Raw genomic sequence first — 57,671 nt, 5'->3', positions numbered from 1 at the left:
GGTTATTTTTTTACGTGTTTTAGTGACCCCCCAAGGCGCTTTATCAAGCTGAATTCGTTGATTTCGGCTGCCTTCAATTCGTTCTTCAACCCAAGAAAATAACAACATCCAAATAGTTTGCGGGCATGTGTAACCACACCAAACTCTTCCTAACCAATTAGTTACAAAAAACAACGCAAACGCTGCAACCATAAATAGCAGCGCTAATATCATAAAGTCTTGAGGTAAGAGCGTTAAACCAAAAATGGTAAACTTTTGTGTTGCTACATCGAATAAAACCGCCTGTTGCCCATTGTAAGGGATCCACGGAATAGCAATAAACGTGAGCATCAACAGCCAGCCAAGGTGGCGGCGAATACGTTGGAAAAACCCTTTTTGCTCACGAATATAAATTGGCCCTTCATTTTTGTAGGGCTTGATGATCATATCTTCTTCTTTAATATCAAACTTCATAATACTTACTTCATGGTGACGGTGACTAAGCAAGTATTTGCAACTTTCAGACCAAACTGAAACTTAATTTAAGCTCATGATATTATTGGTTTAAATTTAAATGGCTAGTTTTTAACTCGTTAAATAAAACGAAAAACGTTAAATATCACGAATCCCTTTCAATTCCCAATTTTCTCATTTTAGATCGTAACGTACTTTCATGTAGCCCAAGCTTAGTAGCTGCTCCGTGTGCACCTGATATCTTCCAATTTGATAGTTCAAGTACAGACACTATATGACTCTTTTGTGCCTCATCGAGGGTTAAGCTGATGTTAAATGCCGTGTTCGGTGGCATGCTCAAAGGTTGACTTAAATGTAAAATAGGCTGTTTGCTAAGAATAGCTTCACGTTCGAGTACATTTTGTAGCTCACGAATATTACCTGGCCAATCATAAGCTTGCAGCTGGCTAATAGCTTTTTTACTTAACCCCTTCAGTTGCTTACCAAGGCGTTTATTCAATTGCGCAATTAAGTTGGTACATAATAATGGAATATCTTCTTTGCGCTCTTTTAATGCAGGCACTTTAATTGGGAATACATTTAAACGATAATAAAGATCCATTCTAAACGCACCTTGCTGTACCATTTGCCAAAGATCGCGATTGGTTGCTGCGACAATGCGAATATCAACTTTAATTGTATGGCTAGAGCCTACCCGTTCGAATTCATGCTCTTGTAATACGCGCAGTAATTTACTTTGCGCTTCGGGCGGTAACTCCCCTATTTCGTCTAAAAATAAAGTCCCTTTATCTGCCAACTCAAATCGCCCTTTACGACGCTCATTTGCGCCTGTAAAAGCCCCTTTTTCATGTCCGAATAACTCTGATTCGAGCAAACTTGGTGTAAATGCTGCGCAGTTAACCTTTATAAACGACTGGTTTGAGCGTTCGCTGAGGCGATGTAAGTTACGCGCAACAAGCTCTTTACCAGTGCCATTTTCACCTAAAATCAGCACTGTACTAGTGGTTTGCGCTACAAGTTTAATTTGTTCAAGCATGTTTTGAAAAATATGACTGTGTCCAACTAATCCAGAATCTTGCCAATCTTCGTTAAGCTGTGCAATTAAGTAATTATTTTCGTCTTTAAGTTGCTCACTTAAATCTTTAACTTGGGTTAACGCTTGACGTAGCGCGTGTTCGGTTTGATGCTGCTTGGATACATCACGAAATATCGCGACCGCACCAATCAGTTGGTCATTTTTATAAACCGGTGTTGACGTGTATTCAACCGGAAAATTACTGCCATCTTTACGCCAAAAAACTTCATCCTTTACATGGCGGTGTTTACCATCAAACATGGTGCAATATATTTGGCATTCATCCGCGGGGTAAGGCCGCCCGTCAGCGTGACTGTGATGATGATATTGATGTATTTTTTTCCCTAGTAGCTCAGCGGCTTGCCAGCCTGTCATTCTCTCTGCAGCTGGGTTTATAAACACGGCATTGCCACTGAGATCAAAACCATATATGCCTTCACCTACCGCATTGAGAAGTAATGTAGGATCATTTAAAAATTGCTTTATCATTGCACACCAAATTCGTGAAATATCGCGAGCATTATGGCAAATTTACATCTTTAGTTACATTAATTATTTAACAAATAATTACATCGGCCAGTACAAACATTTAAACTAGTTAAAACAACAAAAATAGAGGGATCATATGTCACTTCAGGTTCAACAACTTAACAAACACTATCACACAGTGACCGCGGTAAATAATTTATCCTTTGAGGTAAATCAAGGTGAAATATTTGCATTGTTAGGCCCTAACGGAGCCGGTAAATCATCGTTAGTAAAAATGCTCGTCGGATTTACACACGCTGATAGTGGCTGTATTAAATTAATTGATGGCTCTCAAAGCTATAGTCAAATCCCTGCCCACCTACTTGGCTATTTACCTGAGGATCGCGGTCTTTATCCTGAAAAAACACTCAAACAAAATTTACAATTTTTTGCAAGTCTCCATGGTGTATCAAATAATGACTTTAATAAACGCTGTGAATATTGGTTAGATAAATTTAGCTTATCATCACGTATTAATGATCCATTAAAGTCTCTTTCTAAAGGTAATCAGCAAAAAGTTCAGCTCATCAGCGCTATTTTACATGAGCCAAAATGGGTTATTTTAGATGAACCATTTTCTGGATTAGACCCTATCAATCAAGAGTTGGTGGTCGAATTTTTAGCGCAATTAAAGCAACAAGGTATGACCGTTATTTTAAGTGCGCATCAAATGGCGATGGTTGAAAAGCTTGCGGATCGGGTTTTATTACTCAACCAAGGCCAAAGCGTGTTATATGGTGATTTAACCAACATTTTAACCACGCAACAAGCAAGGGTTATAAAAGTACAGTTTGCTGAGCCGCTTGATGAATTAGCGGTAAATGAACTAAAAGATAAGTACAGTGTTGAACAAATAAAAGCACAACAATTGCAAATCACCCTTTTAGAAGAGCAATCACTGAACACTCTTTTGCCGTCGTTATTAGTACTCGGCGATATAGTTGAATTAAAAAATCAGGCCCAGTCATTACACAGCCTTTATCTAAATGCCGTCTCTGAGCATAATAAAAAGTTAAAGCAAGGAGCTCAACTATGAAAGCACAGTCATTAAAAAACACCCAAATTTGGACCGTGGCAAAATGGGAGTTTTTGCACTTTTTTAAATTAAAACAAGAAATTATTTCAAAACTGATCATGCTTGTCATCGCTGGCGTTATTTATTTCTTTGCAGCAAATAATCAGCAACTTGAACAAAGTTACACTATCGCAACTGATACCGATTTCACTCTCAATGCGGGCAATAGCCAACAGAGCAACTTTAACTTTATACCCGTGAACGATCTTGATGATGTGATCAAAAACTTAAATGAAACTAAAGAGTATGATGCCGTTATTCGTTTTAACTCACCTGATGGGCGGGTCTCACTTATCACCGCAGAAAAAGCAAGCTGGCAATTACAACTAAGCAGTTTATTAAGCACTGAGCTACAGCATGCGCAATTTAATAAACTCAATTTAACTCAAGAGCAACAACTAGGTTTACGCACACAAGTACTTATAGAGCACCAGGTTTTAGATGAGTTACTAAAAAACCAAGCAGATAAAAGTCAAACTTACACTGCGTTTGGTGTATTAATTTTGCTTTTTATAGCGATGTTTGGTGTGTTTGGCCAGCTTTTTGTGAGTATCACTGGTGAAAAACAGAACCGCGTTACAGAACAAATTATGGCAACCATGACACCGCAAACATGGATTGACGGTAAATTAACAGGGCAAATATTATTAGCCGTAAAAACAATGGTCGGCACTTTGCTATCCATTGTACTTTCAATGCTATTTTTTACTGTGGTGATAAAACAACAAGCGATTGATCTGCACTTTGTGAATTGGGCGTTATTGCCATGGTTTTTTGCCTTTGCGATTGCTGGTCTTGCTATTTGCGCGGCCTTTATGGCGGCAATTGCCGCTGGGATAGACGATCCTAACCACAGTAGTAAAAGTGCATTAATGATGCTGCCTATTGCACCTATTGTAATCGCCTTTTTTGTAATGGACGCCCCGAATAGCATACTGACAGTGATATTAAGTTATTTACCAATCACTGCTTTTGCTGTTATGCCTGTACGTATGTCGCTAGTTGATTTACCACTGTGGCAACCTCTGCTCTCACTCGTACTTAGCATTGGCTGTTTTTATTACTTGCGAATAGTTGCCGCTCGTATTTTCAAAATGGGGATGAATATGTACGGTAAAGAACCTAGTTTAAAAGCAATGTGGTCAGCTATTTTTAAATAATCTAAGGTCTAATTTATTTTAACTTTTTCTTTTTGATACTTTTCTTTTTGATATTTGCAGTACTCCACATAAGACCCTAGACAGGCTGTTAATAAGCAGCCTGTCTAACCATACTCTTCGTTAATGGCTATGAGTTTTACTATTTATATAGTCGGTCAGAGCAAACAATACACCTGAGACCACGAATGTCACATGTATTAATACCTTTAACATAAGTTGTTCGCTGGTGTAGGTTGACGAAATTATAAAAACTTTAAGGAGCTCAACAGCTGAAATAGCGACAATCGCACTGATTAATTTCATCTTCAAACCAGAAAAACCAACTTTCCCCATCCATGCAGGGCGGTCTTCATGGTTTTCAATATTTAACTTCGATACAAAGTTTTCATAACCACTGAAGGTAATGATCAATAGTAACCCCGCTAATAATGCCGTATCAACTAAGGTTAAAATACCCACTAACAATTCTTGGCTTGTTGCTGTGAATGTTGATACACCCATTAAATACAGTAATTTGAAAAATTTAATGAGCAATAAAATTACAGCAAAGAGTAAACCAACAAAAAATGGAGCCAATAACCAGCGGCCACGAAATATCAACGTTTCAAGAAGATGTTCAGCTTTACCTGCTTGGCGTGGGATTTTATTTGGGTTGGGATTATCCATAGTACTCATCAATTTATAAAAACCCGACTCTATCTGAGTTTCTAGCTCGATACAAATACTTATCTACATCAGCAGCTGATTTTTGTGTTAGCTTTTTCATCCTAACGATAAAAATATTTCGTTATCTTTTATTCTCATTTAGTTTGAAAATCAACTTACCAACAGCATGCTGCTTGATTGGTTAACTCTTGTTTTTGAATGTTCAAAAACAATCGTCACTACATTTTTAGGATTAAACGAATGAAAAAAGCATTGCTAGCGCTTATGGTAGCGCCATTATTTGCGGTTTCTGCAACTTTTGCTGTTGCTGACGATGCTGTTGACGCTTCAGCCGAAACAATTAAAGAATACACAGAAATGTGTTTAAACTGGGCTAAAGACGACGATATCAGTAATGATGAGCTGAAACCATACGTTTTAAAATGCGTAAATGATGAACTTGAAGCAGAAGGCTATAACAAAGTCACTGATGTAAAAATTTAATCGTCACATTGCCATTGCACATTAATTTGACATAAAAAAACCGGAATCGGCACAAGGGTGTGCGTTCCGGTTTTTTTGCGTTTAACGAGTACTTGATTTAAACACTCGCTACATACATTTTACTCTGCGTCTTTTTTCACTTTAGCAGGTGCTTTTTTTGCAACCGCTTTTTTGGCGGCTGGTTTTTTAGCTGCTGCTTTCTTTTTAGGTGCGGCTTTTTTCTTTGCCTCTTCAACCCACTTTCCAGCGTTATAATGTGCAGTCCAACCAGTTGCTTTACCTTCAACCTCAGTCATTACATACTGTTCTTTATTCTTTCTGCTATAGCGTACAACAGCTAAGTTACCATCTGGATCTTTTGCTGGTGCATCTGCTAGATAATAGAACTTAGGTGAAATACGATCTCTAAAACGATGTAACTCTTCGACCTTTGGTGCACGTGTTTCTCGCGATTTAGGGAACGTATTTGCCGCTAAGAAAATACCTGCAGCCCCATCTCGCAGTACAAAGTATGCTTCTGATTTTTCACATTCTAGTTCAGGCAGTTGTACGGGATCTTCTTTTGGTGGCGCAGCTTCTCCACTACGCAGTAATTTACGTGTGTTTTTACACTCGTCATTACTACAACCAAAGTATTTTCCAAAACGTCCTGATTTAAGCTGCATATCAGATGAGCATTTATCGCACTCAATAATAGGCCCATCATAACCTTTAATTTTAAAGGTTCCCTGCTCGACTATATGCCCTTTACAACCTGGGTTATTACCACAAACATGCAATTTGCGTGTTTCATCAATCAGGTATGAATCCATTGCCGTTTCACAAATTGGGCAACGCTTCATTTGCATTAATGTTTCAGTTTCAACATCTTCAACATCTGCAGCGACCGCTTCATCACCCGACACTAAGTTCATAGTGGTCGTACAGCGTTCTTTTGGTGGTAAGTTATAACCTGTACACCCGAGGAAAACACCAGTAGATGCTGTGCGAATACCCATTTTTCTGCCGCACGTTGGGCAGTCAATATCGGTTTCGACCATTTCATTTTTACGCATTCCACCTTCATCTTCTTCGCCACTGGCTAAAGTCAGTTGGGTAGAAAAATCAGCATAAAACTTATCAAGTACTTGTGTCCAGATGCGCTCACCTTCAGCAATATCATCTAAACGACCTTCCATTTTCGCGGTAAAATCGAAGTTCATTAAGTCAGTAAAATTCTCAACTAAACGGTCAGTGACAATCTCACCCATTTTTTCTGCAAAAAAGCGGCGATTCTCAACTCGTACATATCCACGATCTTGAATCGTTGAAATAATTGACGCGTAAGTAGATGGACGACCAATGCCACGCTTTTCAAGCTCTTTAACTAGGCTCGCTTCACTAAAACGCGCTGGCGGCTTAGTAAAGTGTTGCTTAGGATCAAGCTCAACAAGGCTTAATACTTCACCTTCTTTAATCGCAGGTAATGATTGATCTTCTTCATTCTTTTTACGAATAGCAGGTTGCACTTTAGTCCAACCATCAAAGCGTAGTACGCGGCCTTTCGCTCTAAGCTGAAAATCATTCGCTGCAACGGTTAATGTTGTTAAGTCATATTCAGCAGGAACCATTTGGCAAGCAACAAATTGACGCCAAATTAATTCATAAAGCTTTTTGGCATCTGGGTCGACACCATCAAGGTGGCCTGATAATACACTCACGCTTGAAGGTCGGATAGCCTCATGCGCTTCTTGTGCATTGCCTTTAGAACTGTAATTTATTGCTTCTTTTGGTAAGTATTTATCACCAAATTGCTCAATTACGTAATCACGGCACATTGCTACTGCATCTTTCGACAAATTCGTCGAATCGGTACGCATATAGGTGATATAACCTGCTTCATACAAACGCTGGGCAAGCATCATCGTCTTTTTAACGCCATAACCTAAGCGTGTACTCGCAGCTTGTTGCATTGTTGAGGTAATAAGTGGTGCACTAGGACGACTCTTACTTGGCTTCTCTTCAACACTTACAACTTTATACTCAGCATTTTCTAGCGATGCAGTCGCAGCCATCGCCTGTGCTTCGCTAACTGGCTTAAACGCTTTATCACCTTGTTTAAATACTTCTAAACGTAATGCTGATTCGCTATTTTTAACATCTGCATGAATATCCCAGAACTCTTCTGGGATAAATGCTTTAATTTCGCGTTCACGTTCAACCAGTAAACGTACCGCAACAGACTGAACACGTCCTGCTGATAAGCCTCTAGCAACTTTCTGCCACAACAATGGAGACACCATAAAACCAACTACACGGTCTAAAAATCGACGGGTCTGTTGGGCGTAGACCATGTCGGTGTTTAGCTCTCCAGGTGCCTCAAAAGCTGCCTGAATGGCATTTTTGGTTATTTCATTGAATACTACACGTTTATACTTCTCAGGCTCGCCGCCAATAATCTCTTGAAGGTGCCAAGCAATTGCTTCCCCTTCTCTATCCAAATCCGTTGCGAGATAGATTTGGTCAGCATTTTCAGCGAGCTTTTGTAATTCTTGAACAACTTTTTCTTTACCCGGTAATACTTCGTAATGTGGCTGCCAGCCTTTGTCAGGGTCAATCCCCATTCGAGCAACTAAGTTAGTATAATCACGCTGTTTTTTATACGCGGCCTTTTCTTCAGGCGCCATTTTGCGCACTTCCGCAGGTGTTTTTGTAGCTGCAGTTTTGGTTTTGCCAGAACCTGAGGTAGGAAGATCTCGTACATGCCCAATACTAGACTTGACGATAAAATCATTTCCTAAATATTTATTAATTGTTTTAGCCTTAGCAGGAGACTCTACAATTACTAGCGATTTGCCCATAGTTGCCTATTTCTAACCAAGTATTTAAAATGTGTTTTGCCCTTTTACAGGCGCGAATATTTATAGGTATATCTACAAACACCAATTGTTACAAGCTTTTAATACAAACTTTTCTGTTTTTAATGATTAATTAAGCAATTGTTGTGCTTAATTTAGGCAATTTGGTGTTTTTAACTATTTGCAGTGGAATATATAGAATAGAAACAAAAATGCCAACCTTATGGTTGGCATTTATTATTAAATCACATTACAAAACAATTAACCTAAGTCTAGAATTGGCAAACTTGCAATCGATTCAACCCCTTTCGGCGTGGTAAATTCTACCATTAAGAAGCCGCTTTTGCTTTTATTAGGCTCTGTTTCACGACTAATCGATAATGCAACACCATGTGCGCGTGTTGCGCTACTTTCTAACATTTCAAACCCATCTATACCACTGTATTTACCATTATTTGCACCAATGGTAACAGACGTTTTAGACGGTATCGGGTTGTTATAACGATCTGAGTAATACAATTCAAAAGACAATGCAGCCAATTCATTATTTTCGCTCGGCGATAAATCAATTGTACCAAGGTCACAATATGCTGTGTTTGCAGTAGGCTCTAAAGCAACGACTAAACCTGATGTGTCATCGCCCGCTTCACCATAAATTGAATTACAACTTTCAATATCTAGCGCTAATTGAACTGCATTAGAAGTTAAAATTGTATTGCCATTACCGTCTAGAATTGGATTTCCATCAGCATCTACTTCAACTGCGTTTAATGCATTAACAAACTGGTTTTGTAACTCTGTTTTTAAAACTACAAAACGGCTATATACAGCACTACCCGACATAACGATTACAAATGAATCACGTACATCGATTAAATCTTTTGTACATAAACTTTCAAATGTTGCTCCATCAGTAGGCGATGTTGCTTCTTCAGTGCACAATAAACCATTATATTTACCATCAGCAAGCGTGTGCATACCATTGAGGTCTATATCAAAACTCTCTTCTAGGTGTCCGCCGTTGGTATTTAATGGGCTACATGGATCGTTTACATCCCCTTCATTACAAAAACTTGCATCTTTAACAGTTTGTGCCGTAACAGGGTCATAAATAGCTGCTAGACCGTCGTAAATACCGTTTTCATTGTGATCGACAAATGCTTCTGGTAAATCATAGCCACTGTAATATTCGTTAGTATCGAAACGACCATTACCATTTATATCAATATATGATTCTTGACCTTTAGTTGTAGCAAGCACAGTAACTCGTCCGCCCAATGGCACGCCAAGTGGACTGGTTCTGTTATTTAAAATTCCGGCAACACAAGGCGCTGCAGCACCAAAGTAAGGGTCGCAATTAATAGAACCTGTTTTAGGGTTAATTGAATTAATTCTATTGCCCCATTTAGCTTCGGTAAATGGCTTCGGATTTTGACTACGCCATTGTGCGGTGCATGCACCATCAGTTGTACGACACTCTAACTGCGGATTAAAACTTGTGCCATCAATTGTGCCTACAGCACCGCCTTCCGTTGTTAAATATACGGCAGTTCCATCAGGTACTGGATTATTAAAGTGATCAGCTAGATAAACTGAGATTTCATTAATATCTCCAATATAGTCAAGTGCTTCAATATTGATTGTATCAGCACCTGCGGTAAAGCTATTTCCATCTGGTAAACCTGAGCTAATGGAGACTAAATCAGAGACTGTGATTACTTGTTCATCAAGACTAAGTAAAGATAAATTACCAATTGGACATGATACATTTGGATCTCGGATATCAACAGCTTTAGCACATTCTTGAAAAACTTCTTGCCAACAAGTTACATTATCATTTTGATTTGCTGGAATTTGATCGCTTGGAATAAAGCAAGCTTGCACACGAACAGCCATTGGTACAAAGCCCGCATTGACCTGTACTCTTGCTAAGCCTTCAGCATCAGTAAATACACTAGTATGGGATAAGCTAATGCCGCCATTTGTTGAACTTAGCCTAAAGTCCATACGACTACTCGGTACTGCTTTCCCAATTTTATCTAGTAATTTAAAGGAAACTTCCGATGTCTCAGAGCGCCCTTGTCCGCCAGTCCCCTTAAGTGCAATTACAGATTGCGTAGCATCTATAAACTCAATAGATTCAACAGGAGCTGTCGATACAGGGATATTAATCGATTTAACTACTGCAGCCCCACCAGTAAGAACGGTTGCTGTCACGGTATCACCTTGCGCCGCATTACAGCCATCAGTTCTATATGTAGCTGTTGCAACACCACTGATACTCGTTGTTTTTTGATCCATTATAGATTTGCCAGCTTGCACACAACCAGATGTAAACTCTACATCTAATGGTGAAACTACACGAGCTCCATTGGCATCAAAAATATCAACAGTAATAACCGTTGTAGCCCCAGCAGCTAATGGCACAAATTCTCCCACAATTGGGTTGCCATCAACATCTAGCTTGTTATATAAGCCGTTATCAATCGTGATATTTAACTCTGCCGTTGCAATTTCAAAGGCTTTTTGACTAGTCGCAGATTTAGAGGTTGCAGTTATTTCTCCTGCGCCACTGTTTGCGCCTGGTTGAAGCTTTAATATTGCAAAGCCAAAGTTATCAGTAAGCGCCTTACCTGAATCTGGTAATAAACGACCTAAATCCGTCGTGACTTCTGTAATAATCCCTACAAAACCATCACCAGAACTTGTATCTGTCACTTTTACTAATATATCGACTAACTCATCAGACGAAAATTTATTAACAGCTTTACAACCAGAAGTTGCGTAGGTTGAATCCAATGATATCGTGTTTCTATTTGTATCCCACCCTTCAACACAACCTGATAATAATTTAATATCTACATTCGCGACTGCTTTATCAACTGATGCATCATCACCACTTGATACAAAGCCAATTGTTTTGGTGACCGTTCCATTATCTTCGGATTCATAGCTTGCAATAACCTGTCCGGCGCCTTTAAGAATACCACTGCTAAGAGTTACTTTTGCAACGCCCTCAGAGTTTGTTAGAGCAGTTCCCAATTCTGGGGTGATTTTACCCGTATATTTAGAAACAAACCTGATTAACTGCCCTGAAACCGGTACGTCATCATCGGTTAATGTCGCTGATACTACGCCTTTGTTATCTTTGCTTACCGGGTTATTTTCCGAAAAAGGTTGGCCATTTTGATCAACTATTTTTAAAACCAATGCCACAGTGCCTATAACGCCCGTGTTATCGCCTTGGCCACCTGATGAAGTAAAAGCAAAAGTACCTTGATATGATACATTGCCAACAGAGTAATTTGCAGTAACAATACCAGCACCAGCGACTGAGCCTGCTGTGAGTTCTATTCTTGCAATACCATCAGAACCTGTTAATGCACTACCCGAAGTTGGATTTAATAAACCAATATCATCAGCTAAGCTAAACGTCACTCGCTGCCCACTCACCACTTCGCCTTCATTTAACAATGTAGCGCGTAGCTCTAGTGGTGCAATGTTCGTGACAGAATTTGATTTTGCCGCTGTTGATTTTGAAAAACCCTCTACTGTTAGAGTATATTTCTCTTCACTGTTATCATCGCCTTGACCACCTGATGAAGTAAAAGCAAATACACCTTGATGCGAGGTACTGTCTTCAATGTAAGTTGCTGTCACTTGGCCAGCTCCAACAATTGAACCGGATTCGAGCGCTATTTGCGCAACACCATCACCATCAGTCAAGGCACTGCCAGAAGTTGGTTTTAATGAGCCGATTCCATCAGCAAGACTAAAAGTTACACGTTTACCCGTAACAACTTCGCCATCTTTTAAAACGGTTGCACGCAAAAAAAGCGGTGCATCTTTAGTTACTGAGTTTGATTGCTCATTCGTTGCTTGATTAAACCCTTGAACTGTAACGGTATAAGTTGGTGTGTCTGGTGTAGTTCCACCACCACCAAGATCACCACCATCCTTTTCAAGTGAACCACCTCCACCACAAGCCGTGATTAGAAAACTGAATAGCACAACACTGAGCCATCGCATTAAAGGCATTGACCTCTCCCTAGCGTTTGTTATTGATTATAAAATTCGAAATATTTACCCAATGTTAACCTATATTCAGATTTAAAATCACAACTTTTATTATTTTTTTGTTGTTTTTTTGATCCACACTTTTTTTTCATATTTATCGATTTTTTCTGTATAAAAATTTGCATGCTGGTAGGCTATGGAAAATTTATAACAAATAGATTATTACTATGTCGAAAATCCGTTCAATGAGTTTAACCACCCGCATCATGATTGGTATGTTGCTGGGGGTTGCTGTAGGCTTTATTTTTCAGGCTATCTTAGCTGGCGAAGACGATTATCTAATCCCTCTTGGGTTATTCTCTTTGCCAATTAAGGGCTTTTTTGTAGATGGTTTATTTCATATTGGTGGACAAATTTTTATAGCCAGTTTGAAGATGTTGGTCGTCCCCTTAGTATTTGTCTCTCTCGTTTGTGGAACATGCAGCTTAAGTGACCCTAAAAAACTAGGTCGCCTTGGCGGAAAATCTATCGGCCTTTATCTACTGACCACTGCAATTGCAATAACGGTTGCAATTAGCTTGGCTTTATTAGTAAACCCAGGTGAAGGAATAAACTTACCTTCAGAAGCGACTTACAGCGCAAAAGAAGCCCCTACACTCGCTCAAGTGATCATTGGTATGTTTCCAACCAACCCAATTGATGCCATGGCCAGCGGTAATATGCTACAGGTTATTGTGTTTGCATTGTTATTTGGTATTGCAATGGCCCTTAGCGGTTCGGCGGGTAAGCGAGTTGCAACTGTTTTTGAAGATCTAAACACTGTGATTTTAAAGTTGGTTACATTATTAATGAACGTCGCCCCTTATGGTGTATTTTGTTTAATGGCCAAGTTATTTACCACAATTGAGCTAAATTTAATCGTTAGCTTAGCTAAATACTTTGGTGTTGTGGTTGCAGCGCTTTTTATTCATGCATTTATAAACTACACATTATTATTAAAATTTTTAACGGGCCTAAACCCAATTATCTTTTTAAAGAAAATGAAACACGCGTGTTTATTTGCATTTAGTACATCGAGCTCAAGCGCTACGATGCCAATTACATTAGAGACAGCAACTAAGAAATTAGGAGCAAATAACTCTGTAGCCTCTTTTACCATCCCGTTAGGCGCCACCATAAACATGGACGGCACAGCCATTATGCAAGGTGTAGCGACTGTCTTTATTGCACAGGTATTTAGTGTTGATTTAACTATTTCTGATTACCTAATGGTTATTCTAACTGCAACTCTTGCATCTGTAGGTACCGCAGGCGTGCCAGGCGTTGGTTTGATAATGCTTGCAATGGTACTTAACCAAGTTGGCTTACCTGTTGAAGGTATCGCTATTATCATTGGTGTTGATAGATTACTTGATATGACACGTACAGCGGTCAATGTTACGGGTGATTGTATGGTGACGTGCGTCGTTGCTAAATCAGAAGGTCAATTAGATGAAAAGATCTTTAATGACCCTAACGCAGCTAAAGATTTAGAGGATTACCATAAATCAGCTGAATAATACTTTTACTTTCAACACTAAAAAACCCGCTTAACTGCGGGTTTTTTATTAGGTTAACCTACGGGTTTAAACTTTTAAAACGCGAGTAAATGGATACCCCCGCTTTATTAATACCCCCACTAAAACCTATAGCAAGTTTATCACTGAGTGTCTTTTTAACTTTGTATTTTACTTTATAAATTTGACGCTCATCCTGATATTTTAATAAAGTATCATCACTTGTTTCAATCGTATCTACCAAGCCTTTATCAAGTGCTTGCGTTGCAAACCAATGTTCCCCGGTTGCAACAAGATCAATATCCAGTGACGGGCGCTGCGAACTAACAAACTGCTTAAATAAGCCATGTGTTTGCTCTATTTCCTCTTTAAATTTATCGCGCGCTTTATCCGTATTTTCACCAAATAAGGTCAATGTACGCTTAAATTCGCCTGCTGTTATTTGCTCAAAATCAACATCATTTTTCTTCAATATTTTATTAAAATTTGGGATCTGCGCAATCACACCAATAGATCCAACAATAGCAAAAGGTGCTGCAACTATCTCATCTGCAACACATGCCATCATATAACCGCCACTGGCTGCCACTTTATCTATTGCTACGGTTAAGTGTATGCCTTTATTTTTAAGACGTTGTAATTGCGATGCAGCCAAGCCATAACCATGAACAACACCACCACCACTTTCAAGGCGAATTAGCACTTTATCTTTAGTTGCATCTGCAATAGCAACGATTGCCGTGATTTCTTCACGTAAACTATCCACTTCATTAGCATCAACACTGCCATTAAAATCAATTACGTATAATCGAGGCTTGGTCTCTTCATTTGCAGCTGCTTTTTTAGCGTCGGCTTTTTGCGTTTTATGAAATGCTTTTAACGCTTTACCCGATAATGTGTGCTCTAAAAAGCTATGTTTTAAATCCTCTAATTGCTCTGATATATCCTCTATATCAATTTCGCCTTTTTTTACTTTGGGTTTTACTGCAGCCCCCACAAAAATTATTACCACAGCGGCAATTGCGATAACCAGGGTCACTGTTTTGGCAAGAAAAATGCCGTACTCATAAAGAAATTCCAATTCTATTCTCCAAATAAAAATTTGCATCAATTTAACCGAACTCGCGCTAACTTACCATTCAAACACAAAAAAGCCACATTTCAGTGGCTTTTGGTTTACTTAACTACAAAAACTTAGTCAGTAACAATCTCTGTATTAGCAATTGATAACGCTCTTCCGCGTGTTGCTAAGTAAGATGCTATTTGTAACTGCATCTCGGTGGTTGTTGCTGCGCTGTCTTGTGCATTTGACCCTGCGCCTACATCTGGGGCTGGCGTCAATACTGAACCATGATGCCCTTTAGTAAACTTAACAACGTAGCTCATAGGTGCCTCAGTTAGTGGCTGCGACTGAGCGACCGTCGTTAAGCCCATTAGACGCGCTAAAGGAAGCGAACCTGCAATAGGGTTATTCACAGTCATCGGTGGAATTACTTGATCAGCTTTGTTAAGCGCGCCATCACCCACAACCACATTCATGTAAATAGGTGTGCCAAGCGCCGCAATGGAGCTTGCATAGTTTGTTGGATCACCACTATCTAGGGCTGTTTGTGAAGCAAATGCAAATTGCGTCATAACACCTTGTATATTTGCTATTTTAGTCGTTTCACCCGCTACCGTTAACGCAGCAGTAAATTCTTTGTATGCACATGAAGTAAATGCACGACTATAATCGGCTTCACCACAGTTTGAAATTGCAGGGCCTTGTGTGTACGCAGCAAATTCAGCAGACTCAGCAGTATCCGCTGAAAGTAACACAGAACCTTGTACAAATGGACCAAAGCTTGCGGACTCAAGCAAGAAGCTAGCGATACCGCCGCCGCCGCTTGCTAAAGCAACTGTGTTCACTTTAAATAAAGGATCTACTTGTGGTGCCAATGGTGTATTTGTTTGTGTAACAAATGCAGGCGCGACAATTGAGCCTAACGAGTGACCAATGTATGTTACATCTTGCGTGTTAAGAGATTCATCATTAACAAAGTTTAAGCCTAAACGTAAGCCCAATAAATCTGCCGCTGATTGTCTTAAGTTATCACGTGCTACAAGCAACGACTGTAGATTCATATATGCAAGCACAGAACCTGTGGTTGCATTAAAATCATCTTCACCATCGCCATCAACATCTATGCCACGCTCGCCATGCACTGGGTGGTCAATTGCTACTGTCGCAAAACCTTGTACAGCTAAGCTTGCAGTCAATGCTAGCATCGACTCTTTTTGTGTTGTAATACCGTGTTGTAAAATTACAACAGGCCAACCCTCAGCTGGCATTGTTAGTTCGCCCATCCCTATTTGTGCTCTAATCATATTAATAACGGGTAAAATAGGTTTAGTAACTTGCACTGGCACATCTGCCATACTCTGTACTTTAGGTATTGAGTTATATTTAGTTAAATGTTTAGTTGTATCTAAACCTAAATCACGTAAACGCCCTTCACTCAATGCAGCACATGTGCCGTCATTAACACTTATAGGTTCTGCTGGGAAAGCATCACCTGCAGCCGCTTTATATCCAAGTACAGCTACTGCACTATCACACATGCCTTGCCAATAGGTGTCTGCTAAATCAGTAATTGCAGTACCCGTTGGGGTTGATAAATACATAGGTAACATTACATTACCTTTTTGATATTGCACACCAGCAAAAGCAGGTGAAAGCCCTGTAATATTTTTCGCAGCAAACACTTGCTCAACGGTTAACATTGGTTGTTCTGGTACTTGTACTGCAGGCCTTGGCAACGCTTGGTTTTGTAAACTAGCAGCCAAAAGAGACTTAATAGTGCTAAGAACAGGCCCTACTGATTGAATCGTCATAGCAGCAGAGTAAATAATATCATCTTTACTAATTGCACCGCCTGAAGTAACAACATTTTCGTAACTATTAACTGCACCTTGCAAGGCAAGTTGAGACGGTGTAATTAAGGGTGTTTCTTGTTTTACTAAACCATACGTTGATGAAGGCTTAATTGAACGCCCTTCTGAATCCTTTAAACTGGTCGTTAAAACGTTAATGTAAGAGCTACCGGCTTTAAATGGTTTAAGTGGAATAATGGCAACTGCATCACCACTGCCTTTAGTTACAAAATCAACACCAAAGGTAAGTTCACCTACTAGCTTACATGCTGCGCCAGCAGGTGCCACAGAGCACTGTGCATCGGTAAGACTTGCGCCCATAATAACTTCAAATATCCGCACAGCACCAGGAGTTCCGGCTGAGGTTGCATCAAGACTAATACTTGGTGGAAATGCTAAGTCGATTTTAAATGGTACTTGGCTTGACCAGCCATCCAGTGCGCCTAATGCCATTGATGGATTTGCATAGGCAGCTCTGCTAATAGATACGCCATTGGCATCTAGCTCACCTGGAATATTCAGCGTACCATCTTTAGTGCCGCTCATTAATAAGTCATTGGGGACTGAAATCACCCCATTGGCAGGGTCAAATTTCACTGTAGCAGCGGGGATCACTGCTGGAGTCTCTTTTTTAACGTCTTCTAATGTTTCACCGCCGCCGCAACCAGCTAAAGCAGCTGTAATTGCAAGTGAGAGTAGCATTTTTTTCATGTTGTTTGCTCCGCACAAAATCTTATTTTTATAGTGTGTTCAAATAAATAAGTGTAGTTAATGTTTTACTAAATTCTTAAACGTGATAGATAAATATTAGTTAAAATAATGTAATTAGGTTATTAACAAGACATTAGACCAGTTAAAGTTAACGTAAAGTTTCAAATTTCGCCACCTTATTTTACAATAAATTCGATAACTTGGTGTTTTGCTATGTTAAAATCATTGAAATAAATTCTTTTGGACCTTTCTTATGCAAACTTACAAAGCGGCTGAAAATGCCCTGCAAGACAAAGTGATCTTAATTACTGGTGCCGGCGATGGCATCGGCCGAGTTGCTGCACTTACTTATGCAAAGCATGGCGCAACAGTGATTCTTTTAGGTAAAACCACCAGCAAGCTTGAAGCCGTTTATGATGAAATCATCGCATTAAGTGGTCCAAAGCCTGCAATTGTACCGATGGATTTAAAAGGTGCAACAAAACAAAACTTTAGAGACTTAGGTGTCACGATAGAGCAGCAGTTTGGTAAACTTGATGGCTTACTTAATAATGCCGGTATTATTGGTTCATTAGGGCCACTTGAGCATTTTTGTTCATCAACGTTTGACAACATCATGAAAGTTAATGTCACGGCTCAAGCAATGATCACTAAATACATGTTCCCAGTACTGAGAAAATCACCAAGTGCATCGATTATCTTTACTTCATCTGGTGTTGGCCGCCAAGGCCGTGAATTTTGGGGTGCATACGCAATCTCTAAATTTGCTGTTGAAGGTATGATGCAAACGTGGGCGTGTGAAGTAGGTAAAACCAATATTCGTATTAACTGTATCAATCCAGGTGCTACTCATACTGCAATGCGTGCTAGTGTCTATCCGGGCGAAGACAGAGATAAACTGGCATGCCCTGAAGACTTAATGCCAACGTACTTATATTTAATGAGTGATGATTCAAAAGACGTGAATGGCCAATCATTAGACGCACAAGCTAAGTAATACCAATCAACTTAAATATTTAACTATTCTAGCGAGTTAAATAAAGCGCTAACTGCGTTATAAATGGTCAGTAACTTAATACGATTGGTATAACCTAAACTTCGGACAATAGTCCCGATCGAAAAAGCCGCTATTTAAGCGGCTTTTTTAATGCTAACAAAACAATTAGCGACGTTTTGTCTGCTTAACACGATTATTATGTTTTTTAACCGCTTTACGAATTTGGTTGATTTTGGCGCGCTTATCTTTACGCTTTTCTGGCATAACTGACAATTTAGTCTGCGTTTCACGGCCCAGTTTTACCGTTTTACGTAAGTAATTGACTGTTTCTAAATCTAATTCAGCCCAACCACCTTGTGGTAAGCGTTTATCGAGCTCTAGCTTGCCGTAACGAATACGAATAAGACGAGATACTTCGACATCTTGTGATTGCCATAAACGACGCACTTCACGGTTACGCCCTTCAGTTAACGTAACATTAAACCAACGGTTAATACCTTCACCGCCCAGCGGTTTTATATTAAGGAATTTAGCCATACCATCTTCAAGTTCAACACCTCTGGTTAGGTTTTTTACTGTTTCAGCTGTTACCTCACCAAATACACGTGCCGAATATTCACGCTCAACTTCATAACTTGGGTGCATTAGGCGATTCGCTAATTCACCGTCGTTGGTGAATAACATTAAACCCGCCGTGTTTATATCTAAGCGGCCCACAGCAATCCAACGTTCGCCATCAACACGTGGGAGACGATCAAATACTGTTCTGCGTCCTTCTGGATCTTTACGTGTACACAATTCGCCCTCAGGCTTGTTATACATAATAACACGGCAAATTCGTTCTGCTTTTTCTTCAATTTTAACAGTGTGGCCGTCAACACGGATCAAATCGGTTTCTTCTACGCGATCGCCTAACTTTGCCACTTTGCCATTTACACTCACGCGATTTGCATCAATGTATTTTTCCATTTCACGACGAGAGCCAACACCTGCTCTTGCCAATACTTTTTGTAACTTTTCACCTTGTATACTCATTCGGATAGTTCTCTCACAGAAGGATCACTCAATAGCTGGTCGATTTTGCTTTGTTGCTGCTTAGGCAACGGAGGTAAGCTATCTAAACCCGCTAACGAAAAATAATCTAAAAATTGTTTAGTTGTTGCATATAAAGCGGGCCGCCCCGGTACTTCTTTATGCCCAACGACTTTAATCCACTCACGCTCGAGCAGATTTTTAATAATTCCCGAGCCAACAGTCACACCTCGTACTTGCTCAATCTCGCCCCGAGTGATCGGTTGTCGATATGCAATAAGTGAAAGGGTTTCTAATAATGCTCGAGAGTATTTTGGTGCACGCTCTTGCCACAGGTTACTTAACCACGGACCTAGACTCGCACACGCTTGAAATCGAAAACCACTCCCAACTTCTACCAAACGAATTCCGCGTGTTTGATAATGCAGCTGTATTTGTTCTACAGCGTGAGTGATCCGTGCCATTGAAATATTTAAATCAATTAACACCGTGTCTTTTATATGCCGTTTAGTGAGGGGTTTTCCAGCAACAAATATCGCCGCTTCAATGATCTCAACAAGTTGCTCATCACTAATTCGCCGACCCGCCATACCTACCCTTTATCTAATAAGCTTATGTAACGCATTATTATGACAGATCTAACTGAAACTAGGAAAAACAATCGTTAAAAATACATAAAAAATGCCAATAACGAAGCTATTGGCATTGGTATGATTTAATAAGCGTAAATAAATTAACTATTTTTGATCATTTCAAGTGCTTCATCTTCAGCAACATCGCTACCATAAGTTTGAATATAACCTATAAACTCTTGCTGACTTATACGTTTGTCTTGGTTTGTATCCATATAACCGAAGTGGTTTGCTATGTCATCATCGTTTGCTTCACTGATAGAGATAAAACCATTACGGTCATTATCTAAAGAACTAAAATCGTTTTCAATCGGATCAAATTTGGCAATGTCGGCTTTAAAAGCAGAGTCAGCAACCTCTGTATCGCTGGCAACTTTACCGGTATTGAGTTGCATATAACTATTAAATTCTTTACGGCTGATCTGCTCGTCCATATTTGTATCAATGTTTGAGAAATGTTCCCAAATATTGTCATCATCAGCCTCTACTTTTGAGATGTAGCCATCATCGTCATTATCTAAACTACCAAAATTACTGTCGATTTTTGGCATTGAAGATGTCGAACATGCTGATAAGCTCAGAGCAGCTAAAATAGTAGATGCTAAAGTTAACTTTTTCATAAGAAATTTCCTTGTAATTGATTAATTTCAATCAAATACAAACAAGTTAAATGCCAACTTTAAAAACCTTAAAAATCAATAAATTAATGAAATGCAGGTCATTCACCAACCTGCCTCACTGCAACCATTTCATACAAGCATGTAAAAATTGCATGCATTGCAAATACTTAAATTGCGGCGTTTTGATAACGCTTCACAAAATCTGTTACTACTTCACCATTACATTTTAGTGAATTTAAGTTACCAATTTTTTCTTTAACGGGTGCAAGTCCTTGCTTTAAAGCTGTAATGCATAACTGAGTTTCTTGCTGTGTATTTTTAGCAAACACCTCGATCACTCTCGCTTGTTGAGCATTATCATTGATTTTTTTTGCAATGTTACGAATATCGTCACCATTGCACAAAATGCTTTTTGAAAAACGAGATAGGTTTACACCATGTTGCGCTGCCACTTTTCTGGCTGCAGAAAAACCTTCATTAGCACTAATAGAGCATAACTTAGACTCAATTTTATGATCCGCTGAAACATACTGCGCCGCGCTGACTGAATGTGAGAAAGAAACAGTTGCTACGAACAATGCTAAAAGTTGTTTTTTCATGATGTACCTTTAAAATGAATAAATAATGAACGGGTGGTTTGCGCGCATTATATATACACAAACATACAAATCAACTGGATTATATATTTAATTTTTTATTTAATATGGCATTAACAACGCTTAATGCTTGATCATCATTTGTTCAACAAAACAGCAGTTCATTTTTATTAATAACCGCATGTGCCATCCGCTATTTGATGATAGAATTTAGCCCTCATCTAAAAGAAGATAATTATTTAGGGCCATCTTATGAAAGTTATTTCATTTAACATTAACGGGCTGCGCGCTCGCCTACACCAATTACAAGCAATTATTGATAAACATCAACCTGACATTATTGGTTTGCAGGAAATTAAAGTTCATGATGAAGCCTTTCCGTTAGAAGATGTGCAAAAAATGGGTTACCACGTTTATTTTCATGGTCAAAAAGCCCATTACGGGGTTGCTATGTTGTGTAAAGCAGAGCCTAAATCTGTATTTAAAGGGTTTGCAACTGACACTGATGAATCGCAAAAACGGATGATTAGCGTCACCGTTAGCCAAGAAAATGGCCGTGACTTAACCGTTATGAATGGCTACTTTCCACAAGGCGACAACATTGCACATGAAACTAAATTTCCGTACAAACGCCAATTTTATCAAGACTTAATGACCCACCTTGATACAAACCACAACAGTGATGAAGACGTCATTGTTATGGGTGATATCAATATTTCTCCAACCGAGTTAGATATTGGTATTGGCGAGCCAAATCGTAAACGTTGGCTAAAAACAGGCAAATGTTCCTTCCAGCCAGAAGAGCGTCAATGGCTTGCAACGTTACTTGATTGGGGCTTCAAAGACACGTTCCGTGAACTTCATCCTGACACTGTTGAGCAATATTCATGGTTTGATTACCGTTCAAAAGGGTTTGATGATAACCGAGGATTGAGAATTGATGTTGTTTTAGCAACCTCGGATTTAGCTGCGCGCTGTATCGATGCTGGTATTGATTACGAATTACGAGGCATTGAAAAGCCCTCAGATCACGCACCTATTTGGTCAACGTTTAGCTAGCAAATAACTAAATGACTGAACTAAAAATAATGCCAATAATAAGCCTCGAATTGCAATCTATTGCGTGGTTTATTGTTGGCTGCCTTTTTTTACTCAGCGTCAATAAAACGCAATATACCGCATTGATGACAACACCTGCGCGTCAAACTGGTTTATTTGCTTGTACAGTCGTAATGGCATTGCTGTGGCGTATTAAAGCAGGCATATTACCGGGCCTTGAATTACATATACTCGGTGTCACTGCTATCACGCTTATCTTGGGCTGGCGCCAAGCTATACTGAGTGCTTCGCTTGCTACTTTGCTATTAGTGGCTTTTAAGCAAATCACTGTTACTCAATTACCCATACATTTATTACTCAGTGCCTATTTACCAATATTATTGAGCTATGCTTTTTTTATTCTATGTTATAGCCTTCTACCTCGGCATTTTTTCGTCTACGTATTTGTCTGTGCGTTTATCTGTGCAGCAATTATCGCGTGCTTAAAAATACTCTCTATTAGTCTTTTTTACTATTTCACGCTCAGCTATAACTGGTTTGAATTAACTGAAAACTACCTGTATTTATGTGCCATAATTTGGTTTCCTGAAGCGATGCTAAATGGCATGGCTATTACGTTACTGATCACCTATCGCCCCCAGTGGGTAAAAACTTTTTATGATAAGGATTATTTAGACTCATGAGTCTCAATTATCAATGCCCGCTGTGCCAACACGCCCTTGAGTTGAACGCAAACACGCTTAAATGCACTAACAACCATAGTTTTGATTTCGCCAAAGAAGGTTATGTAAACCTACTACCCGTTCAACAAAAAAACTCAAAGCAACCTGGCGATAACCTAGATATGGTGCAAGCAAGACGCGATTTTTTAAACACGCAGCATTATCAGTTTTTACAATCAACTATTGCAGACCACGTCCATACCCTTGTTCCAAAAACAGTCATAGATTTAGGCTGCGGAGAGGGTTTTTATACCCAAGCAATTGCTAACGCCTGTAATATTGAAGTGTATGGTGTAGATATTTCAAAATCAGCCATCAAATACGCGGCCAAACGTTATAAACACTGTAATTTTAGCGTTGCATCAATTAGCCAAGCGCCCTTCGCTGATGATTCGGCTGATGTGCTAGTCAGTATTTTTGCGCCTTTATTTGATACTGAATTAGCGCGTTTAGCAAAACCAGGAGCAGCACTTATTGTTGCAAGTCCAGGTCCTTGGCACTTAAAAGAATTAAAAAACAAGATTTACCGTGAAGTAAATGCACATACGCCAATTGACATACCTGAAGGGTTTGAACTCGTCGAGCAACGTTTACTAGATCAACAAATTGCTTTGCCGTTTAAAGATGTGAAAAATCTAATTACAATGACGCCTTTCGCATGGAAATTTAGACCAGAGCATTGGCTTGAGCTAGAACAACAAGGCGAGCAAATTGTCACCTTATCGTTTTATGTAAGCCAATTTAAGCGCCTTACAGATTCTCTTTCGTAAAGGCACGATCCATTTTTTCAAACATATCGTTGAGCAAACGCGCCAAATCAGCGTATTTTGGATTTTTGCTATTGACCTGGCCTTGGTAGCCATTTGCTACCATTTTCCCATGTAGTTCTTTATACCAATGCATCATCGCGGGTTCAAGTTGAGTTTGAGCCCGTTTTCCTAGCCATAGCAGGCCTTGAAAAGGTAAAGACAGAAAAAATAATGCCATTGCAATTGCTTGAGGCAAAAAATCACTGCCTAAATAATTCAACTGCATAAACAACGTAAGCATAGCGATAATTGGCATTACCGTAATCGCAAGATCGGTAGCTTTTATTACTCTAAATTCGATAAATAGCGGCGCCAGCTCTCTGCGAAGAGGCCATTTTTTTGCATATTCACGACCAGTTTGAACTTGTGACATCACACTCTTTTGCATCATGGCTCCTAGGTATCGCTGGTTTATCAAAAAATATTTACTGTTTGAGTGTACCACACTCGCGGTAACATTCCTGTGTAAAATCCATTCCACCTTTTTACCTTAAAACTTGTTTTTGATCATGCTTATCACTAACGTTAAAACAATAAATGAGGTAAAATATTCATGCATTAAGTCAATTAGACTTTATATTTACTTAGCATTAAAAATAGCCTTTAGCGAAAATAACTTACTTTTTAACCAGCTAAACAAACCGTTTTTAATGCAAGCCAGTATTTACTTAAGCATAGCAATATATCGGCCGATTACTACTTTGCTTTAATTTACATTCTTACTCTTAATGCTCACTTACTGATATTGTCAAAAATGGGATCTTGTTATGCCTTCTCAACCAGCTCTACCTCGCCATGTTCTTGTTCTTAACTGTGGCAGTTCAAGTTTAAAATTCGCAATTTTAGATGCTTTAACCTCTGAAGAAATTATTTCAGGTCTTGCCGAGCGTTTAGGATCTTCAACCCCCTTAATTAAGTACAAATATCAAGGTGTAAAAAAACAAATTGAACTTGAGGCAAACCAAGCTCACGGCGCCGCAATTGATACGCTGGTTGCGCTGATCAACGATCATCATTTAGCTGATCACTTAATTGCTGTAGGTCATCGTGTTGTTCATGGTGGGGAACATTTTACCCAATCAGTTTTAATTGATGATGATGTAATAAAGGGCATTACCCAAGCGGCAACGCTTGCGCCTTTACATGGCCACGCAAATTTATTAGGTATTTCATCGGCTCAGGCATCATTTAAAGGCTTACCACAAATTGCCGTTTTTGATACTGCCTTTCACCAAACGATGGAAAAAACAGCTTATCTGTATGCCTTGCCCTACAAACTTTATACAGATTATGGCGTTAGGCGTTATGGCTTTCACGGTACAAGCCATTTTTATGTTGCTGAACAAACAGCTAAATTATTAAATCAATCGATTGAACATAGTAACTTTATTAGTGCACATTTAGGTAATGGTTGCTCGGTGTGCGCAATTAAAAACGGTAAAAGCGTCGATACGAGTATGGGACTTACCCCACTCGAAGGCTTAATGATGGGAACTCGCAGTGGTGATATTGACCCTGGCCTATTTAACTTTTTAACCACACAGCTTGATTACAGCGCACAGCAAATCGATGATTTACTCAATAAGCAAAGTGGCTTACTGGGTATTAGTGAACTCTCCAACGATTGCCGAACAATCGAAGAAGCTGCTGTAGCAGGTAACGAAAAAGCAATTCTCGCACTCGACATGTTTTGTTATCGATTAGCAAAACAAATTGCAGCTTTTATGGTGCCATTACAACGCCTAGATGCTTTGATTTTTACAGGTGGCATTGGTGAAAACTCAGATATAATTCGCGCAAAAGTAATCGCGCAGCTCTCATTTTTGGGCCTAGACTGTGACAATACAGCAAACCTTGCAGCGCGTTTTTCAAAGCAAGGGATTATTAGCTCTACAGCAGCAAATGTCAAAGCGGTCGTAATCCCTACGAATGAAGAGTGGGTTATTGCCCTTGATGCTGCAACCATTGCGCAGGAGCACTAATTATGGCTCGTCGAATTATGTTAGTGCCCATTTCAACAGGCGTTGGATTGACCTCTGTCTCTGTTGGTTTGGTTCGTGCTCTTGAGCAAAAGGCAGTCAAAGTTAACTTTTTTAAACCCATTGCACAGCCCCGTTCTGGTGAAACAGGCCCAGAAAAGTCAACCCAAATTGTTACTCAAGGTTCGCCTATCACACCACCTACTCCATTTGCGCTTGCGTATGCAGAGCAAATGATTGGTGATGGTAAAGGTGATGACTTACTTGAAGAGATTGTAGAGCGCTTTGAAAATGCGATAAACAGCGATGAAGTCGCTATTATTGAAGGTATGGTGCCCACCCGCCGCCAACCTTATGCAGGGCGAGTAAATCGCGAGATTGCCCAAACTTTAGGTGCAGATATCGTATTTGTGCTTACACCAGGCAACGATACTAATGATCAAATTGAAGACCGATTAGAAATTGCTGCAGGCAACTATGGCGGTGTTGATCATGCCCGCGTACTGGGCTGTATTTTTAATAAAGTAAACGCCCCTTTAGACGAAGAAGGCCGAGCTCGCGCTGATTTAGTGGATACACATAACCCCGAACAACTTGAAAATGAACTCAATAGACTTGCCTCACTGCCCATATTTAGAAAACACCCATTTATGTTATTGGGTTCTATACCGTGGGACTTTGAGTTAGTCGCTCCTCGTGTAAAAGATTTATGTGCTTATTTAAAAGCTGAAATAATCAACGAAGGCGATATGGCGCACCGACGTTTACGCCGTGTCACTTTTTGCGCGCGTACTGTGTCAAATATTCTCAACCACTTTACGCCAGGTGCGTTATTAGTTACGCCCGGCGATCGCTCTGACGTATTAGTTGCAGCGTGTTTATCAGCCATGAACGGCACTAAAATTGGTGCTATTTTACTCACTGGTGGATTTAGACCTGAGCCTCGTATTATGACTTTGTGCGAACAAGCAATGGCAACCGGCTTACCTATTTTAATCACTGACGCCGATACTTGGCGAACATCTCTATTACTACATAACTTTAATATGGAAGTACCATGTGATGATGAACAACGAATCGATAAGGTAAAGCATCATAATGCGAGCAACATCGATTCTGACTGGCTCGATACCCTTGCTAAAAGTGTCGGTAAAACACGTAAAATGTCTCCACCAGCATTTCGCTATTTACTGACAGATAAAGCCCGACAGTTTGCTAAAACCGTGGTGCTCCCAGAGGGTAATGAGCCACGTACTATCAAAGCTGCCGCTATTTGTGGTCAACGTGGTATTGCAAAAACAATTTTACTTGGCGATCGCGAGGAAATCGAACGCATTGCCATACAACAAGGTGTTGAACTCAACGAAAATGTAACAATTATTGAGCCTCATAGTGTGATCAATGATTATATCGTGCCAATGGTTGAACTCAGAAAAAGTAAAGGCCTCACCGAAGTTGTAGCACATGAACAACTACAAGATAACGTTGTACTTGGCACCATGATGTTAGAGCGCGGTAAAGTTGATGGCCTTGTATCTGGCGCGGTCAATACCACAGCAAATACTATTCGCCCTGCACTTCAGTTGATTAAGACTGCACCGGGATCATCATTGGTCTCATCGGTATTTTTTATGCTATTACCTGATCAAGTACTTGTTTATGGTGACTGTGCAATTAACCCTGATCCAACGGCCGAACAACTCGCTGATATTGCGATTCAATCTGCTGACTCCGCCGCGGCTTTTGGCATTGAACCTCGTGTAGCCATGATAAGTTATAGCACCGGAACATCAGGCACAGGCGCAGATGTTGAAAAAGTGCGTGAAGCCACCGCACTTGCAAAGCAAAAACGTCCCGATCTGATAATCGATGGTCCATTACAATACGACGCCGCTATTATGGAAAACGTTGCACGTAAAAAAGCCCCTAACAGCCCTGTCGCAGGTAAAGCAACGGTATTTATATTCCCCGATTTAAATACCGGTAACACAACCTACAAAGCAGTGCAAAGAAGCGCTGACTTAATAAGTATTGGCCCTATGTTGCAAGGTATGAGAAAACCAGTAAACGACTTAAGCAGAGGCGCGTTGGTTGACGACATTGTTTACACAATTGCGTTAACTGCCATTCAAGCATCACAAGTTAAAAATAACGAGTGAGACATCAGTAAAGCACCTTAATTAGGTGCTTTACTTTTTGCAGTAACTAATTTTAACGCAGTTAATGAGTTATTTTAGTCCTAGAATACCTCGGAATCGCAGTCTGTCACTTACCTCTATCGCTTTTAACTCCAACGACGCTCGCATCTTGAGGTGGCTTGGGTATATACTATTAATAAGTGACTTACTGCCAAAGGGTTTAAAAATGTCAAAGCAAACATTGCAGCTTCATAGTACAGCCTTTACGATTCATAGCCTTGATGTTAATAGTGATATTCCTGCTGCGCTATTTAAAGAATCAATGTATTTTATCTCTAAAACAGTCGACGAATTATCCATCGTATGCCCCACTACATTTGAGATTGAGAGCCTTGATGCAGAAAACGATTGGTTAGCATTAGAGGTCGTAGGTCCACTTGGGTTTTCATTAACAGGGATCATGGCTGATATCTCAGGTGTTTTAGCCAAAGCGAGCATTTCAATTTTTGCTTTATCGACCTACGATACCGATTATGTTTTAGTTAAACGACAGCGTATACAAAACGCGATTGCAGCACTAAAAAAAGATGGCTACCACGTACTCAACGAATCCCTTTAAGCACTATGAAATACTCTGATATTAGCTATTTACCACAACGTCAATTAGATCCCAACAGCATATCAATATGCAGCCCTTTCAGTGGTAAAGTTCGCCCATTAAGTGAGCATCCTGAGCCTTTTTTTAGTTACGGCACTCTTGGGCGGGGCATCATTGTTGAACTTACAAGTCACAAAATATTAGCACCATTTAACGGCACGTTATTGCAAGTTAAAAATGCAGGCAGTGAATTTATCTTGAAAGCAAATAATGGCTTAAAAGTATTACTAACACTGCATTTAGATACACATCAACACCATATTGCCCATACCCATATTGCCCAATTAGGCGGCAGTAAAATTATCAAAGGTGAACGGCTTGCTTATTTTGACTTACGCGAGCTCAAAACGCCTCTACTTGCGACAATGATTTTACTCAATGGTAATAGGTTGGGAGCTGTACACTATGGTTTATCTCATGTCACAGCTGGGGTAGACTCTTTATTAACAATAACTAAGAAGTAATTTATATGACCACTCTTTACGGTATTAGCAACTGCGACACCATCAAAAAAGCCAAAAAACATTTAGCCGATCACAACATTGATTTTAAGTTCCATGATTACCGTAAAGACGGAATATCTCATGAAATGGTGAGCGAATTTGCACAACATATTGATTGGCAAGATCTGGTAAATAAGCGCGGCACGACTTATCGCCAATTATCTGATGAGCAAAAAGAAAATTTAGATAAGCAAAGCGCTTTGGCTATTTTAGTTGAGCAGCCAGCTATGATCAAACGCCCTGTACTTATCCATAACAGTAACTACCACTTAGGCTATAAAGCGGCTCAATATGATGAGATTTTTGCATTATGAATGACCCCGTAATTAAACTTGCTCAAGATCTTATAAAAAAGCGCTCAGTCACCCCTGAAGACGCTAATTGCCAAGCGATGATGAATGAACGTCTGGCAAAGCTAGGTTTTAATATTGAATCACTGTTTTTTACAGACACCCTTAATACTTGGGCGCGCAAAGGAGATCGCTCTCCGCATTTTTGCTTTGCTGGTCACACTGATGTTGTCCCCACGGGCCCGGAAAAAAACTGGCAGCACCCTCCCTTTTCAGGCCTGATAACAGAGGGCATGTTACATGGGCGTGGTGCAGCCGATATGAAAGGTTCATTAGCGGCCATGATTGTTGCAACAGAGCGATTTGTAACTAAACACCCAGATCACAAAGGCTCTATTTCATTTTTGATTACCTCTGATGAAGAAGGCCCTTTTATTAATGGCACAACCCGCGTTATAGACACATTAGAAGCCCGTGGTGAAAAAATCGACATGTGCTTGGTTGGTGAACCTTCATCACGTGATGTACTTGGTGATGTCGTTAAAAATGGCCGTCGAGGTTCACTTACAGGCTTTTTAACCGTAAAAGGAATACAAGGCCATGTGGCCTACCCGCAACTGGCGTTAAATCCTATCCATATTGCAGCTCCTGTACTTACTCAGTTAAGCCAAACTGTATGGGATACTGGGAATGAGTTTTTCCCTGCCACTAGTTTTCAAATTTCAAATATTAATGGCGGCACTGGGGCTGGAAATGTTATTCCTGGCGAATTAGAGATTCAGTTTAATTTTCGTTTTAGCACTGAAGTCACCCATCAACAATTACAGCAACGCGTCATTGATATTCTTGACGAATATGATTTTGACTATGAGTTAAATTGGATTGTGAATGGCCAACCTTTCATCACTGAAGGTGGCCCACTAATTGATGCCACAGTTGCGGCGATTAAATCAGTGACTGGTGTAGATACAGCTCTTGAGACTACTGGTGGTACATCGGATGGGCGCTTTATAGCGCAAACGGGCGCAAAAGTGATTGAACTTGGGCCTCGAAATGACACTATCCATAAAGTAAACGAGTGTGTAAGCACTGACGATCTTATTGCCTTGGCCGATATTTACGAGCAAATTTTAGAGCAATTATTAACATGATTTATCAACAACTCTCATCTCAGCAGCTCAGCGATTGCGCTTGCGGTCAAAGCGAGTTGTTACTCAGTGAACATAACGCTCATAAACTGCATAAAGAGATTATTGTCGATTTTAACCAACTACAAGCAGCCGCTGCGCAAGCTGGCTTTGAGCTTGCGATAGTCTCTAGTTTTCGAAGTTTTGAGCGCCAAGCACACATTTGGAATGCAAAATTTAGTGGCCAGCGCCCAGTATTAAATAAACAGCAACAAGTCGTTGATCTAACGAGTCTAACCGACATTGAAAAATGCCACGCTATTATGCTTTACTCTGCGCTACCGGGTACAAGTAGGCATCATTTCGGGACTGATCTCGATATTTTTGATAAAGCAGCCGTTCCCGCTGATTACCGATTACAACTAGAAGCGCACGAGTATCAAGATGGTGGGCCTTTTTCAGCGCTCACTCGTTGGCTTGATAAAAACCTCGCTCTGTATGGTTTTTACCGCCCATATCAATCTGATTTAGGCGGCGTTGCGCCTGAGCCTTGGCACATCAGCCATGTAAAACATTCGACAACGCTAATGCAACATTTAAATATCACCGCACTAAGAGATGTGATAAATAACAGTGAGTTACTAGGAAAAGACGCTATTTTGACTCATCTGCCAATGCTTTATCAGCGCTATGTGTTGAATGTAAGCTCTGCGGTTGCTTAGCAAGTAAAAATACCATCACAGCGCCTAATATAAAGGCGCTGGCAATAATAAAACGCGCTGATAATACCTCATCTAAAAATATTGCCCCTGCAATAGCTGCAATCACTGGCACACATAATTGTACAACTGCAGCTTGTGTGCTTTTTAAAAGTGGCAATGCAATATACCAAATACTGTACCCGATGCCAGATGCTAATGCCCCCGACGCGCATGCAAGCGCAATTCCCTGCCAATTCAATTGTGCCACACTAGCGAAACCAACAATAAAAAATACGGGCAGTATCAACACGCTTCTAAAAAAATTATACGATGTAGCTCGCAGTGGTGACTTGCATGCTTTACCTCTAATACTGTAAACCCCCCATGCAATACCACTTGTACACATAAGAACAGCAGGTAAAACTGAAGGCACTGTTGCTGAAGGGAGCATGAGATAAATAAATCCCATCAACGCACACATAAATGCTGCCCATTGAATCGCACTTAAGCGCTCTTTATTTATGATCCCCCACCCAATCATCGTTAATTGGACAGCACTGAATAATATTAACGCCCCACTGCCTGTATCTAACTCAATATAAGCAAGCGAAAAACACAATGCATACACAACTAAACTAATGCTACTGCGCCAACTGCCATTATCTGGCGCGTATTCAGTGTTTACTAAACGCAAGGATGATTTTGATTGCCACAAAAGAATGACTCCCAAACACAACGCACCACTTAATAAGCGCAGCGCTGTAAAATTCCACGCATCTATATACCCATTGGCAAGTGCAATTCGGCACAACAATGAGTTGGCAGCAAAAGCGATTAAAGCTAGCAGTGTGTAAAGTATTGCTTTCAAAAATTACCCTTTAGAATTGTTTTAACCAACCTCTTTCAAGCCAGCTGTTAATTTTTTCAATTAAGAAACCCGCGATCAGCGATGGCTCTAGTTCATTTAAACAGGATTGGCATAATTGCGCAAAAGGTGTCTGATTTTTTATCAGCGATAATAAACGGAACTCTTGTTGATCAACATAAACATATTGTGTACGGCGCTGTAAATCCCGCGCTATAACCCAACATTTTGATGATTGATGCTGAGGTTCAGGCGGTGACTGTTGCTCTTTAAGTGCCTGCCATGATTCAACCGCATTGGTATTAAAACACACTAATTGTACACTAGGCTGTAATACTAACTGCAAACTAGGCCAGTTTTCAGGTGCAATGCTTTCAAGTGCTTCAACACGTAAATGCGCAGCATCCATTGCATCAAATGCAGTTAATAGCATTCGTTCAAAAGTCGCTATTTCAGCCAATATAGGATGCTGTATAAACGGCTCCGTGGTACTTAAAAATTGCGGTAATTGATCGCAAAAATTTCTTAATGACGTAAATTTAGATGGAAAAGTTTGCAAGTATCCCTCTACCATTAGTTCAAATAGGTCATCTCCTAAATAACGTCCTAACTGTTCATGATCTTGCTCTATCACTGCACGTAAACGAATTTTATAAGCATTTTGATAAATAGATAAACGTTGATTGGTATTTAATTCACCTTGCTCGGTTATATGATCTGCAAGCTTATCACTCGTCCCTTGAAGTAACGCCATAAAGTGTTGCTGTAATTGTGCTAAATCACTCATTTTTAGCCATACCTTGCCAAAAAGGCTGCACTAATTCGCGAGCCTGATCCAACTCTTTAATCAACGCCTCTAATGTGCCGATATTATCATCGCGCTCAATCATGGTGCTAACTGGCCCTAACTGCTGAGCATAGCGAGTAAATAAATCCCACACCGGCGGTGACACATCTTCATCGTGCGTATCTATAATGTGGCTACCAAAATCTTGGTGTCCTGCTAAGTGGATTTGTGCAATCGCTTTTTTTGGTATTGCATTTAAATACGTCATCGCATCAAATTGATGATTACGTGCACTGACATAAACATTATTTACATCCATTAAGTAGCGGCAACCTGTTTTATGATGTAAAGCTGCTAAAAAATCCCACTCAGTCATTTGAGATTCTTTATAAGTAAGATAACTTGAGACATTTTCAAAAATCATCTCAGTTCCTAAATACGCTTGTACTTGATGGATCCGCGATGCTAAATGCTCAAGCGATTCTTGTGTATAGGGCATAGGTAATAAGTCATGGCTATTAATATCTCCCACTTGGGTAAAACATAAATGGTCAGATACCCACTGTGGCTCAACACGGGCAATTGTTTCTTTTAATGATTTCAAGTAATCAATGTTCAACGCATTTGTTGAGCCTATCGACATCGAAACACCATGCATAACTACGGGGTAATTTTCACGAATTTTATTTAAGTAATACCAAGGCTTACCACCCGCTACAAAATAGTTTTCAGAAATAACTTCAAACCAATCTACCGCTGGTTTCTCTGTAATTATTTGTTCTAAATGGGGTGCCCGCAAACCCAAACCAAAACCTAAAAATTGCTCTTTCATACACATCCTTTCATATCTAGGCGGTAATACCACCTAGATTATTACAACCCATTTATGAATCGACAGAGCCACCAATATCACCACATGATTTAGCGGGCATTGAAACAAAGCCAGTTCCTTTACATGATGCTTGACCTGCACACGCATTATCAGCTGTTTTACAGTCATTATGACCGCCACACACATTGACGTCATTACAATGCACTAAATCCGTTTGAGCAACAGTCCCAACCCATTTATCTTTAATTGCACCACCAACATCACCACAGGCTTTCGATGGCATTGCCACAAAGCCAGTGCCTTTGCACGATGCTTGACCAGAACAGGCATTATCTGCCGTTTTACAGTCATTGTGACCGCCACACACATTTACATCGTAACAATGCACTAAGTCTGTTGTTGAATTCATATTTGCAACCGATGCTGCTGAGGTGTCTGCATCTGTGCTATTACAGCCAACTAAACCTGCAACCATCACGGCCATTGCTGCTCCAGTAAATTTTTTCATTTTTTATTCCTCTGATTATTTAATTGTTCAAACAGCAAGACCGCTCACATCGCTGATCTATTTCAGCTTAGTGCAGTAAATGTAAAATAGTTACTACGATTTCTTACATTGTTTATCATTAACCAATCAAAAGATTATGCTAATCTATATTGAATTAATAAAAGGAGTGCCATGTGCAGCGCAGTATTTTATTTAGCTTTTGTTTCATTTTAGGAGGATGCAGTAGCATTGGTTTTAATGATCTCTTTAGCCATTACGCTCATCAAATGGCTCCTGTGCGCCACGCAGTTAACTCTAATAATATGGCGCAAGCACAAAAACTGTTACCTAGTAATGGAAAAAACCATAGCAATTACCTACTAAATCAATTAGAAAGCGCACGATTAAGTGATTTAAATAGTGAACAGGATACAGCTCAAAATTATTATGAGTCGATTTATCAGCAGATGGAAACTAAGCGTCAAGCTGCAAAGCTGCAATTTAGCGCAGGCCTTGAGCAAACAAGTGCATTACTGACGAATGACTCGGTGATAGGTTATGTACCTGCTCCCTATGAAATGAGCATGCTGCATAGTTATAAAGCTCTTAATTTCATATACAAGCGAGATATTGAAGGTGCGTTAGTTGAAGTTCGTCGAGCAAATAAAGTACAAATAGACGCGCTCGCTGAACAAGGCAATGTACTTGATGCCGTTGCCAAAGAAGCACAGCAACATTACCCAAGTATGGATGCGTTAATAAAGGATGCTAAAAATGGCTATCAAAATGCCTTCACATTTTATTTGTCTGGATTACTTTATCAATCCAATAAGCAATTTGATGATGCGTATATAGATTATAAAAAAGCCTTAGAGATTAACCCTAATAATCCATATTTACAGCAAGATGTTATGCGTCTAGCTAAACAGCAAGGATTTGAACAAGATTATGAGCAATATACACAGCGCTTCGGGCAATTAAATAGTCGAACTAATGGGGGCGAAGTTGTCATTCTCATGGAGCAAGGTTTAGTTGCACAAAAGGATGAATTTGTCCTCAGGCTGCCCATTTATACATCACGCGGGGATGCGCGTTTTTATAGCTTAGCAATGCCTGTATATAAAGATAAATCATTTACTCCAAGTTACAGCAATATCAGTGTCAGTGATCAGGAGTTAGCATTGAGTCCATTAGTCAGAATTGAAGCATTGGCAGCCAAAACCCTTGAAGAACAAACACCAGCGCGAGTTTCAAGACAAGTATTAAGGCTTATAGCCAAAGAAAAAGTGCGTGCTGAACTTGCTCGCAGTGGCGGTGATGTTGGGAATATATTAGCAAACCTTTACAATTTGGCGTCAGAGCAAGCAGACACACGAAGCTGGCTAACATTACCAAACCAAATAAGTGTCGCGCGGACACAACTAAATGCAGGAGACCACAGTTTACAATTAAGTGGTCATAAAAATATAAATTTCACGGTTAGTAAGCAAGGGTTAACCTTAATTTACCTAACCTCTATTAATAACTATTTTAATTACCATGTAGTGCAACTTTAGGAGCAGCCATGAAATATCTAGTGCCTTTATTAGCGGTGTCTTTACTTACAGCATGTGCTGGCAGACCCACTACATCGGGAATTGCTGTAGAGAACGCATCTGCGCAATATCAGCAACAACTCAAAGTAAATAACCCACAACTTGGTAAGCGATTAGTTATTAGCGACGTAAAAACACGCCAAACAAATCAACTCACTGATGTGGTTGTTACACTTTCAAGCCAATACAAAAAGTCTCAATACTTACAGTATCAATTTACTTGGTTTGATGGCGATGGGTTTGTTATTAAAGGAAATCATTCACCTTGGCAGGCGCTTACTTTATTTGGCTTTGCCAATATACAACTGCCCGGGCTTGCACCTACACAAGAAGCGGTTACATTTTCACTTGCTGTGCGCGAAGTATCGACACAAGCTCAAGAATTTAAAGAATAAAGGAAAACATAATGAACACAGTAAACACACCTAACAAGCCATCTTTAAAAGCACTCTCTGGCTATGCCTTAATAGGCCTAAGTGCCTTGGCGCTTAGTGGTTGTGCAAACAAAGCCGTCGTTAGTTATGGCGATGCACAAGCAGTAGAAACAACCGATATTAACTTTGGATCAACCGACCTGCAAAAAGTAGCCAGTCAAATGACTGACTCATTACTTGCTTCACCGGTTGTTGGCACAATGACGGCAAATAGTCGCCCAATCGTTTTTGTTGAACGTATAAAAAACAAAACCAGTGAGCATATTGATAGCGAATCAATTACTGATTCAATCTCTACACAATTACTCCGCAGCGGTAAATTTCGCTTTGTTGATATGACCCGTGTAGAAGCTGTTCGAGAGCAACTTAATTTTCAAAATGACGACGCATTAGTTAATCCATCTACAGCCATCGCATTTGGTCAACAAGTCGGTGCTCAGTACATGCTGTACGGTAACCTTTCAAGTATTGTAAAATCGAATAAAGATAAAGCCGATGTATATTACAAATTTACAATGCGTTTGATGGATTTAAAAAGCGGTTTAGTAGAGTGGGCTGACGAAACTGAAATTCGTAAAACACGCGAAAAATCAACATTTGGTTGGTAAAAATCAACAAAAACTTATTAACTAGCCATTATAGCGACTGATAATTAGCTATCTGCTCACTATAAATATCGCTGTTTAATTATTTGTTTTGAAAACAGTCTGGGAGATGCGTTATGAAAACTCTAACCTTAGCATTTATTTGTACACTACTTGCCAGTAGCCCAAGTTTTGCAGCCTATGAGCGAAACAAAGCGGTGCCTGTACAGCAAGTGTTATTTGGCGAAGTAAAGTCTGTTCGTAACATCACGCAACAAGAGTTAGTACAAGACAAAAGTAGCGGCTGGAAAACCTTTGGTGGTGCATTGCTTGGGGGGGTTATAGGTAACCAATTTGGTGGCGGAAGCGGTCGAACAGCTGCAACCATTTTAGGATCTGTAATTGGTGGTAATATTGCGCATAATAAGCAACGCAGTAGCTACTATCAGCAGTACCACCTAGTTGAGTTAATGATCCGTGTTGAGAACGGTGAACAATTTATGGTGGTTCAAGATAAAGATAATCAGATGCACTTTAGCACTGGTGACGATGTTCGCTTAGTTTACCTATCAGACAACACCGTGCGTGTAGATAAAGCCTTCTAAGTGACTAATAAAACCAAAAAGCGAGCCCATTAGCTCGCTTTTTTAATAGGCTTTGCATTTAGCCTTGGCGATAACCATTAAAAAATCGCTGCATTTTCCCCATAGCCACACTTAAGTCATCTTTATTAGGTAAAAATACTAATCTAAAGTGATCTGGGTTTGGCCAATTAAATGCCCTACCGTGTACTAATAAAATTTTCTCGGCTTTGAGTAAATCTAAAATCATTTTTTCATCATTTTTGATATTAAAGCGCTCGGTGTCTACTTTGGCAAACGCATACAGTGCGCCTTTTGGTTTAGTACACGAAATACCTTCAATAGCGTTTAGGCCACGCCATGCAATATCTCTTTGCTCGTATAAGCGCCCACCAGGATCAATTAGGCTATCAATAGACTGGACACCACCGAGAGCTTGCTGAATGGCATATTGTGCTGGTACATTTGCGCATAACCGCATTGATGCAAGAATATCTAGACCTTTACGAAGATCATCCATCAAATCGGTGCGACCACTTAATACCATCCACCCCATGCGTAAGCCTGCAGCTCGGTAAGTTTTTGCTAAGCCGTTGAACGTAATAATTGGTACATCATCACACAATGCGCCAATTGAGCTATGCGTAATGCCGTCATATAAAATTTTCTCGTAAATTTCATCACTCAACAACAGTAACTTATGTTCACGAGCGACATCAATCAACTGCTGTAATAGTGCATCATCGTAAACAGCACCTGTTGGGTTGTTTGGATTTATTAAAACCAACGCTTTGGTTTTTGATGTGATTTTACTGCGAATATCTGCAATATCAGGAAACCAATCTTGCTCTTCATCACATAAATAATGAACTGGATTGCCACCTGCTAACTTAACTGACGCAGTCCATAATGGGTAATCAGGCGCAGGGATCAGCACTTCATCATCATTATTGAGTAAAGCTTGGGTAGTCATTTGAATTAACTCACTGACCCCATTCCCAATGTATATATTGTCAACATCTAAATTGAACAAACCACGTTGCTGATAGTGCTGATAAATAGCCACGCGGGCTGAGTAAAGGCCTTTAGAGTCACAATAGCCTTGGGCTGAATAAAGGTTACGAATAATATCGCGGTGCATATCTTCAGGCATATCAAAGCCGAATGCCGCAGGGTTACCAATATTCAATTTTAAAACTTTTTGGCCTTCGTCTTCCATTTTGCGCGCCTGAACTAATACCGGCCCACGAATATCATAACAAACGCCTTGTAATTTATGACTCTTTTTAATTTCTGACATTTTTACCTCTACTAGTGAGTGGTTAGACTAACCTAGTAAAGGGGCAAAACACCAGCCTATTTAGCATCATAAAACTGAAAAAAATTCATTTTATTTTAACGGCTTTGCAACCATTGGGTTAACTTGTCTTTAGCCCCTGCGACTTGGCTTTCAAGCTGTTCTGTTGCCGCCACTGCCTGAGATAAATCGCCATTATTTAAGCTTTGCTCAATATCGCGTGCAACATCAGATAAGCTACTGGCACCAAACTGTGCCGCGTTAGACTTTAAACTATGGGCGTGGCGAGTCGCTGTTGGGACATCGCTATGGATTGTGGCTAGAATCTCGCCTCCCAAGCGCTCAAATTCAGCGCAGCAAAACATCAATGTGTCATCAAACTGCTCGCCTAATAATGACTCCATACCTTCCAACGCGCCTTCATCAATAATTACCGTGTTCATTTTTTTATCCTTTTTTTACTCGTGTTTTAATCACAAGTAACTAGTTAATAATTCTACTTTATATTTATAGAGAAAAAAATCCACTTAAAAAAGTGATTAAGCGTATAATTGCTGAGTTTTCAAACTAACAAATTACTAAATAGATTATTTTATGTCTCGTTTATTGTGTACTCATTGTAAATTTAGCCTAACAACCTGCCTTTGTGAAGATATATCACAACTTAAAAACAGCATAAAAGTTATTATCTTACAGCATCCTAGTGAAATAAAAGTGACGAAAAATACAGCTCGCCTACTTTCTTTGAGCCTCACACAGTGTGAAATTAAAGTCGGAGAAAGTGAATCTGACTTCACGAGCATATTAGATCTACCAATTCAAACGACAGCATTACTATACCCTGATAAAACAGCGTTGCTATTAGATGATAGTACAACTAATACCTCGCAATTTAGCAAAACGCTCACGCATCTTATCGTGCTTGATGGAACATGGAAAAAAGCATATAAAATTATGCAAATGACCCCCTCTCTTAACGCTTTTCAAAAAGTAAGCTTTAAAGAAATACCAAAAAACCGTTATAGGATTCGTAAAGCACCTCGCTTAGACAGTTTATCAACGCTTGAAGCCGTAGCACACAGTTTAGCGCTTATTGAGAGCATAGATCCTCAGCCACTGTACGCAATGTTAGAATCACTCAATAAAAAGCAAACTCAGTTTATGCCTGAACATGTTAAAGCTCGCTATCAACCCATATGACGTATACCAATCGATTAAAAGCGGGTTTCTTTCGTCAAGGCCCTGATTACCGATTTGAGGATCAAGTCGACTTTAATGAAATTCGTGACACCTTTGGATTTAAAACCATGGTGGTTGGTAAATGGGTTACCAAAGAAGAGCGATTAGTGAGCGCCAATTTAATTTATGATGCCCTTGCAGATTTAGCACAAATTTTACAAATACCACCCACTGCAATTGGCCTAAGAGGGAACCTAAATTTTGCATTTGGCCATGGCGGGCAACAAAATGTCCAAGCACATTATAATAGTAATACCCGCACCTTAGCCTTAGCAAAAAATGCAGGCGGCGGCGCGCTTGCCCATGAATGGTTTCATGCTTTTGATCACCATATTACTAAGCACTTATTTCCACTTCACTCATCGCGTCATTTTGCATCTAAACTGTGGCTTGAACACAGTGTCGATCAATCTCACCCTATTAACCTTATATTGAGTGAATTTTATAAGGGGGTGTTTCTAGATAATCAGGGGAAAAATGCCAATCAATATGTACATCAATGCATGGTTTTTGATAAGCAGCACCAGCAATTCTATATGAGCATGCCTGAAGAGCTTGCAGCACGATGTTTCGAGGCTTGTATTAGCCATCAAAAAAACATCGTTAATCACTTTCTCGTATCAGGCATAACTAATTCAACACTTATTTACCCCGATCAGAAAATGTGTAATGACTGTATTGAACCACTTAGCAGTTATTTTTTTCAATTGGGGCAACGACTGTTTCAACATCCTTAGAAACACTTCTACTTTTTGATAACCAAGCTAAGTACTGTGTAAAAGCCATAGGTCGCGAAAAATAGTAACCCTGCCCAACATGACAACCATATTCTTGGAGTTTATTTAAGCTTGCTTTATCTTCAATGCCTTCAGCAACCACATATGAATCGAGTGATCTTGCAATATCACATGTGGCACGACAAATCGTTTGATCATTTTTAGAGTATTCAATGTTCATAACAAATTGCTTGTCTATTTTAATTTCATCAAAGCCCATTTTACTTAAATAGGCTAATGAAGAATAACCAGTGCCAAAGTCATCAATAGCAATTTTTAAACCAATTAATCTGTAATCATTTAAGGCTGTTTTTATGTTCATGCCTTCATCTAATGTGGCTGATTCGGTCAGTTCTAACATGATATTTTCAGGGTCAAGCTGATACTCATTCATTAATGTAATAAATAATACTGGTAAATCTTTATTTAGTAAGTCTTTAGCAGAAATATTAACCGACATTATATGTTCAGGATAAAGCTCAATTAGAAGTCTTTGGCATTTAAGTGCTTCAGCGACAACCCACTCAGTCAGTTCTGATATCAATCCCGTTGACTCACTAATTGGAATAAATTGATCTGGCGATATATGCCCTAGTACAGGATGCTCCCACCGTAAAAGTGCCTCTGCACCATGGATTTCTCCTGTTTTTAGGTTAATCTGAGGTTGAAAATATAAGCTAAGCTGATCTTCATCAATTGCTTCTCTCAATGCTGATGCAATCGCTCGTTTATGCCGTGAAATTGTAGAGCTTTCGGCACTATACATATGCCAGCGTTCACCATGTAAAGGTTTTACACTCAAAGCCTGCAATCCTCGCTGTATCAGTTCACTGCCCGTTTTTGCATGCAATGGATAATTTGCAACGCCAAAGTCCACGCGGTCCACTAATTGTGTATTGTTATGATTAACCCCTTCAGCAAATACACCATTGGTAACGCACACAAATTGCTCTATTTGACTCAATTCAAGTAAGCCCGGAATAATAAAAGCAAAAATACCATCATCAAACCTTGCAATAAAATGGCGCACATTTAATTTTGATTCAATCCCAAGCGCATTATTCACAGCAAGTTGATCTGCTAACTTTTGCATAAAAACTTTAATTTGCTCGTTTGCATGGCCATAACCAAAATTAGCGCGGCTATTTAGTAATGCAGCAGGTCTAAATAAAACTAAACTGTGCGCTTGTTTAAGCTTAACTTGGGTAGCCAAACGCCTGAGTAAAAGCTGTTTATTAGGTAAACCTGTGTCTTCATCATGAGTCAAACTCTCATTATATTTCACAACACGGGAACGATCTTTTACCAAAATAATACCCACTAAAATAATGGAGTTAAAAATTGCAAAAACATCATTAGCTAAAAATTGAGGTGTTAGCATTATGAGTGTGAGTGACCATGCTAGTGCTTGTGTAAATATGCCCCCCCAAAGTAAAAGAGATAAGCCCCCATGTATTTTTTTTAACTGCCACCATTTATAAAACAAATGAACAAGTAGCCCTGTAATTACAGCAAAACAAACCGCCATCACATAATGACTATTTATATAACCTAACAAGTTATAAATAATAGCCACACAGCTAATACTTATTAAAGTAGGGTGAAGTTTCTGTTTATATGCCTTTAATAGCTGCTGTTCACAACTAATATGAGCAAGATAAAGGCACATACACGCCAATGAGAGCAAAGAGAATACAGTGTACGTTTGATCCCCTAAATTTGGGTTTTGAAAGCCCGCACTTACTAAACAAGCGAGTACAGCACAGCCGATATAACCCAAAAGGTAAAAGAATTTAAATCGATAGAGTAAAAAATTCAAACTAGCAACAATAGCAAAGTTCAAAAGCAAAATAGTGACTATGGCGCCAAGAAGAGCGGGCTTATTTTGTACCGTTTTATAAAGCGTATTATTTATTACGGGTTCTAAAGCCGGATTTTGGTTTGACGTAAGATAAGTCAATTGTGGATTATTAATCACTTGGCTCTTAAAAATAGGGGAGCGTATAGCAAGGTTTTTCTGAATATATAAACCTCTCACATCACTGAAAAAGTCCTCATGTACTAGGTTATTAATAGCAAGTGTATTTTGCACATCCAATAAACGTTGCACAGGCACGCTATGGCTATTAGGTGCAAAAATACTAAAGATTAGTACCACCACAAGCATTAACATTTGAACCAATCCGTTGTTTATCTTCACTTTCACCTCAAGTGCTATCAATTATTTTGCGAAAAATCGACTGACTACAATAGAAGTATGGTGGTATTAGGTAAAATTACCAATAAATTGGTCATTGATTTTAATGAAACAAAAAAGGCTTACCAAGTGATAAGCCTTTTTTGGTATTCATTTTAATTAATTACTATCATCACTAATGCGACTTGCAACAGCACTAGTTTGGTCTTTGTATTTCGCGTCTTTACGGGTATTGTAAGGGTTTTCAGCAGGTCCTGACATTGTCTCAAAGCTCATAGCGCCTATTTTCATCATCGGGCGCAGCGCGAGTGGCAACTTACCTGAGTTATAGAATTCTAATACAATGTTACCTGACCAACCCGGATCAATACGATGTGCAGTCACATGTACCATTAAACCCAAACGCGCTAACGATGAACGTCCATCAAGCCAACCCACGATATCAGCAGGTAACGTGACCTTTTCGTAAGTCATTGCTAATGCTAATTCACCCGGGTGTAAAAAAAACGCATCCCCCTCTTTTAGCACTATTTCATCGCTCATTATCGATTCCATTGCTTTATTAAGCTGATCTTTAGGACCACTTAAATCAACATAGGCTGCGGTATGATCTTGAAATACACGAAACTTATTACCTAAACGTAAATCTGCCGTCACCCCTGAAATCATGTCATCCGTTGGGCTTGGCTCTATAATAATACGTTGTTGTGCAATATATTCTTTAATATGGGTATCTGATAATCTCATTATTTAATCATCCGTAATCACGATTTCTACTGAATCATGATGTGGTTGTTGATAGTAAAGCATACTGGCAATCAACCGCGCAGTATCAGCATAAATTTTACTGACTGTCGTTTGATTATCCAGAGCAATTAATTTTCCTTGCTCTGAGTATTCGCGGATATTGATCGCTAAAGGAATATGTGACAGCACAGGAACACCGTGACGCTGCGCTAATTTAATTGCACCATCTTTACCAAACACATGGTTTGGTTCACCACAGTGTGAGCATAAAAAGTGGCTCATATTTTCAATTAAGCCAAGCACTGGTACATTAACTTTATTAAACATTGCAATGCCTTTTTGCGCATCAGCAAGGGCTAAATCTTGTGGGGTTGTCACTATAACAGTCCCACTGGCGGGTACTTTTTGGCTCATCGTTAGCTGAATATCGCCAGTACCTGGCGGCATATCAACAATTAAATAATCCAACTCGCCCCATGCAGTTTCATTAAGCAACTGATTAACTGCACCCGACGCCATAGGGCCACGCCACACAGTAGCGTCATCGCTAGGGACTAAAAAACCAATTGATTGTGCCTTAATTCCATTCGCATCAAATGGCATTAATTGCTTATCGTCTTTTGAAGAAGGCTCTGCGCCGACTAAACCCAAAAGCATCGGGATCGATGGACCATAAATATCAGCATCTAAAATGCCCACTTTGGCGCCTTCTGCTTTGAGCGCTCCTGCAATATTAACCGCCGTGGTCGACTTTCCGACACCACCTTTGCCTGAGGCAATTAATACAATATGTTTAATTTTTTTAAATTTACATTGGGGAGGCAATGCTACACACGCTGTAATTGTAACAACCTGATTGAGCCTTTCGCTAACAAACGCTGCGACTGCTGGCATTTCTGATTGCGCAGCAAAAGGCAAGGTTAAGCTGATCAGCAATGACTTATCTTTACCCAGCTCAACATCGTTAATAAATTTTTCATCAACGCCGACAGCGAAAACAGCGCTTCGATAAGCGGCTAAGGCAGTAATAATCGGTTGTTTTTGCACCGATTTAGAGGAGAATAGTTTCGACAGTCCAAACATAGCAATAAAATAGTGTTTCTTTGATGAAAATTGCCTCGGAATTATGTAACATTCAGGGCATTAACACCAGTCAATTAATGAAAATCGGCTAGCCTTGAAGGCGTTTGCTTTAGGTTTGCTGATAATATTATGATTTTCATCCGTTCCTTAACTGGAACCGTCAATTCGGAATGATTATGACACAGCGAAAGATCCTCATTACCAGCGCATTACCTTATGCCAATGGCCCTACACATTTAGGTCATTTATTGGAATATATTCAAACTGATATTTGGTCACGTTTTCAAAAACTGCAAGGCCACGAAGCTTATTATGTTTGCGCCGACGATGCCCATGGCACGCCAATAATGCTCAATGCGCAAAAGCAAGGGATCACGCCAGAAGAAATGGTTAAAAATGTCAGTATTGAGCGTCAACGTGACTTCGCTGATTTCAATATCAAATTTGATAACTACCACAGCACTCATAGCCAAGAAAACAAAGAATTAAGTGAACTGATTTATAATCGCCTTAACGACGCCGGTCATATTAAAAAACACACTATTTCACAGTTATTTGACCCTGAAAAAGGCATTTTCTTACCCGACCGTTTCGTAACGGGTACGTGCCCTACCTGTAAGTCTGAAGATCAAAATGGTGACAGCTGTGATGCTTGTGGTGCAACATACAGCCCAACAGAGCTAATCAACCCGCGCTCTGTTATGTCAGGTGCTGAGCCTGTATTAAAAGATTCTGAGCACTACTTTTTTGACTTACCCGCATTTGAAGGCATGCTAAAAGAGTGGTTACACTCTGGTAGTATCCAACAAGAAATGGCAAACAAGCTAGACGAATGGTTTGCCGATGGCTTACAACAGTGGGATATCAGCCGTGATGCACCGTATTTTGGTTTTGAAATTCCAGGTGCGCCAGGTAAATACTTTTATGTATGGCTAGATGCCCCAATTGGTTACATGGCCAGCTTTAAAAACCTATGTGATAAACAAGGCATCGACTTTGATGCATTTTGGCAAGAAGGCTCTGATGCTGAGCTTTACCACTTTATCGGTAAAGATATCATCTACTTCCACAGCTTATTTTGGCCAGCAATGCTTGAAGGCGCAAAATTCAGAAAGCCAACCAATGTATTCGCCCACGGTTTTGTAACGGTTAATGGCGCTAAAATGTCTAAATCAAAAGGTACGTTTATTAAAGCGCGTACTTATTTAGATAACTTAGACCCTGAATTTTTACGTTATTACTACGCAGCAAAACTTAACAGCGGTATTACCGACCTTGACTTAAACTTAGAAGATTTTGCCCTACGTGTAAATTCAGACTTAGTGGGTAAAGTGGTTAATATTGCCAGCCGTTGTGCCGGATTTATCACTAAAAAGTTTGACGGTAAATTAAGTGATACTGTAATGGATCCAAAATTATTGGCCGAATTCCAAGCAGCCACTGATACTGTAGCCCAGCACTATGAAAACCGTGATTACAGCCGCGCAATTCGTGAAATTATGTCTCTTGCTGATAAAGCCAACCAATTTATTGATACCGCAGCACCATGGGTATTAATCAAAGACGAAGCCAAGCAAGAAGAAGCGCATCAAGTGTGCTCGCTTGGCCTTAACTTATTCCGCGTATTAATGACTTACTTAAAGCCAGTGTTACCGGGTATGGCAAGTAATGTAGAAGCGTTTTTAAATGACGAGCTATCATGGCAAGGCGCGCAAACTGCGCTAATAAGTCACCCAATCAATAAATTTAAGCCGTTAATGCAACGTGTAGAAATGGATAAAGTAAACAAAATGGTTGAAGAATCAAAAGAAAGCTTATTAGCAGCAAAAGACAAAATAGATCCAAACAGCCCTCTTGCAAAAGAACCCATTGCTGCTGAAATCGAATTTGATGATTTTGCAAAAGTGGATTTACGTGTTGCTAAAATTGCTAAAGCAGAACACGTAGAAGGCGCTGATAAGCTACTAAAGCTTACCCTTGATTTAGGCGGCGAAACTCGTCAAGTGTTTGCGGGTATAAAATCGGCCTACGCACCTGAAGACATTGAAGGTAAACTCACTGTAATGGTAGCAAACCTAAAACCACGTAAAATGCGCTTTGGTATGTCAGAAGGCATGGTGCTAGCCGCAGGTCCTGGTGGTAAAGAAATTTACATTCTCAACCCAGACGATGGTTCAGAGCCAGGTATGCGTGTAATGTAAATGTAATTCGACTTACGAATACTAAAAAGCCGTTGTTTAAAAACAACGGCTTTTTTAATGATTAGCCACTGAGTCATCGGTTTTCATATTGGGTATTGCTTATTTCAATTCCTTTCGTTTTCCATCCTGTTAACTTAGGCTTACTGTTTTTGTAGGTCAAGCCTACGATCACTGCGTTAGGTAACTCTAAGCACTTTGATATTTTTCGCACCTCGATATAAATAAACCAGACCAACAATAAACGCCAGGTTGTAAGGCACATCTACATACATATCAAGATATTGACTGTCTACCCCAATACTAACAATAAGAATTATTGTAATAAAAGAAAGCAAGCTGAACAAAGTCGATACCCCAAAAAAGAGAAAAGCCTTTGAGAAATGTAATATATAAATATCATTTTTGAATTTAAATGTTTTTTTCAACGAAAAATAAACATAAAAATTAACCAAAATAGCTATCACTAATATAAAAAGATCTAAAAAATAGTCCGGCGAAAAAATATTAATCTCGTCCAAAATACGACTGTCCTTGTTCTTAGTGAGTAAATAGAATTACTCGCTTGTGATTTAATTATCTCGATAAAATATATCATTTATCATTTAAATTCAATAGATTGCTTTATTTCATACATCAATCGGCATTATCATATTTTACGGGACTCAGCAGTATCCTCTATACAAATAAAAATGCCAGAGTGTAAAAATTAGACCCTGACATTTTATTAAACGAAGTTTAGCTTTGGCTAAAGCGTATCATCCAACCACTTAAAGAACTCACGCTGCCATACAATGCCATTTTGCGGCGTCAGCACCCAATGATTTTCTTCAGGGAAGTATAAAAACCGGCTCTGTAAACCACGTAATTTTGCAGCTTGGAAAGCAGCAATACCCTGCTCTAACGGCACTCTGTAGTCTTTGCCGCCATGAATAACAAACATAGGTGCATCCCACTTATCAACATAGCTGATCGGATTAAACTGACCGTATGACTTTTTAGTCGCGGCGTTATCCTCCCAATACGCCCCCCCTAGTTCGTTATTTACAAAGAATAGCTCTTCGGTTGTACCGTACATACTGCGTAAATCGAAAATACCACAATGCGCTATAAACGTTTTAAAACGCCCCTCATGGTTGCCCGCTAAATAAAATGCGGAATAGCCACCGTAACTTGCACCTATAGCGCCAATACGAGACTTATCTACATATGATTCTTGTGCTATATCATCAATGGCATCAAGGTAATCTTGCATTACCTTCCCACCCCAATCTTGGCTTATATCATCATTCCATTTAACACCATGACCCGGCATACCACGACGATTAGGGGCTACCACAATATAACCTTGTGAAGCCATTACTTGGAAATTCCAACGAAAAGAATAAAATTGAGATAACGCAGACTGCGGGCCACCTTGTAAATAAAGTAAAGTTGGGTATTTTTTGCTTCTATCGAAATTAGGCGGGTAAATAACCCAAGTTAACATCTGTTGGCCATCTTTGGTGTTTACTATACGTTTTTCAACATTGGGTAAGTCCAGATCGGCATAAAATGTGTCATTTTCTTTCGTCAACGCAGTCAGCTTTTTGCTATCCAGATCAAATCTGTAAATTTCACGCGCGGCATTCATGCTGTTACGTGTTACCACAAGCTGATTATCTAATACTGCAACTATGCTATTTACATCAAACATGCCGTTTGTAAGCTGCATAATTTTCGGCTTAGTTTTTGTATTTACAGATACTTGGAACAGCTGAATAGTCCCGTCAACTGGCGCTACAAAATAAATATGCTTAGCGTCATTGCTCCATTTAAAGCTATTTACGGTGCCATCCCAGTGTTCTGTTAGATTAAAGTCACGGTTTTTCGCCTTAACAATAATATCGTTTTTATCTGCTTCATTGCCTGGCTCATCCATTTGTAACCATGCTAAGTCGCCTTTTGGCGAGAACGCGGGGTACTTATCATAACCCAAATTGCTTTGTGTGATGTTTGTCGTTTTTTTGCTAGCGAGGTTGTAGCGATAAATGTCAGTATTAGTGCTGCTAACGTACTGCTCACCAGTCAGTTTTTTACTGACATAATAAATATTTTCGCCCTTTGGTCCCCACGTATAATCAGCAGCACCACCAAACGGTGACGTTGGGCTATCAAATGGCATGCCCTTCATGATGTCGACTTTTTCTTCTGTCTTTAAGTCTTGATAAAAAACATGTTTAAAGCTGCCGTCTTTCCACGTATCCCAATGGCGATAGTTTAAATCATCAAACACATAAGCGTTAGATTGACCAAGCTCTTTATATCTGTCTGACGCCAAAACCTTTTCTAGTTTTACTTTTTCATGAAGAAGTTTTTTGCTGCCATCCGGCGAAATACTGCTATCAATAAAAAGATCTTGATAGGCTTCTAACAACTGAGACTCACCACCTTTTAGTGGCACTTGATAGACCTTGCTATTGAAGTTATTGTTCTCAACACTTGGCGTCGTTACTTTGTAAATTATATGAGTTTTATTTTGGTTTAAACCCAGCGCACTCACACGTTTTACTTGCCAAAGTTTTTCAGGGGTCATAACTTCACTGGCATATGCCCCCATACTTACACACAATCCCAAGCTTACAGATAATATCGTTCGCAACATCGCGAAATTCCTCCAAAAATAAATCCGGCTTAGGTTACACAATAAAATGGCAACTGAATAGTAAGCGAGATGACAAATAGGTTTCATGAAATGAAAAAATTACCCCATCACATTATGCAATACAAACTGCATGTCGCTTTGGTCCACCTGCTTTTACTGCGTGAATATATCATTTTTAAGGTAAACAGCTGTTGAGTGGAAAACACAGCAACTAAGTTAACAGTATTGAAAAGTAAGGGAATATAACTATTATGATTTGCGGTGAAAACAACGTTGAACGTCTTAGGTGGCCCGAAGGGGGGAGCGCCATGGATAACAGCAATAATAATGGCTTTATCATTAAATCTATTTATTTTTATCATCAACTAAGCACTAAATGGCTGTACTTCAGGCGTCCAGCCTTTCGCCCTTCGGGCCAGCTGCGCTGTTGTTAAATGTTCCTGACATTTTGCTGGTTAATCGTGATTGCATAGGCACATACATCAATGAAAAACACCTTGACTAACCCAAGCAGCTTATCTTCAACCCAGCCTCTGCGATGCTCAAAAGACTGGCCTGTAGAACGGTCTTCCCCGAACAAGAAAGCACGACGAACGCAACGTGAAATACAGTGATAATACTTTGTATCAACCAAACTTATTTGACTTTTTCTTGCAGTTGCCATGTGACATCCAGGTCACTTTTCATGCGAATTAAAAGTTAGTAAAAAATATAAACTTTAGGATGGGTGTCATCGTTGTTTTCGTCTCATCGTTGTTTTCATCGTTCTGATTTGGTTTAAATCTACATAGGCCATACAGGCGATATCTTTGCTAAAGCAAGTAACTTGTCCTCAAACCACGCTCTGCAGTGTTCATAAGGCTTTCACGTAAAACAGTCTTCACCACATAAAAATGCTCGGCGAACACACCGAGAAATACAGTGATAGTATTTTGTATCAACCAAACTTATTTGACGTTTTCTTGCAATTGCCATGCATCACTCTGTTTTTTTCACACTCATTTAAAGCGAGTAAAAAATATGAAAATACAAAATTTAGGATAGGTGTTTTCCTATTTTTTTTTTGCTCTTTCTTTGTTTTTTGTTGTGTAACCACCTTCTACCTTGCTGGTACTCTTTTTATTTTCGATTCACCTTCATTGCTATACATCCAAGCTTCATCCCCAAGCCGTGATATTACAATGTAACCATTTAAATCTTCCCAGAAAAAAAACTCTAACGCACTCGCCTCTAGTTGCAAATCATATTGGTCGACCCTCCACTCTACAGCCCCACTAGGGAATTCAACTAAATCAGACAGTTTTTCTGGTGTTTTGTTATTTTCCAATCGGTATTTTTCTATCCCATTCACGACAACCATCAACTGTTGAGCCAAGGCAAATTCGGGCGCTATTCCTTTATCTTGTTTAGGGTTGAAAAAACTAGTAGCGATAATAATAAATACCAAAAAAATTACGATACTTAAAACTTTACGGTGTTTTTGACCAACAATACCTTCAATTTTCTTTTCCTGTTTGGCTGAATCTTCAATCCTAGTCGAATTAATTATTTGGTGAATCGTCTTCGCTGATTCATCTCTACTAGATGAAGTATGTTGCTGAAAAGACTTAGAATGACTTCCTATATTGACCAAATCATCTAAACCTGGCAAATCACAAAGAGAGGCAGAATTGGCAACACTGGGATTCACTTTTTGTTTTTTCTTATCTTTATTCAGTATTTCATCAAGGCTTTGGGGAGTCATAGTGGTACCATTATTGGCACCTCTATTGTTATAGCTACCACTTACTTTGTTTGCGTTACTATTCGTTTTCAAAATATCATTCAAGCTAGGCTGGTGAGTTCCATTGTTAAATGATTGTTTATCCTTTTTATCAGCCATACTGAAACCTACCTTTAAGGAGTATTAAACTGATCAGGTAAATCCGTTGACGATTTACCATCACCCCATGTCGCTGGATGATCTGGAACGGATTCAAGATTACAAGCATCACCATAGCAAGCAAATGTACATTTAAAGTGAGCGTCTTGTAGCACTACAACATTATAATTTTTGCAATTTGCATTGCCTTTATTGTACTTGTCAGCTTCAAATGCCTCTTGCTGTGTAACACAGCCTCTTGTTACATAACGGGAACCATCTTTTAAATTTTCAATAAAATTGGCAGCATAAGGAGCATCAACTGTACAGGCAGCCCCTGTGGTGACATGGCTTCGCTCACAAATAAATTTAGGGCCTCGACAAGTATGATTATTTGTTGAAGGGGCTAATGAGCACTTTGAAGGTTCTTTGGGATTAAAAACAAAACCGTTTTTACATTTTGCGACGCATTGTGCGGGAAAGTTCGTAGTCTTAGTTGCATAATTATTTCTGCTTCCAAAAGGGTTGTGTTGATCGCGTACAGCGACTGAAGTTTCCCCTATATATTCTTGTCCCGCTATTGAACATTTAGGATCATGATGCCCACAGTCTTGACCCACGGGACATTGTGCCGGCAAAGGGGCACTCGATGTATGGCACCTTCCATCCGAACCTAATTTTAAAGTGCCTGGACATTTTTTAAGTTGTGGTTTTACTATTGGTATTACACTTGGCGTTAATTGTTGTAACTGTGGTTGTGCTTGTGGTTGCAACTGTGGTTGTAGTTGTGGAACGACCTGAGGTTGTTTCTGTGTCTTAGGTAGCTGGCAGACTTGTTGCTGTTTACCGTTAGCATCTTTCACTTGTACTTTTTGTGTTCCAGAGGGGCAGCCCGCAGGCACATTAGGGTGTGCAGCCAAAAGTCCTGCTCCGTTAAGGCAGCTACTTGGGAGATACTTGTCATCAAGCGCTTTATTGGTAGACACTGCGCCACGCCCAATAGCATTGGCAGCATTAACGCAACGCCAAGAGCCATTATAAAAATACTCAAGTGCAAACGTATCTCTCACCCCAAGACCTTTTAAATCCATAGTAGGAAGAATATACCCGATAACTGAATTTTCGACTGGGTTGTTATTCGCTACAGGCACCCACTTCAAAGAAGTCATATGTACTTTTGGTTCAGAAAATGTTGCAATATCAAAGTTGGAGCTTTCAATACGTTTTTCAATGACCTTAATTCTTTCCGCATCGGCAAAAACAAAAGCTTCTGTAACCTGCGCACGTATTATGTAATCATTATACAAAGGAACCGCCACAACCGCGAGTATTCCAATAATCGCTACAACAACAATTATTTCTAACAAAGTGAAGCCCTGATTAGTGTTTTTTCGTAATATTTGAGCGTTCATACTAGAGTGTTCCTTTAGTCAGTATACTTTGTAGCTTATTAACGATTTCAGTAGGAGAGGTCATATTTTCATCGTATTCCATCGCATGCGCATGGAATTTATTCAACAATATTTTGGTTTCATTTTGATTTTGGGGGATTAAAAATAGCACAGGAGTCCCCGACCAAGCCAATTGCTCTCTCAGCTTTCCAAGCCATTTTTCTGGAGTAGACTGCATAAGGGCAGCATCAATTAAAATGGCAATAACTGAAGTATCTTTTTTCAAAATTTCGGAAGCCTTGTGTTCATTATTAACAAAGACTATTCCATATTGAAAACTTTCAGCTAGCATTGATTGAAGCTCTTTATTATCAGATATCAACAAAACTTTGAGACGATCCTCTGAAAGCGAGTTTGACCTTGAAAAATTATCTAGCAACATATTTGGTACTTTATTATTAACCACTGCAAGTTCACGCCAAAAATGTAAGCCCAGCTCACGCCCGACCTCTTGGACTGTTGTTTCACCAGAAACTATCCATTGCCCTGCGCTAACGGCCATCTGCGTCTGAAAACTGTTATTAGCCTCTGTTAAGTCATTAACGTTATTACAGCCACTTAACATTAATGTGCGCATCTCTGGTGATACTTCCATGACTTCAGTAATAGGAAGGCGGCCCATGTAGCCAGTATAATGACACTTATCACATCCTATAGCACGACAACCAGGCTGCTCACCGGTGATACGTTCATATTCTAATTCTTCAGGAAGGAGTGGCTTAGTGACCTTTACTTTACAGGATGAACATAGCTTTCTAACCAGACGCTGGGAAACGACACCAACCAATACATCAGCCAAAACCGATGGATTTATTCCAAGATCCAAAAGTCTAGGTACTGTCGCCATTGCGTCATTAGTATGCAACGTAGACAATACCAAATGCCCCGTTAACGCCGCTTGAGATGCGATTTTTGCCGTTTCAGCATCACGTATTTCACCAACCAAAACAATGTCAGGGTCTTGCCTTAGTATTGATCGCAACGTATCACCAAAAGAAAGACCTTGAGCATCATTGACTTGCACTTGTGATATACCGGGTAAAACGTATTCCACCGGGTTTTCCAAGGTCATAATATTGACATCTACACTATTGAGTTCTGAAAGCAGGCCGTACAGTGTTGATGTCTTCCCCGACCCAGTAGGCCCCGTCAGCAGTACAATTCCCGAGCCGTAGGATACAAGTCGTTTTAGTGCATGATAATCAGAAGGGGAAAAGCCACTATTAACTAAAGAAAACTGCTTGCCTTGCTCAAGAAGGCGACACACGATTCTCATGCCATCAAATACGGGCAATAAAGACAATCTAACGTCAATTTCACGTTGACCATAAATTAATCGCATTCGTCCATCTTGAGCAGTTAGGGGGTTCAGCTCTAGCCCTGCATTCATAGTAAAATAGCGAGACAAGCCTTCGTGCTGCTGCTTGGGAAACGATGCAATTCGCTCTAAAACACCATCAACTCGAAATCTAATTGCAGCCCCACCAACCATCGGGTGTATATGAATATCAGATGCCCTTTTATCTATAGCAGAGCGTAAGATGGCTTTCGCTAACTGGGGAATTTCACCTTCATCGACTAACGCAACGGTTAGATCAATAGCCCTATAGTCGTGGTTAATTGTCGAAAAGAGCCGTGTAAGCCCAATATCAAATTCTTCAGGAGACAAAATAGCCAGTTTAAAGTCACCCATCAGAATAAAACGTATTTGATCATAGTACTCGGGAAGTCGACGAGGATCATAAGTTGCAATAACCGGTTTATTAACACTCAAATCAAAGGGCAATATGCCCATATCACGACAAACCTTTTCACTAAAAGGGTTATCTCTGGGAGGTTTAAATTCTTGTATATTAATACTGTCTGTAGAATAAGTTAAAGAAAGTGCGTTACAAATTGCGCTAGCAGGTAATCTTAGTGTTGTTTGCAATTGATGCCAAGCTTCACGGGCATCCATTGAAAGATTATAGTTATCTGGTAGTACAAGCTCAGGTTTTGAACTAAGCAGAGCATCCAGAAGCCAATGTGTTGATGTTCGTACCATTAGAGCCTCCTGCCTTTATTTACTAGACATCACTTTATATAACGAGCCTGTAGAATAACTCGTTTTTAATTTATTTTTATTGATGCTTTAAACATAGTTGAGCTCTCATTTTAATTCAATCGGCTACTTCGATTTTACGTAAATATAAAAAGAGGACTGATGTTGTTTTAATGGGCGTTTTAGAAGGTATTGCAGGTGTTTAAGTGGCTTATTTGAGGTGATAAGGGGTTACCCCTATTAATGTATCGTGTTTCTCAGCTTTTCTAGATTATGAACAAGGCAATACAGCTGCCGCAAAATAAAGTGAATGTATTCACTTTCGCTTGTCCGCGTAAGGTCAATTTGTTCATGCCTTTATTGACTGTAATATTTCGCTTTTTACCATAAGGAAAGCAGATTCTATACAACCGAGTCTTTTACCATTACTTTATAAAATATTGTCGTCGCCCCAGTGGGCTGTCTATTTTGGCCTTCATTTTGTCAATGTAGCTGAGCTGTTTACGCGACTCATCATTTTTAAACTGCACTTGTCGGCCTGTTTTTATTGGTGGCTTTCACATGCATTGCTGTTGCAGTGGGCATACTTTGCAATCTTTTAAGTAACCGCAGAATCGCGTGTATTCTTGATTGTGACTCTTTACATTAATCCCGCTTCGCCACATACCATTGCCTGCGGGGCAGAGGCAGGTTTGGGTTGCTTCATCATAATGAAAGTCCTCTGAGGTAAATAAGCGAGGCTTGCCATTACGCCTTTTTAGTCGGCGCTTTTCTTGCTCTGTTTCATACGTTTTACTGTCTTTAAACAACGTTTCGTTTTCTAAATTGATTATCCGCAATGTAAGTATCAAAGCCACTTTGCGCCATAAACTCAAGATTCACTTCGCTGTTAAACCCACTGTCTGCGGTAAACTTTATGGTGTGATTATCTGCTTCTTTTTTTGTATTGAGCTTAGCAAGCTGTTGTTGTAATTGCTTAACCGCTGGCTGCAAGGTTTGTTGCTCGCCCACTGAACCCCATGCCTGTGCTTGCCATTATTTACCCAATGCAAGTATTTGATGTTTATCGTCATTAATCGCAATGCCATTGTAGCCTTGGATTGTCCCTTTTGACGTGGTCATTTTCGCGCTTTACTCGTCCTATCCATGGACTCGCCTTTCAGGCCAGCTACGCTGTTAAAATTCATTCCCTATAAATTTGTCTTTGCTCGCATTTGATTTTAATTTACAGCCATCAATGGCAAACATATTACGACCTATCAACCCTTCTTCATCACATATCATCAGTACTTGCGTAAATAATGGCTCGATCTGTTCATGCATTTTCGCCACGAAGCCCGCTATCGATGTGTAATGCGGTTGGATATCACCCGACACACTCATGAATAAGATATTGTTCTCACAGGCTTTGGCAATACGGCGACTACTGATTAATCCATGCGCATAACCGAGTAAAATAATCTTTAACATCACCGATGGCGGATACGCCGCCGCGCCTGTTTTGTCGTTGTTATACCACGCGTCAAAGCCCGACAAGTCGAGTTTATTTTCGACAATATAACAAAGCGCATACTCAAATGTGCCTGGCAGGATTTACTCAGAAAAATTAATAGGACTGAATTTATTTTGGCAGGATAAGTCAGGCTTGTAGTTGGCCATAACAGTTTACCGTGGGTGAATAATATCTATTAGATCACAGTAACCCTGTGGGTTCAAGGTTAAAAAACAATCAATTATAAAAGTACCGAATTAGTTCCTGAAAAGAGTAATCCTACAGTCACAACCCCCACTAAGAGGCAAAAAATTGTTGCCTAAATTTAGCGACGCAGGAGCAAAAAGCCAACTATTTTTTGTCCTTTTAAGTGACTTGTTATATTTTTATACCATAATATATTATATATAGGTACTTATGAGGTTTTACATCATGGCTAAAAATACAAGCGTTACACTAGGCGATCATTTTGATCAGTTTATAAACCAACAACTTAACACTGGCCGTTATGGCTCAGCAAGTGAAATCGTTAGAGCAGGATTAAGAGCCTTAGAAGATCAAGAAGCTAAGCTTTTATATTTACGTAATATGTTAATCCAAGGCGAACAAAGCGGTGTTGCCAAGTACAGCTATGAAAGCTTATTGACTGAATTAGATAAAGATAACCATTAATGAATAAGTTTGTATTATCTTCGAAAGCCAAAACAGACTTAATTAAAATAGCTAAATATACCCAAATAACTAGGGGGCTAGCTCAACGGAATGATTACCTAAAAATATTAGATAACACGTTCCATTTATTAGCTGGTGATCCCGAGCTAGGTATTAACTGTGATTATATAAGAGAAGGTTACAGCAAATACCCACAAGCTAGCCATGTTATCTATTATAAAGAGTATAAAAACAGTCAAATATTTATCGTGAGAATATTACATAAAATTATGGATGTTAACTCCGCAATCTAGAAAAATATAACGTGGCTGTAGAATAACTCTAACAGCCAAATTCAATTAAAAAACAACAAATTAGACAGCCATTCTAATTGAGCCAACATCACTATTCCACTAGATTTACTTTTTAGGTTATGAATTTACTTTTTATTAATGGGTTGCTTTCATTCCATCCATTAAATAAGTTATTAGT

At 39.6% G+C, this 57,671-nt stretch carries 49 protein-coding genes and 3 pseudogenes (1 of these 52 running past the window's edge); 24 read left to right on the top strand and 28 right to left on the bottom strand.

Annotation, left to right across the window (positions count from 1 at the left end):
* Positions 1-453, bottom strand: the start of a protein-coding gene (gene ccoG / locus A7967_RS19120; RefSeq protein ID WP_054206541.1) for a cytochrome c oxidase accessory protein CcoG. The gene continues 930 nt to the left of window position 1, outside the view; the window shows 453 of its 1,383 coding nt (coding positions 1-453); its start codon is at positions 451-453; its stop codon lies off the left edge, out of view.
* A gap of 145 nt (positions 454-598) precedes the next feature.
* Positions 599-2,017 (bottom strand): sigma-54 interaction domain-containing protein, encoded by a 1,419-nt coding sequence (locus A7967_RS19115; protein ID WP_054206540.1) that lies wholly within the window; start codon positions 2,015-2,017, stop codon positions 599-601.
* A gap of 136 nt (positions 2,018-2,153) precedes the next feature.
* Here A7967_RS19115 and A7967_RS19110 point away from each other — a divergent pair, with 136 nt between their 5' ends.
* Both A7967_RS19110 and A7967_RS19105 read left to right on the top strand, forming a co-directional pair.
* Positions 2,154-3,092, top strand: coding sequence for an ABC transporter ATP-binding protein (locus tag A7967_RS19110; RefSeq protein WP_054206539.1), 939 nt, complete (start codon positions 2,154-2,156; stop codon positions 3,090-3,092).
* Positions 3,089-4,291, top strand: a complete 1,203-nt coding sequence (locus A7967_RS19105) for an ABC transporter permease (RefSeq protein ID WP_054206538.1) — start codon at positions 3,089-3,091, stop codon at positions 4,289-4,291. The genes A7967_RS19110 and A7967_RS19105 overlap by 4 nt, the downstream gene beginning before the upstream one ends.
* A 120-nt stretch (positions 4,292-4,411) precedes the next feature.
* Here A7967_RS19105 and A7967_RS19100 read toward each other — a convergent pair whose 3' ends face one another.
* Entirely contained in the window at positions 4,412-4,957 is a 546-nt protein-coding gene (locus tag A7967_RS19100) for a TIGR00645 family protein (protein WP_054206537.1), read from the bottom strand.
* Positions 4,958-5,197: 240 nt separating this feature from the next.
* On the opposite strand from A7967_RS19100, the gene A7967_RS19095 reads away from it, so the two are divergent.
* Entirely contained in the window at positions 5,198-5,440 is a 243-nt protein-coding gene (locus A7967_RS19095; protein WP_054206536.1) for a hypothetical protein, read from the top strand.
* Between the two features lie 119 nt (positions 5,441-5,559).
* Here A7967_RS19095 and topA read toward each other — a convergent pair whose 3' ends face one another.
* Together topA and A7967_RS19085 are read right to left on the bottom strand one after the other, a co-directional pair.
* Positions 5,560-8,280, bottom strand: a complete 2,721-nt coding sequence (topA, locus tag A7967_RS19090; protein WP_054206535.1) for a type I DNA topoisomerase — start codon at positions 8,278-8,280, stop codon at positions 5,560-5,562.
* Between the two features lie 258 nt (positions 8,281-8,538).
* Positions 8,539-12,315 carry an Ig-like domain-containing protein gene (locus A7967_RS19085; RefSeq protein ID WP_054206534.1) on the bottom strand — a complete coding sequence of 1,259 codons (3,777 nt, stop codon included), beginning with the start codon at positions 12,313-12,315 and terminating at the stop codon, positions 8,539-8,541.
* Positions 12,316-12,521: 206 nt separating this feature from the next.
* Between A7967_RS19085 and A7967_RS19080 the strand changes: the two genes are divergently transcribed.
* Positions 12,522-13,853 (top strand): dicarboxylate/amino acid:cation symporter, encoded by a 1,332-nt coding sequence (locus A7967_RS19080; RefSeq protein ID WP_054206533.1) that lies wholly within the window; start codon positions 12,522-12,524, stop codon positions 13,851-13,853.
* Between the two features lie 58 nt (positions 13,854-13,911).
* On the opposite strand, the gene sohB is transcribed toward A7967_RS19080, so the two are convergent.
* On the bottom strand, positions 13,912-14,931 hold the full coding sequence (sohB, locus tag A7967_RS19075) for a protease SohB (RefSeq protein WP_054206532.1): 1,020 nt from the start codon (positions 14,929-14,931) through the stop codon (positions 13,912-13,914).
* Between the two features lie 113 nt (positions 14,932-15,044).
* Positions 15,045-17,474: a VolA/Pla-1 family phospholipase gene (locus A7967_RS19070; RefSeq protein WP_054206531.1), complete on the bottom strand. Its 2,430-nt coding sequence runs from the start codon at positions 17,472-17,474 to the stop codon at positions 15,045-15,047.
* Positions 17,475-17,727: 253 nt separating this feature from the next.
* Here A7967_RS19070 and A7967_RS19065 point away from each other — a divergent pair, with 253 nt between their 5' ends.
* Positions 17,728-18,471 carry a YciK family oxidoreductase gene (locus A7967_RS19065; RefSeq protein ID WP_054206530.1) on the top strand — a complete coding sequence of 248 codons (744 nt, stop codon included), beginning with the start codon at positions 17,728-17,730 and terminating at the stop codon, positions 18,469-18,471.
* Between the two features lie 165 nt (positions 18,472-18,636).
* Here A7967_RS19065 and rluB read toward each other — a convergent pair whose 3' ends face one another.
* From rluB to A7967_RS19045, 4 genes are all read right to left on the bottom strand, one after another.
* Positions 18,637-19,506 carry a 23S rRNA pseudouridine(2605) synthase RluB gene (rluB, locus tag A7967_RS19060; protein WP_054206529.1) on the bottom strand — a complete coding sequence of 290 codons (870 nt, stop codon included), beginning with the start codon at positions 19,504-19,506 and terminating at the stop codon, positions 18,637-18,639.
* Positions 19,503-20,093, bottom strand: a complete 591-nt coding sequence (gene scpB, locus A7967_RS19055) for an SMC-Scp complex subunit ScpB (RefSeq protein ID WP_054206528.1) — start codon at positions 20,091-20,093, stop codon at positions 19,503-19,505. The genes rluB and scpB overlap by 4 nt, the downstream gene beginning before the upstream one ends.
* Before the next feature lie 143 nt (positions 20,094-20,236).
* Positions 20,237-20,755, bottom strand: a complete 519-nt coding sequence (locus A7967_RS19050) for an EF-hand domain-containing protein (RefSeq protein ID WP_054206527.1) — start codon at positions 20,753-20,755, stop codon at positions 20,237-20,239.
* 167 nt (positions 20,756-20,922) lie between these two features.
* The gene (locus tag A7967_RS19045; protein WP_054206526.1) at positions 20,923-21,354 is read right to left on the bottom strand and encodes a hypothetical protein; all 432 of its coding nucleotides are present in this window, start codon (positions 21,352-21,354) and stop codon (positions 20,923-20,925) included.
* A 249-nt stretch (positions 21,355-21,603) separates the two neighbouring features.
* On the opposite strand from A7967_RS19045, the gene xthA reads away from it, so the two are divergent.
* From xthA to rlmA, 3 genes are read left to right on the top strand one after another with little or no spacing between them, the layout of a single operon-like run.
* Positions 21,604-22,410, top strand: a complete 807-nt coding sequence (gene xthA / locus A7967_RS19040; RefSeq protein WP_054206525.1) for an exodeoxyribonuclease III — start codon at positions 21,604-21,606, stop codon at positions 22,408-22,410.
* A 35-nt stretch (positions 22,411-22,445) separates the two neighbouring features.
* On the top strand, positions 22,446-23,093 hold the full coding sequence (locus A7967_RS19035) for an energy-coupling factor ABC transporter permease (protein ID WP_064435982.1): 648 nt from the start codon (positions 22,446-22,448) through the stop codon (positions 23,091-23,093).
* Entirely contained in the window at positions 23,090-23,902 is an 813-nt protein-coding gene (gene rlmA / locus A7967_RS19030; protein ID WP_054206524.1) for a 23S rRNA (guanine(745)-N(1))-methyltransferase, read from the top strand. The genes A7967_RS19035 and rlmA overlap by 4 nt, the downstream gene beginning before the upstream one ends.
* On the opposite strand, the gene yfbV is transcribed toward rlmA, so the two are convergent.
* On the bottom strand, positions 23,883-24,329 hold the full coding sequence (gene yfbV, locus A7967_RS19025; RefSeq protein ID WP_054206523.1) for a terminus macrodomain insulation protein YfbV: 447 nt from the start codon (positions 24,327-24,329) through the stop codon (positions 23,883-23,885). The genes rlmA and yfbV overlap by 20 nt on opposite strands.
* A 379-nt stretch (positions 24,330-24,708) precedes the next feature.
* On the opposite strand from yfbV, the gene A7967_RS19020 reads away from it, so the two are divergent.
* The 7 genes from A7967_RS19020 to A7967_RS18990 all read left to right on the top strand — a co-directional run bounded on the left by A7967_RS19020 (position 24,709) and on the right by A7967_RS18990 (position 31,358).
* Complete coding sequence (locus A7967_RS19020; RefSeq protein WP_054206522.1) at positions 24,709-25,923, top strand: acetate kinase; 1,215 nt, start codon at positions 24,709-24,711, stop codon at positions 25,921-25,923.
* Between the two features lie 2 nt (positions 25,924-25,925).
* Positions 25,926-28,079, top strand: a complete 2,154-nt coding sequence (pta, locus tag A7967_RS19015) for a phosphate acetyltransferase (protein WP_054206521.1) — start codon at positions 25,926-25,928, stop codon at positions 28,077-28,079.
* A 205-nt stretch (positions 28,080-28,284) separates the two neighbouring features.
* On the top strand, positions 28,285-28,677 hold the full coding sequence (locus tag A7967_RS19010; protein ID WP_054206520.1) for an ACT domain-containing protein: 393 nt from the start codon (positions 28,285-28,287) through the stop codon (positions 28,675-28,677).
* A 5-nt stretch (positions 28,678-28,682) separates the two neighbouring features.
* Positions 28,683-29,180 carry a PTS sugar transporter subunit IIA gene (locus A7967_RS19005; protein WP_054206519.1) on the top strand — a complete coding sequence of 166 codons (498 nt, stop codon included), beginning with the start codon at positions 28,683-28,685 and terminating at the stop codon, positions 29,178-29,180.
* Positions 29,181-29,185: 5 nt separating this feature from the next.
* Positions 29,186-29,533 carry an ArsC family reductase gene (locus A7967_RS19000; RefSeq protein ID WP_054206518.1) on the top strand — a complete coding sequence of 116 codons (348 nt, stop codon included), beginning with the start codon at positions 29,186-29,188 and terminating at the stop codon, positions 29,531-29,533.
* The gene (dapE, locus tag A7967_RS18995; protein ID WP_054206517.1) at positions 29,530-30,660 is read left to right on the top strand and encodes a succinyl-diaminopimelate desuccinylase; all 1,131 of its coding nucleotides are present in this window, start codon (positions 29,530-29,532) and stop codon (positions 30,658-30,660) included. Before A7967_RS19000 ends, dapE begins: the two co-directional genes overlap by 4 nt.
* A complete protein-coding gene (locus tag A7967_RS18990; RefSeq protein WP_054206516.1) occupies positions 30,657-31,358 on the top strand; it encodes a M15 family metallopeptidase in 702 nt (233 codons plus the stop codon). The genes dapE and A7967_RS18990 overlap by 4 nt, the downstream gene beginning before the upstream one ends.
* Here A7967_RS18990 and A7967_RS18985 read toward each other — a convergent pair.
* Genes A7967_RS18985 through bufA2 form a run of 4 tightly spaced genes read right to left on the bottom strand, consistent with a single transcriptional unit; the run spans position 31,291 to position 34,329 of the window.
* Positions 31,291-32,205, bottom strand: a complete 915-nt coding sequence (locus tag A7967_RS18985) for a DMT family transporter (protein WP_054206515.1) — start codon at positions 32,203-32,205, stop codon at positions 31,291-31,293. The two genes, A7967_RS18990 and A7967_RS18985, sit on opposite strands and share 68 nt — an antisense overlap.
* 10 nt (positions 32,206-32,215) lie before the next feature.
* The gene (locus A7967_RS18980) at positions 32,216-32,989 is read right to left on the bottom strand and encodes an HvfC/BufC N-terminal domain-containing protein (protein WP_064435978.1); all 774 of its coding nucleotides are present in this window, start codon (positions 32,987-32,989) and stop codon (positions 32,216-32,218) included.
* Positions 32,982-33,821: an MNIO family bufferin maturase gene (gene bufB / locus A7967_RS18975; protein WP_054206513.1), complete on the bottom strand. Its 840-nt coding sequence runs from the start codon at positions 33,819-33,821 to the stop codon at positions 32,982-32,984. The genes A7967_RS18980 and bufB overlap by 8 nt, the downstream gene beginning before the upstream one ends.
* Positions 33,822-33,873: 52 nt before the next feature.
* Positions 33,874-34,329 (bottom strand): BufA2 family periplasmic bufferin-type metallophore, encoded by a 456-nt coding sequence (gene bufA2, locus A7967_RS18970; RefSeq protein WP_064435977.1) that lies wholly within the window; start codon positions 34,327-34,329, stop codon positions 33,874-33,876.
* Positions 34,330-34,502: 173 nt separating this feature from the next.
* Here bufA2 and A7967_RS18965 point away from each other — a divergent pair, with 173 nt between their 5' ends.
* From A7967_RS18965 to A7967_RS18950, 4 genes are all read left to right on the top strand, one after another.
* Positions 34,503-35,864 carry a COG3014 family protein gene (locus A7967_RS18965; RefSeq protein ID WP_064435976.1) on the top strand — a complete coding sequence of 454 codons (1,362 nt, stop codon included), beginning with the start codon at positions 34,503-34,505 and terminating at the stop codon, positions 35,862-35,864.
* Between the two features lie 8 nt (positions 35,865-35,872).
* Complete coding sequence (locus tag A7967_RS18960; RefSeq protein WP_054455654.1) at positions 35,873-36,298, top strand: YcfL family putative periplasmic lipoprotein; 426 nt, start codon at positions 35,873-35,875, stop codon at positions 36,296-36,298.
* 11 nt (positions 36,299-36,309) lie between these two features.
* Entirely contained in the window at positions 36,310-36,945 is a 636-nt protein-coding gene (gene lpoB, locus A7967_RS18955) for a penicillin-binding protein activator LpoB (protein WP_054455652.1), read from the top strand.
* Positions 36,946-37,058: 113 nt separating this feature from the next.
* Positions 37,059-37,526, top strand: a complete 468-nt coding sequence (locus tag A7967_RS18950) for an outer membrane lipoprotein (protein WP_054206508.1) — start codon at positions 37,059-37,061, stop codon at positions 37,524-37,526.
* Positions 37,527-37,584: 58 nt separating this feature from the next.
* Here A7967_RS18950 and A7967_RS18945 read toward each other — a convergent pair whose 3' ends face one another.
* Both A7967_RS18945 and A7967_RS18940 read right to left on the bottom strand, forming a co-directional pair.
* Positions 37,585-38,802, bottom strand: coding sequence for a pyridoxal phosphate-dependent aminotransferase (locus A7967_RS18945; protein WP_054206507.1), 1,218 nt, complete (start codon positions 38,800-38,802; stop codon positions 37,585-37,587).
* Positions 38,803-38,897: 95 nt separating this feature from the next.
* Complete coding sequence (locus tag A7967_RS18940; protein WP_054206506.1) at positions 38,898-39,242, bottom strand: Hpt domain-containing protein; 345 nt, start codon at positions 39,240-39,242, stop codon at positions 38,898-38,900.
* A 151-nt stretch (positions 39,243-39,393) separates the two neighbouring features.
* Between A7967_RS18940 and A7967_RS18935 the strand changes: the two genes are divergently transcribed.
* Both A7967_RS18935 and A7967_RS18930 read left to right on the top strand, forming a co-directional pair.
* Complete coding sequence (locus A7967_RS18935) at positions 39,394-39,999, top strand: tRNA-uridine aminocarboxypropyltransferase (protein WP_054206505.1); 606 nt, start codon at positions 39,394-39,396, stop codon at positions 39,997-39,999.
* A complete protein-coding gene (locus A7967_RS18930; RefSeq protein ID WP_054206504.1) occupies positions 39,996-40,775 on the top strand; it encodes a CLCA_X family protein in 780 nt (259 codons plus the stop codon). Before A7967_RS18935 ends, A7967_RS18930 begins: the two co-directional genes overlap by 4 nt.
* On the opposite strand, the gene A7967_RS18925 is transcribed toward A7967_RS18930, so the two are convergent.
* The 3 genes from A7967_RS18925 to apbC form a co-directional block, all read right to left on the bottom strand.
* On the bottom strand, positions 40,726-42,987 hold the full coding sequence (locus tag A7967_RS18925) for a putative bifunctional diguanylate cyclase/phosphodiesterase (RefSeq protein WP_054206503.1): 2,262 nt from the start codon (positions 42,985-42,987) through the stop codon (positions 40,726-40,728). The genes A7967_RS18930 and A7967_RS18925 overlap by 50 nt on opposite strands.
* Positions 42,988-43,170: 183 nt before the next feature.
* The gene (dcd, locus tag A7967_RS18920) at positions 43,171-43,758 is read right to left on the bottom strand and encodes a dCTP deaminase (RefSeq protein ID WP_054206502.1); all 588 of its coding nucleotides are present in this window, start codon (positions 43,756-43,758) and stop codon (positions 43,171-43,173) included.
* 3 nt (positions 43,759-43,761) lie between these two features.
* Positions 43,762-44,841 (bottom strand): iron-sulfur cluster carrier protein ApbC, encoded by a 1,080-nt coding sequence (gene apbC / locus A7967_RS18915; RefSeq protein WP_054206501.1) that lies wholly within the window; start codon positions 44,839-44,841, stop codon positions 43,762-43,764.
* A gap of 176 nt (positions 44,842-45,017) precedes the next feature.
* On the opposite strand from apbC, the gene metG reads away from it, so the two are divergent.
* A complete protein-coding gene (gene metG, locus A7967_RS18910; protein WP_054206500.1) occupies positions 45,018-47,042 on the top strand; it encodes a methionine--tRNA ligase in 2,025 nt (674 codons plus the stop codon).
* Between the two features lie 745 nt (positions 47,043-47,787).
* On the opposite strand, the gene A7967_RS18900 is transcribed toward metG, so the two are convergent.
* The 7 genes and pseudogenes from A7967_RS18900 to A7967_RS23745 all read right to left on the bottom strand — a co-directional run bounded on the left by A7967_RS18900 (position 47,788) and on the right by A7967_RS23745 (position 56,695).
* Positions 47,788-49,683 carry a S9 family peptidase gene (locus A7967_RS18900; protein ID WP_054206498.1) on the bottom strand — a complete coding sequence of 632 codons (1,896 nt, stop codon included), beginning with the start codon at positions 49,681-49,683 and terminating at the stop codon, positions 47,788-47,790.
* 442 nt (positions 49,684-50,125) lie between these two features.
* Positions 50,126-50,347, bottom strand: a pseudogene (locus tag A7967_RS18895) (transposase); the annotation flags it as partial.
* 140 nt (positions 50,348-50,487) lie between these two features.
* Positions 50,488-50,658 (bottom strand): annotated as a pseudogene (locus A7967_RS22585) (Mobile element protein); the annotation flags it as partial.
* Between the two features lie 124 nt (positions 50,659-50,782).
* Positions 50,783-51,565 carry a hypothetical protein gene (locus A7967_RS18890; RefSeq protein ID WP_054206496.1) on the bottom strand — a complete coding sequence of 261 codons (783 nt, stop codon included), beginning with the start codon at positions 51,563-51,565 and terminating at the stop codon, positions 50,783-50,785.
* Positions 51,566-51,579: 14 nt separating this feature from the next.
* Positions 51,580-52,956, bottom strand: a complete 1,377-nt coding sequence (locus A7967_RS18885) for a prepilin-type N-terminal cleavage/methylation domain-containing protein (protein WP_054206495.1) — start codon at positions 52,954-52,956, stop codon at positions 51,580-51,582.
* Position 52,957: 1 nt separating this feature from the next.
* Positions 52,958-55,039 carry a GspE/PulE family protein gene (locus A7967_RS18880; protein ID WP_054206494.1) on the bottom strand — a complete coding sequence of 694 codons (2,082 nt, stop codon included), beginning with the start codon at positions 55,037-55,039 and terminating at the stop codon, positions 52,958-52,960.
* 237 nt (positions 55,040-55,276) lie between these two features.
* Positions 55,277-56,695 (bottom strand): annotated as a pseudogene (locus A7967_RS23745) (transposase).
* A 265-nt stretch (positions 56,696-56,960) separates the two neighbouring features.
* Between A7967_RS23745 and A7967_RS18870 the strand changes: the two are divergent.
* Positions 56,961-57,200, top strand: a complete 240-nt coding sequence (locus A7967_RS18870) for a type II toxin-antitoxin system ParD family antitoxin (RefSeq protein WP_054206493.1) — start codon at positions 56,961-56,963, stop codon at positions 57,198-57,200.
* Positions 57,200-57,493 (top strand): type II toxin-antitoxin system RelE/ParE family toxin, encoded by a 294-nt coding sequence (locus tag A7967_RS18865; RefSeq protein WP_054206492.1) that lies wholly within the window; start codon positions 57,200-57,202, stop codon positions 57,491-57,493. The genes A7967_RS18870 and A7967_RS18865 overlap by 1 nt, the downstream gene beginning before the upstream one ends.
* Positions 57,494-57,671 lie beyond the last annotated feature (178 nt).

Origin of the sequence: Pseudoalteromonas neustonica, from assembly GCF_001653135.1 — a bacterium.
In the GTDB taxonomy this organism is placed as follows: Bacteria; Pseudomonadota; Gammaproteobacteria; order Enterobacterales; family Alteromonadaceae; genus Pseudoalteromonas; species Pseudoalteromonas neustonica.
Note: the sequence above shows the minus strand (reverse complement) of the source record. Positions and strands in the feature narration are given on the sequence as shown.

Excerpts from the sequence above, each read along its gene's own strand:
- yfbV (WP_054206523.1), bottom strand. The coding sequence starts at position 24,329 with ATGCAAAAGAGTGTGATGTCACAAGTTCAAACTGGTCGTGAATATGCA.
- A7967_RS19000 (WP_054206518.1), top strand. The coding sequence starts at position 29,186 with ATGACCACTCTTTACGGTATTAGCAACTGCGACACCATCAAAAAAGCC.
- A7967_RS18880 (WP_054206494.1), bottom strand. The coding sequence starts at position 55,039 with ATGGTACGAACATCAACACATTGGCTTCTGGATGCTCTGCTTAGTTCA.
- A7967_RS19045 (WP_054206526.1), bottom strand. The coding sequence starts at position 21,354 with ATGAAAAAACAACTTTTAGCATTGTTCGTAGCAACTGTTTCTTTCTCA.
- topA (WP_054206535.1), bottom strand. The coding sequence starts at position 8,280 with ATGGGCAAATCGCTAGTAATTGTAGAGTCTCCTGCTAAGGCTAAAACA.
- dapE (WP_054206517.1), top strand. The coding sequence starts at position 29,530 with ATGAATGACCCCGTAATTAAACTTGCTCAAGATCTTATAAAAAAGCGC.
- bufA2 (WP_064435977.1), bottom strand. The coding sequence starts at position 34,329 with ATGAAAAAATTTACTGGAGCAGCAATGGCCGTGATGGTTGCAGGTTTA.
- A7967_RS18950 (WP_054206508.1), top strand. The coding sequence starts at position 37,059 with ATGAAAACTCTAACCTTAGCATTTATTTGTACACTACTTGCCAGTAGC.
- A7967_RS18865 (WP_054206492.1), top strand. The coding sequence starts at position 57,200 with ATGAATAAGTTTGTATTATCTTCGAAAGCCAAAACAGACTTAATTAAA.
- A7967_RS18885 (WP_054206495.1), bottom strand. The coding sequence starts at position 52,956 with ATGAACGCTCAAATATTACGAAAAAACACTAATCAGGGCTTCACTTTG.
- A7967_RS19110 (WP_054206539.1), top strand. The coding sequence starts at position 2,154 with ATGTCACTTCAGGTTCAACAACTTAACAAACACTATCACACAGTGACC.
- A7967_RS19050 (WP_054206527.1), bottom strand. The coding sequence starts at position 20,755 with ATGAAAAAGTTAACTTTAGCATCTACTATTTTAGCTGCTCTGAGCTTA.
- A7967_RS18925 (WP_054206503.1), bottom strand. The coding sequence starts at position 42,987 with ATGTTAATGCTTGTGGTGGTACTAATCTTTAGTATTTTTGCACCTAAT.
- A7967_RS18890 (WP_054206496.1), bottom strand. The coding sequence starts at position 51,565 with ATGGCTGATAAAAAGGATAAACAATCATTTAACAATGGAACTCACCAG.
- A7967_RS19115 (WP_054206540.1), bottom strand. The coding sequence starts at position 2,017 with ATGATAAAGCAATTTTTAAATGATCCTACATTACTTCTCAATGCGGTA.
- apbC (WP_054206501.1), bottom strand. The coding sequence starts at position 44,841 with ATGTTTGGACTGTCGAAACTATTCTCCTCTAAATCGGTGCAAAAACAA.
- scpB (WP_054206528.1), bottom strand. The coding sequence starts at position 20,093 with ATGGCGGGTCGGCGAATTAGTGATGAGCAACTTGTTGAGATCATTGAA.
- A7967_RS19105 (WP_054206538.1), top strand. The coding sequence starts at position 3,089 with ATGAAAGCACAGTCATTAAAAAACACCCAAATTTGGACCGTGGCAAAA.
- A7967_RS19085 (WP_054206534.1), bottom strand. The coding sequence starts at position 12,315 with ATGCCTTTAATGCGATGGCTCAGTGTTGTGCTATTCAGTTTTCTAATC.
- A7967_RS18940 (WP_054206506.1), bottom strand. The coding sequence starts at position 39,242 with ATGAACACGGTAATTATTGATGAAGGCGCGTTGGAAGGTATGGAGTCA.
- A7967_RS18980 (WP_064435978.1), bottom strand. The coding sequence starts at position 32,989 with ATGAGTGATTTAGCACAATTACAGCAACACTTTATGGCGTTACTTCAA.
- xthA (WP_054206525.1), top strand. The coding sequence starts at position 21,604 with ATGAAAGTTATTTCATTTAACATTAACGGGCTGCGCGCTCGCCTACAC.
- A7967_RS19070 (WP_054206531.1), bottom strand. The coding sequence starts at position 17,474 with ATGAAAAAAATGCTACTCTCACTTGCAATTACAGCTGCTTTAGCTGGT.
- rluB (WP_054206529.1), bottom strand. The coding sequence starts at position 19,506 with ATGAGTATACAAGGTGAAAAGTTACAAAAAGTATTGGCAAGAGCAGGT.
- A7967_RS19065 (WP_054206530.1), top strand. The coding sequence starts at position 17,728 with ATGCAAACTTACAAAGCGGCTGAAAATGCCCTGCAAGACAAAGTGATC.
- rlmA (WP_054206524.1), top strand. The coding sequence starts at position 23,090 with ATGAGTCTCAATTATCAATGCCCGCTGTGCCAACACGCCCTTGAGTTG.
- A7967_RS18935 (WP_054206505.1), top strand. The coding sequence starts at position 39,394 with ATGTCTCGTTTATTGTGTACTCATTGTAAATTTAGCCTAACAACCTGC.
- bufB (WP_054206513.1), bottom strand. The coding sequence starts at position 33,821 with ATGAAAGAGCAATTTTTAGGTTTTGGTTTGGGTTTGCGGGCACCCCAT.
- A7967_RS18930 (WP_054206504.1), top strand. The coding sequence starts at position 39,996 with ATGACGTATACCAATCGATTAAAAGCGGGTTTCTTTCGTCAAGGCCCT.
- A7967_RS19095 (WP_054206536.1), top strand. The coding sequence starts at position 5,198 with ATGAAAAAAGCATTGCTAGCGCTTATGGTAGCGCCATTATTTGCGGTT.
- A7967_RS19020 (WP_054206522.1), top strand. The coding sequence starts at position 24,709 with ATGCCTTCTCAACCAGCTCTACCTCGCCATGTTCTTGTTCTTAACTGT.
- A7967_RS18945 (WP_054206507.1), bottom strand. The coding sequence starts at position 38,802 with ATGTCAGAAATTAAAAAGAGTCATAAATTACAAGGCGTTTGTTATGAT.
- A7967_RS18870 (WP_054206493.1), top strand. The coding sequence starts at position 56,961 with ATGGCTAAAAATACAAGCGTTACACTAGGCGATCATTTTGATCAGTTT.
- A7967_RS18900 (WP_054206498.1), bottom strand. The coding sequence starts at position 49,683 with ATGTTGCGAACGATATTATCTGTAAGCTTGGGATTGTGTGTAAGTATG.
- dcd (WP_054206502.1), bottom strand. The coding sequence starts at position 43,758 with ATGAGATTATCAGATACCCATATTAAAGAATATATTGCACAACAACGT.
- metG (WP_054206500.1), top strand. The coding sequence starts at position 45,018 with ATGACACAGCGAAAGATCCTCATTACCAGCGCATTACCTTATGCCAAT.
- A7967_RS19100 (WP_054206537.1), bottom strand. The coding sequence starts at position 4,957 with ATGGATAATCCCAACCCAAATAAAATCCCACGCCAAGCAGGTAAAGCT.
- pta (WP_054206521.1), top strand. The coding sequence starts at position 25,926 with ATGGCTCGTCGAATTATGTTAGTGCCCATTTCAACAGGCGTTGGATTG.
- A7967_RS19005 (WP_054206519.1), top strand. The coding sequence starts at position 28,683 with ATGAAATACTCTGATATTAGCTATTTACCACAACGTCAATTAGATCCC.
- A7967_RS18990 (WP_054206516.1), top strand. The coding sequence starts at position 30,657 with ATGATTTATCAACAACTCTCATCTCAGCAGCTCAGCGATTGCGCTTGC.
- A7967_RS18960 (WP_054455654.1), top strand. The coding sequence starts at position 35,873 with ATGAAATATCTAGTGCCTTTATTAGCGGTGTCTTTACTTACAGCATGT.
- A7967_RS19080 (WP_054206533.1), top strand. The coding sequence starts at position 12,522 with ATGTCGAAAATCCGTTCAATGAGTTTAACCACCCGCATCATGATTGGT.
- A7967_RS19010 (WP_054206520.1), top strand. The coding sequence starts at position 28,285 with ATGTCAAAGCAAACATTGCAGCTTCATAGTACAGCCTTTACGATTCAT.
- lpoB (WP_054455652.1), top strand. The coding sequence starts at position 36,310 with ATGAACACAGTAAACACACCTAACAAGCCATCTTTAAAAGCACTCTCT.